This is a genomic window from Lactobacillus sp. OTU4228 (assembly GCF_001006945.1).
Lineage (GTDB): Bacteria > Bacillota > Bacilli > Lactobacillales > Lactobacillaceae > Lactobacillus > Lactobacillus amylovorus.
On sequence record NZ_CDLD01000014.1, the window covers coordinates 57672 to 115342 of the forward strand.

At 37.4% G+C, this 57671-nt stretch carries 53 protein-coding genes, 1 tRNA gene, 6 pseudogenes, 1 riboswitch and 1 other annotated feature (2 of these 62 cut by a window edge); of the genes and pseudogenes, 38 read left to right on the top strand and 22 right to left on the bottom strand.

Going from position 1 to position 57671, the window contains the following annotated elements:
* From tig to yjeM, 4 genes are all read left to right on the top strand, one after another.
* Positions 1-1197, top strand: partial view of a trigger factor gene (tig, locus tag BN1206_RS03840; RefSeq protein WP_014565741.1) — the 3' portion only. It extends 135 nt beyond the left edge of the window; only the last 1197 of its 1332 coding nucleotides appear in the window; the start codon falls outside the window, past its left edge; the stop codon is at positions 1195-1197.
* Between the two features lie 130 nt (positions 1198-1327).
* On the top strand, positions 1328-2599 hold the full coding sequence (gene clpX / locus BN1206_RS03845) for an ATP-dependent Clp protease ATP-binding subunit ClpX (protein WP_014565742.1): 1272 nt from the start codon (positions 1328-1330) through the stop codon (positions 2597-2599).
* Complete coding sequence (yihA, locus tag BN1206_RS03850) at positions 2589-3179, top strand: ribosome biogenesis GTP-binding protein YihA/YsxC (RefSeq protein WP_013437667.1); 591 nt, start codon at positions 2589-2591, stop codon at positions 3177-3179. Before clpX ends, yihA begins: the two co-directional genes overlap by 11 nt.
* A 119-nt stretch (positions 3180-3298) precedes the next feature.
* On the top strand, positions 3299-4810 hold the full coding sequence (gene yjeM, locus BN1206_RS03855) for a glutamate/gamma-aminobutyrate family transporter YjeM (RefSeq protein ID WP_013437668.1): 1512 nt from the start codon (positions 3299-3301) through the stop codon (positions 4808-4810).
* A gap of 40 nt (positions 4811-4850) precedes the next feature.
* On the opposite strand, the gene dapF is transcribed toward yjeM, so the two are convergent.
* Both dapF and BN1206_RS03865 read right to left on the bottom strand, forming a co-directional pair.
* Entirely contained in the window at positions 4851-5855 is a 1005-nt protein-coding gene (gene dapF / locus BN1206_RS03860) for a diaminopimelate epimerase (RefSeq protein ID WP_013641758.1), read from the bottom strand.
* Between the two features lie 11 nt (positions 5856-5866).
* Complete coding sequence (locus BN1206_RS03865; RefSeq protein ID WP_013641759.1) at positions 5867-7222, bottom strand: aspartate kinase; 1356 nt, start codon at positions 7220-7222, stop codon at positions 5867-5869.
* A gap of 218 nt (positions 7223-7440) precedes the next feature.
* Positions 7441-7611, top strand: a riboswitch (Lysine riboswitch).
* Positions 7612-7702: 91 nt separating this feature from the next.
* On the opposite strand from BN1206_RS03865, the gene lysA reads away from it, so the two are divergent.
* The 8 genes from lysA to BN1206_RS03905 all read left to right on the top strand — a co-directional run bounded on the left by lysA (position 7703) and on the right by BN1206_RS03905 (position 16051).
* Positions 7703-9013 (top strand): diaminopimelate decarboxylase, encoded by a 1311-nt coding sequence (lysA, locus tag BN1206_RS03870; protein WP_052542934.1) that lies wholly within the window; start codon positions 7703-7705, stop codon positions 9011-9013.
* 28 nt (positions 9014-9041) lie between these two features.
* Positions 9042-9752, top strand: coding sequence for a 2,3,4,5-tetrahydropyridine-2,6-dicarboxylate N-acetyltransferase (gene dapD / locus BN1206_RS03875; protein WP_013641760.1), 711 nt, complete (start codon positions 9042-9044; stop codon positions 9750-9752).
* Between the two features lies 1 nt (position 9753).
* Positions 9754-10908: an N-acetyldiaminopimelate deacetylase gene (locus BN1206_RS03880; RefSeq protein ID WP_022087727.1), complete on the top strand. Its 1155-nt coding sequence runs from the start codon at positions 9754-9756 to the stop codon at positions 10906-10908.
* A gap of 1 nt (position 10909) precedes the next feature.
* On the top strand, positions 10910-11845 hold the full coding sequence (gene dapA / locus BN1206_RS03885) for a 4-hydroxy-tetrahydrodipicolinate synthase (protein ID WP_014565747.1): 936 nt from the start codon (positions 10910-10912) through the stop codon (positions 11843-11845).
* Entirely contained in the window at positions 11838-12617 is a 780-nt protein-coding gene (dapB, locus tag BN1206_RS03890) for a 4-hydroxy-tetrahydrodipicolinate reductase (RefSeq protein ID WP_014565748.1), read from the top strand. The genes dapA and dapB overlap by 8 nt, the downstream gene beginning before the upstream one ends.
* A gap of 12 nt (positions 12618-12629) precedes the next feature.
* The gene (locus BN1206_RS03895; RefSeq protein ID WP_014565749.1) at positions 12630-13805 is read left to right on the top strand and encodes an aminotransferase class I/II-fold pyridoxal phosphate-dependent enzyme; all 1176 of its coding nucleotides are present in this window, start codon (positions 12630-12632) and stop codon (positions 13803-13805) included.
* The gene (locus tag BN1206_RS03900; protein ID WP_013641764.1) at positions 13805-14863 is read left to right on the top strand and encodes an aspartate-semialdehyde dehydrogenase; all 1059 of its coding nucleotides are present in this window, start codon (positions 13805-13807) and stop codon (positions 14861-14863) included. Before BN1206_RS03895 ends, BN1206_RS03900 begins: the two co-directional genes overlap by 1 nt.
* A gap of 129 nt (positions 14864-14992) precedes the next feature.
* Positions 14993-16051 carry a serine hydrolase domain-containing protein gene (locus tag BN1206_RS03905; RefSeq protein WP_369792931.1) on the top strand — a complete coding sequence of 353 codons (1059 nt, stop codon included), beginning with the start codon at positions 14993-14995 and terminating at the stop codon, positions 16049-16051.
* A gap of 42 nt (positions 16052-16093) precedes the next feature.
* Here the strand turns inward: BN1206_RS03905 and BN1206_RS03910 are convergent.
* Together BN1206_RS03910 and BN1206_RS10005 are read right to left on the bottom strand one after the other, a co-directional pair.
* Positions 16094-17677 (bottom strand): annotated as a pseudogene (locus BN1206_RS03910) (ABC transporter ATP-binding protein).
* Positions 17678-17686: 9 nt separating this feature from the next.
* Entirely contained in the window at positions 17687-18136 is a 450-nt protein-coding gene (locus BN1206_RS10005; protein ID WP_014565750.1) for a MarR family winged helix-turn-helix transcriptional regulator, read from the bottom strand.
* Here BN1206_RS10005 and BN1206_RS10310 point away from each other — a divergent pair.
* Positions 18131-18196 (top strand): annotated as a pseudogene (locus BN1206_RS10310) (integrase); the annotation flags it as partial. The gene BN1206_RS10005 and the pseudogene BN1206_RS10310 overlap by 6 nt on opposite strands.
* A 174-nt stretch (positions 18197-18370) precedes the next feature.
* On the opposite strand, the gene BN1206_RS03920 reads toward BN1206_RS10310, so the two are convergent.
* Positions 18371-19981, bottom strand: a complete 1611-nt coding sequence (locus BN1206_RS03920; protein ID WP_052542936.1) for an Mbeg1-like protein — start codon at positions 19979-19981, stop codon at positions 18371-18373.
* A gap of 305 nt (positions 19982-20286) precedes the next feature.
* Between BN1206_RS03920 and BN1206_RS03925 the strand changes: the two genes are divergently transcribed.
* A complete protein-coding gene (locus BN1206_RS03925) occupies positions 20287-20556 on the top strand; it encodes an FMN-binding protein (RefSeq protein WP_022087735.1) in 270 nt (89 codons plus the stop codon).
* Between the two features lie 342 nt (positions 20557-20898).
* On the opposite strand, the gene BN1206_RS03930 is transcribed toward BN1206_RS03925, so the two are convergent.
* Together BN1206_RS03930 and BN1206_RS09425 are read right to left on the bottom strand one after the other, a co-directional pair.
* Entirely contained in the window at positions 20899-21828 is a 930-nt protein-coding gene (locus BN1206_RS03930; protein WP_022087736.1) for a nucleoside hydrolase, read from the bottom strand.
* Between the two features lie 43 nt (positions 21829-21871).
* A pseudogene (locus BN1206_RS09425) lies at positions 21872-22123 on the bottom strand (helix-turn-helix domain-containing protein); the annotation flags it as partial.
* Between the two features lie 63 nt (positions 22124-22186).
* Here BN1206_RS09425 and BN1206_RS03935 point away from each other — a divergent pair.
* Positions 22187-23194 (top strand): zinc-binding dehydrogenase, encoded by a 1008-nt coding sequence (locus BN1206_RS03935; RefSeq protein WP_022087737.1) that lies wholly within the window; start codon positions 22187-22189, stop codon positions 23192-23194.
* A gap of 69 nt (positions 23195-23263) precedes the next feature.
* A pseudogene (locus BN1206_RS03940) lies at positions 23264-23928 on the top strand (DNA alkylation repair protein).
* 35 nt (positions 23929-23963) lie between these two features.
* Here the strand turns inward: BN1206_RS03940 and BN1206_RS03945 are convergent.
* From BN1206_RS03945 to BN1206_RS03955, 4 genes are all read right to left on the bottom strand, one after another.
* The gene (locus tag BN1206_RS03945) at positions 23964-24224 is read right to left on the bottom strand and encodes a GlsB/YeaQ/YmgE family stress response membrane protein (protein WP_013641772.1); all 261 of its coding nucleotides are present in this window, start codon (positions 24222-24224) and stop codon (positions 23964-23966) included.
* Positions 24225-24235: 11 nt separating this feature from the next.
* On the bottom strand, positions 24236-24409 hold the full coding sequence (locus tag BN1206_RS09430; RefSeq protein WP_013641773.1) for a CsbD family protein: 174 nt from the start codon (positions 24407-24409) through the stop codon (positions 24236-24238).
* A gap of 213 nt (positions 24410-24622) precedes the next feature.
* Complete coding sequence (locus BN1206_RS03950; RefSeq protein ID WP_022087740.1) at positions 24623-26071, bottom strand: 6-phospho-beta-glucosidase; 1449 nt, start codon at positions 26069-26071, stop codon at positions 24623-24625.
* Between the two features lie 86 nt (positions 26072-26157).
* Positions 26158-26862, bottom strand: a complete 705-nt coding sequence (locus BN1206_RS03955) for a GntR family transcriptional regulator (protein WP_014565760.1) — start codon at positions 26860-26862, stop codon at positions 26158-26160.
* A gap of 400 nt (positions 26863-27262) precedes the next feature.
* Between BN1206_RS03955 and BN1206_RS03960 the strand changes: the two genes are divergently transcribed.
* From BN1206_RS03960 to BN1206_RS09435, 8 genes and pseudogenes are all read left to right on the top strand, one after another.
* On the top strand, positions 27263-27598 hold the full coding sequence (locus BN1206_RS03960; RefSeq protein WP_014565761.1) for a PTS sugar transporter subunit IIB: 336 nt from the start codon (positions 27263-27265) through the stop codon (positions 27596-27598).
* Between the two features lie 32 nt (positions 27599-27630).
* Entirely contained in the window at positions 27631-28002 is a 372-nt protein-coding gene (locus BN1206_RS03965) for a PTS lactose/cellobiose transporter subunit IIA (RefSeq protein WP_013437695.1), read from the top strand.
* Between the two features lie 100 nt (positions 28003-28102).
* Positions 28103-28615 (top strand): hypothetical protein, encoded by a 513-nt coding sequence (locus BN1206_RS03970; RefSeq protein WP_013437696.1) that lies wholly within the window; start codon positions 28103-28105, stop codon positions 28613-28615.
* Positions 28616-28821: 206 nt separating this feature from the next.
* Positions 28822-30174, top strand: a complete 1353-nt coding sequence (celB, locus tag BN1206_RS03975) for a PTS cellobiose transporter subunit IIC (RefSeq protein WP_014565762.1) — start codon at positions 28822-28824, stop codon at positions 30172-30174.
* Between the two features lie 180 nt (positions 30175-30354).
* A complete protein-coding gene (locus BN1206_RS09850) occupies positions 30355-30510 on the top strand; it encodes a hypothetical protein (RefSeq protein WP_197072910.1) in 156 nt (51 codons plus the stop codon).
* A 1-nt stretch (position 30511) separates the two neighbouring features.
* Positions 30512-30805: an IS66 family insertion sequence element accessory protein TnpB gene (gene tnpB, locus BN1206_RS03980; RefSeq protein WP_156172730.1), complete on the top strand. Its 294-nt coding sequence runs from the start codon at positions 30512-30514 to the stop codon at positions 30803-30805.
* Between the two features lie 138 nt (positions 30806-30943).
* Positions 30944-31216 carry a hypothetical protein gene (locus BN1206_RS10315; protein WP_369792930.1) on the top strand — a complete coding sequence of 91 codons (273 nt, stop codon included), beginning with the start codon at positions 30944-30946 and terminating at the stop codon, positions 31214-31216.
* A 3-nt stretch (positions 31217-31219) separates the two neighbouring features.
* A pseudogene (locus tag BN1206_RS09435) lies at positions 31220-31888 on the top strand (transposase); the annotation flags it as partial.
* Positions 31889-31988: 100 nt separating this feature from the next.
* Here BN1206_RS09435 and BN1206_RS03995 read toward each other — a convergent pair.
* The 7 genes from BN1206_RS03995 to BN1206_RS04025 form a co-directional block, all read right to left on the bottom strand.
* Entirely contained in the window at positions 31989-32399 is a 411-nt protein-coding gene (locus BN1206_RS03995; protein WP_022087202.1) for a DUF3284 domain-containing protein, read from the bottom strand.
* A 104-nt stretch (positions 32400-32503) separates the two neighbouring features.
* The gene (locus BN1206_RS04000; protein ID WP_013437700.1) at positions 32504-33985 is read right to left on the bottom strand and encodes a family 1 glycosylhydrolase; all 1482 of its coding nucleotides are present in this window, start codon (positions 33983-33985) and stop codon (positions 32504-32506) included.
* 10 nt (positions 33986-33995) lie between these two features.
* The gene (locus BN1206_RS04005; RefSeq protein ID WP_013437701.1) at positions 33996-34718 is read right to left on the bottom strand and encodes a GntR family transcriptional regulator; all 723 of its coding nucleotides are present in this window, start codon (positions 34716-34718) and stop codon (positions 33996-33998) included.
* Between the two features lie 121 nt (positions 34719-34839).
* Positions 34840-35082, bottom strand: a complete 243-nt coding sequence (locus tag BN1206_RS04010; protein WP_022087201.1) for a hypothetical protein — start codon at positions 35080-35082, stop codon at positions 34840-34842.
* 18 nt (positions 35083-35100) lie between these two features.
* Complete coding sequence (locus BN1206_RS04015) at positions 35101-36516, bottom strand: PTS sugar transporter subunit IIC (RefSeq protein WP_052542939.1); 1416 nt, start codon at positions 36514-36516, stop codon at positions 35101-35103.
* Positions 36516-37898: a glycoside hydrolase family 1 protein gene (locus tag BN1206_RS04020; RefSeq protein WP_013437704.1), complete on the bottom strand. Its 1383-nt coding sequence runs from the start codon at positions 37896-37898 to the stop codon at positions 36516-36518. Before BN1206_RS04020 ends, BN1206_RS04015 begins: the two co-directional genes overlap by 1 nt.
* Before the next feature lie 169 nt (positions 37899-38067).
* Positions 38068-38928 (bottom strand): ROK family protein, encoded by an 861-nt coding sequence (locus tag BN1206_RS04025; RefSeq protein WP_022087198.1) that lies wholly within the window; start codon positions 38926-38928, stop codon positions 38068-38070.
* Positions 38929-39061: 133 nt separating this feature from the next.
* On the opposite strand from BN1206_RS04025, the pseudogene BN1206_RS04030 reads away from it, so the two are divergent.
* Both BN1206_RS04030 and BN1206_RS04035 read left to right on the top strand, forming a co-directional pair.
* A pseudogene (locus BN1206_RS04030) lies at positions 39062-39551 on the top strand (nitroreductase family protein).
* 77 nt (positions 39552-39628) lie between these two features.
* Positions 39629-40252: a DUF4767 domain-containing protein gene (locus BN1206_RS04035; protein WP_022087195.1), complete on the top strand. Its 624-nt coding sequence runs from the start codon at positions 39629-39631 to the stop codon at positions 40250-40252.
* Between the two features lie 75 nt (positions 40253-40327).
* Here the strand turns inward: BN1206_RS04035 and eno are convergent, their stop codons facing one another.
* A complete protein-coding gene (eno, locus tag BN1206_RS04040; protein WP_022087194.1) occupies positions 40328-41614 on the bottom strand; it encodes a phosphopyruvate hydratase in 1287 nt (428 codons plus the stop codon).
* A gap of 226 nt (positions 41615-41840) precedes the next feature.
* Between eno and BN1206_RS04045 the strand changes: the two genes are divergently transcribed.
* Positions 41841-42674, top strand: coding sequence for a DegV family protein (locus BN1206_RS04045; RefSeq protein WP_022087193.1), 834 nt, complete (start codon positions 41841-41843; stop codon positions 42672-42674).
* A gap of 52 nt (positions 42675-42726) precedes the next feature.
* Here BN1206_RS04045 and BN1206_RS04050 read toward each other — a convergent pair whose 3' ends face one another.
* Together BN1206_RS04050 and bsh are read right to left on the bottom strand one after the other, a co-directional pair.
* Positions 42727-43302: a phosphatase PAP2 family protein gene (locus BN1206_RS04050; RefSeq protein ID WP_013437709.1), complete on the bottom strand. Its 576-nt coding sequence runs from the start codon at positions 43300-43302 to the stop codon at positions 42727-42729.
* A 112-nt stretch (positions 43303-43414) separates the two neighbouring features.
* Entirely contained in the window at positions 43415-44392 is a 978-nt protein-coding gene (gene bsh, locus BN1206_RS04055) for a choloylglycine hydrolase (RefSeq protein ID WP_013641791.1), read from the bottom strand.
* A 129-nt stretch (positions 44393-44521) separates the two neighbouring features.
* Between bsh and BN1206_RS04060 the strand changes: the two genes are divergently transcribed.
* From BN1206_RS04060 to BN1206_RS04080, 5 genes are all read left to right on the top strand, one after another.
* Positions 44522-44610 (top strand) — tRNA-Ser (locus BN1206_RS04060).
* A 134-nt stretch (positions 44611-44744) separates the two neighbouring features.
* Positions 44745-46133 (top strand): amino acid permease, encoded by a 1389-nt coding sequence (locus tag BN1206_RS04065; RefSeq protein WP_013437711.1) that lies wholly within the window; start codon positions 44745-44747, stop codon positions 46131-46133.
* Between the two features lie 127 nt (positions 46134-46260).
* The gene (locus BN1206_RS04070) at positions 46261-47217 is read left to right on the top strand and encodes a thymidylate synthase (protein ID WP_014565772.1); all 957 of its coding nucleotides are present in this window, start codon (positions 46261-46263) and stop codon (positions 47215-47217) included.
* Positions 47218-47225: 8 nt separating this feature from the next.
* Positions 47226-47732: a dihydrofolate reductase gene (locus tag BN1206_RS04075; protein ID WP_013437713.1), complete on the top strand. Its 507-nt coding sequence runs from the start codon at positions 47226-47228 to the stop codon at positions 47730-47732.
* A gap of 81 nt (positions 47733-47813) precedes the next feature.
* Positions 47814-50231 (top strand): cation-translocating P-type ATPase, encoded by a 2418-nt coding sequence (locus tag BN1206_RS04080; RefSeq protein WP_013437714.1) that lies wholly within the window; start codon positions 47814-47816, stop codon positions 50229-50231.
* Positions 50232-50276: 45 nt separating this feature from the next.
* Here the strand turns inward: BN1206_RS04080 and BN1206_RS04085 are convergent, their stop codons facing one another.
* Entirely contained in the window at positions 50277-51209 is a 933-nt protein-coding gene (locus BN1206_RS04085) for a DNA/RNA non-specific endonuclease (RefSeq protein ID WP_013641794.1), read from the bottom strand.
* A 136-nt stretch (positions 51210-51345) separates the two neighbouring features.
* Positions 51346-51585: a binding site (T-box leader), on the top strand.
* 42 nt (positions 51586-51627) lie between these two features.
* Between BN1206_RS04085 and BN1206_RS04090 the strand changes: the two genes are divergently transcribed.
* The 6 genes from BN1206_RS04090 to BN1206_RS04115 form a co-directional block, all read left to right on the top strand.
* A complete protein-coding gene (locus BN1206_RS04090; protein ID WP_013437716.1) occupies positions 51628-52482 on the top strand; it encodes a MetQ/NlpA family ABC transporter substrate-binding protein in 855 nt (284 codons plus the stop codon).
* Between the two features lie 11 nt (positions 52483-52493).
* On the top strand, positions 52494-53555 hold the full coding sequence (locus BN1206_RS04095) for a methionine ABC transporter ATP-binding protein (protein WP_013437717.1): 1062 nt from the start codon (positions 52494-52496) through the stop codon (positions 53553-53555).
* On the top strand, positions 53548-54249 hold the full coding sequence (locus BN1206_RS04100; protein ID WP_013437718.1) for a methionine ABC transporter permease: 702 nt from the start codon (positions 53548-53550) through the stop codon (positions 54247-54249). Before BN1206_RS04095 ends, BN1206_RS04100 begins: the two co-directional genes overlap by 8 nt.
* 130 nt (positions 54250-54379) lie before the next feature.
* On the top strand, positions 54380-55783 hold the full coding sequence (locus tag BN1206_RS04105; RefSeq protein ID WP_013641795.1) for a class II fumarate hydratase: 1404 nt from the start codon (positions 54380-54382) through the stop codon (positions 55781-55783).
* A gap of 11 nt (positions 55784-55794) precedes the next feature.
* Entirely contained in the window at positions 55795-57171 is a 1377-nt protein-coding gene (locus BN1206_RS04110) for a flavocytochrome c (protein ID WP_013437720.1), read from the top strand.
* 163 nt (positions 57172-57334) lie between these two features.
* Positions 57335-57671, top strand: partial view of an L-lactate dehydrogenase gene (locus BN1206_RS04115; RefSeq protein WP_013437721.1) — the 5' end (the start) only. The gene runs 590 nt beyond the window's last position; 337 of the gene's 927 nt are visible here — the first part of the coding sequence; the start codon lies at positions 57335-57337; its stop codon lies beyond the right edge, outside the window.

The window sequence follows — 57671 nt, forward strand, 5'->3', positions numbered from 1 at the left end:
AAGGGCCACGTTTCTCGTGTAATTTTTGATCAATACTACGGTGAAGAAGCATTATATGAAGATGCTTTAAACATCGTATTACCAAATGCATATTCTGCTGCTGTTAAGGAAGCAGGTATTGCTGCAGTTGGTCAACCACAAATTACTCCTGTATCAATGGACAAGGGTAAGGACTGGACTATGAAGGCTACTGTTACTGTAGAACCAGAAGTTAAGTTAGGCGACTACAAGGGTATTGAAGTTCCTAAGCAAAATACTCGTATTTACCAAAAGGACGTTGATGCTGAACTTGACAAGCGTCGTGAACAAAACGCTGAACTTGTTCTTAAGAAGGGTAAGTCAGAAAAAGGCGATACTGTAACTATCGACTACAAGGGTACTATTGACGGTAAGGAATTTGAAGGCGGCTCAGCTGAAAACTACTCACTTGAATTAGGTTCAGGTGCATTTATCCCAGGCTTTGAAGATCAACTTATTGGTCACGAAGCAGGTGACGACGTTGATGTTGTTGTAACCTTCCCTAAGGATTACGGCGCAAAGGACTTAGCAGGTAAGGAAGCTCACTTCGCAACTAAGATCCACGAAGTTAAGTCAAAGCAACTTCCTAAGTTAGACGATGAATTTGCTAAGGACGTTGATGACTCTGTAGATACTCTTGACGAATTAAAGGACAAGATCAAGAAGGACTTGAAGGCACAAAAGGAAGAAGCTGCTAAGGACGCAATCCAAGAAGCTGCTATCGAAGGTGCTGTAAAGAACGCTACTGTTGATGAAATTCCTGACGCAATGATTCAAGAAGATGTTGATACTCAATTGAACCAATACTTGGGCAACATGCAACGTCAAGGTATCGATCCTCAAACTTACTACAAGTTGACTAACACCAACGAACAACAATTACGTTCACAATTTGCTAAGAACGCTGCTGAAAGAGTTAAGACTAACTTAGTTCTTGAAGCTATTGTTGATGCAGAAGACCTTAAGGCAACTAAGGACGAAATTGATAAGGAAATCAAGGACCTTTCTTCTGAATACAACATGGATGAAAAGACTGTACGTAACACCTTAACTGATGATATGTTAAGTCACGACATCACTGTACGTAAGGCTATGGATCTTATTACTGATAATGCTAAGCAAGTTGCTAAGGCAAAGCTTGAAGCAAAAGACTTAGATGATAATAAGGAAGACAAGTAATAAAATTTATTGCTGATTCCTCAAAAAAAGGCGGCTTTAGGCCGCTTTTTTTGATTTTTAAGCCTAATATTTATCAATCTTAGTTAAAGTATGATAATCTAATTTTTGGTAGATATAGGAGGAAAAGTTAATGGCAAATCAGTTTACAGAACAAGAAGAGATTAAATGCGCTTTTTGTGGTAAAACTCAAGACCAAGTCAAGAAAATGATTGCCGGTAACGGCGTTTATATTTGTAACGAATGTGTTGACTTGGCTAAAAAAATTATTGACGATGAATTACGAGCAGATTCTCTTAAGACAGCTCGTGAATTACCTAAACCAGTTGAAATTAAGAAGCAACTTGATCAATATGTAATTGGTCAAGATCGTGCTAAAAAAGTGTTGTCAGTTGCTGTATATAATCACTACAAGCGAATCAGTCAAATGGATGTCGATTCATCAACTGAATTACAAAAGTCTAACATTGCAATGATTGGACCTACCGGTTCAGGTAAAACTTATTTGGCACAAACTCTTGCACGAATTTTGAATGTGCCTTTTGCAATTGCCGATGCAACTACTTTAACTGAAGCGGGTTATGTTGGTGAAGACGTAGAAAACATCTTGCTAAAATTGCTTCAAAACGCAGATTACGATATTGAACGTGCTCAACGCGGTATCATTTATATCGACGAAATTGATAAGATTTCTAAGAAGTCAGAAAATGTTTCAATCACTCGTGATGTATCAGGTGAAGGTGTACAACAATCTCTTTTGAAGATTTTGGAAGGTACTATCGCATCTGTTCCACCACAGGGTGGTCGTAAGCACCCACAACAAGAAATGATTAAGATGGATACTACTAATATTCTGTTTATTGTTGGTGGTGCCTTTGACGGAATTGAACAAATCGTAAAGAATCGTCTTGGCAAGAAGACAATCGGCTTTGGTGCTGAAAACGAAGCTGATAAGGTAGATGCTGATGATTGGACTCGCCATTTGACTACAGCTGATTTGGTTAAGTTTGGTATGATTCCAGAATTTATCGGTAGAATTCCTATCATTACTACTTTGGACAAGCTTAACAGTGAAGACTTAGTAAGAGTATTGACTGAACCAAAGAACGCCTTGGTAAAGCAATATAAGAAGCTTCTTTCACTTGATGGCGTTGACCTTAAGTTTACTGATGGTGCTTTAAAGGCAATTGCTGATTTGGCTATTCAAAGAAACATGGGTGCTCGTGGTTTGAGAACAATTATTGAAAACTCAATTATGGACATTATGTATGAAACTCCAAGTGAAGAAGATATTGAATCAGTTGAAGTTACAAAAGACGTAATAACTAAACATGCTAAACCACGCGTTGTTCGTAAAAATTCAGACGACGTCGAAAGTTCTCAGGTAAGTGCCAATGATAATTAAAAGCAGCAGTTATGCAGTTAGTGCTGTAAAGGAAAGTCAATATCCTAAGGATAATTTACCTGAGATCGCGTTAGCGGGCCGCTCGAACGTAGGAAAATCTAGCTTGATTAATACCCTGCTTAAACGTAAAAACTTGGCTAGAACATCTTCACAGCCTGGTAAGACCCAAACCCTTAACTTCTATCTAGTAAATGATGAATTTTACTTAGTGGATGTTCCAGGATATGGCTATGCTAAAGTTTCCCAAAAAAGACGACAAGAATTTGGCGAAATGATCCAAGACTATTTGGAGACAAGACCTAATCTAAAAGGGTTGATCATCTTGATCGATAGTCGTCATGAACCGACTAAGGATGATATTGCGATGTATGAATATGCCCAATATCTAAATATCCCAATTCTAGTTGTCTGCACGAAAATGGACAAAATCAAGAAGAGCCAAACCAATAAAGTGATGTCAGGTTTGAAAAAGAACTTAGATCTTAATTATGATCACGTAACAGTCTTAACTTTTAGTTCAGTCACTAAATTACATGTAGCTGAATTAGGAGATTGGATTGAAGACAAGATCAATCAATAAAAGCGTTGCTCAAAAGAGCAATGCTTTTTTTGTATCATAAGACAAATATTAGAATGAATGCGGTTAAAAAGATCAATGATAAAATAAGGAGGTAAACAGAAAGTAGAGGGTTTATTGTTTTGGATGATGAAAATACACAGACGAAAAAGACACTAACCACTATGAGCCTCGTTTTGATGATCATTACGACGGTTTATGGTTTTGGTAATGTCTCTGTTTCGTACCGGCAAATGACATATGCCGGAATTATTTGGTTTATTTTAGCCGGAATTTGTTTCTTTTTCCCGGCTGGATTAATGATGGCGGAATATGGTTCTGCCTTTCATGATGCCAAAGGGGGTATTTATTCTTGGTTAGCAGGTTCAATTGGCGAAAAATGGGCCTTTATTGGGACTTTTGTTTGGCTTGCTAATTGGGTACTATGGTTGGTTTCAAGCGCATCTAGACTATGGATTTCGATTTCTGCGCTTGTTTTTGGTAAAGATACCACTCAAAGTTGGGATCTATTTGGCTTACATGGCACCCAACTGATTGGTGTTTTGGCCATTTTATTCATGATTTTGTCTACTTATCTTTCTTCAAGAGGGATGACTGGAATTAAGCTCATGTCCTCAATTGGTGGGTGGTTCATGATTGGAATGAATTTGGTCTTCATTATTTCTAGTTTAGTAGTAATTATTATGAACCACGGACAATTAGCACAACCAATCAATGGCTGGCAAAGCTTTATTGTCTCACCTAACAAGGACTTCCAAACTCCGATCACAATCATTTCCTTTGTTGTCTATGCCGTCTTTGCATATGGTGGTATGGAGACTGTCGGTGGTGTAATCGATAGTATGAAGCATCCAGAAAAGGACTTCCCAAAGGGTTTGATTATTGGTAGTTTATTTACGATTATTTCTTATGTTTTGATGATCTTTATGACTGGTTTTTCAGTCAACTATCAAAAAGATATCGTTGAAACAGGAGCCAATACCGGTAATATCACTTACGTGGTTTATGGAACCTTGGGTAAAGCGTTTGGTCATGCTTTGAATCTTGACCCTCATACTAGCTTGATGATTGGTAAAGTCTTCACTAGAGCTATTGCCTTATCGGGTTTAATGGGCATGATGGGTGCCTTCTTCGTATTGCTTTACTCACCAGTTAAATCATTTATTATGGGTTCAGACCCAAGACTCTGGCCTAAAGCTGCTACCAAATTAAACAAGCATGGTATTCCAGCTAATGCAATGTGGGCACAAACAATTTTTGTATGTTTGCTGATCGCAGTGGTTTCCTTTGGTGGTAGTGCAGCAACCAGTTTCTATCAGATTTTGACAGATATGGGGAATGTCGCAGCCACAGCACCATATATTTTCTTAATTGGTGCATTCCCATTCTTCCTTAAAAAGGATTATCCACGTAAATTTAGAGTATTTACAAACTATAAATGGACTGTAGCTTTGGTCGTCTTTGTTGAGTTTATTGTCTGCACGGGTATTCTCTTTACTGTTTTGCAGCCGGTTCTTGAACACAGATATGCTACAGCATTCTGGACTGCTTTTGGTCCAATCTTCTTTGGTTTGGTAGCTTACATTTTCTACCGCGTTTCTAAAAAGAGACATGGACTAAAAGATTTGGATTAAATTTAAGCAAAATAAAAAGCCTGCTTTTGCAGGCTTTTTTCTACGCTAAAGTGGTGATGTCATTATATTTCGGCAAACTGTCTACAAAGTGTTCGTAGGCTTGTTGCTCATTAGTCTCTGAAATTTGCACATTCTCTAAATTGTTACGATGCAAATCGTTTTCAGAAATGGTGATTTGATGAGTAAAGGTGGCGTTGCCAGTTAATTCAATCCAGTATTCATTATTATCGTAATGAACTTTAGTCTTAACCATGCCGCCAGGGTTGAAGACATCAATTTGTGAATCAGTATCAACCATTTCAGGATGAGTTAACCAAAGGGCTAATGAAGTAGCCGACATACCGGTACCACATGCATTGGTAAAACCAACGCCTCTTTCATAGGTACGAACAAACAGTTTGTTTTTGTCTAAAATTTGGGCAAAGTTAACATTAACGCCATCAGTGAAATAAGGATTTTCACTATTTAATCTTTTACCGACGATTCCCAAAATTGGGCCAGAAATTTGTTCTTGGTTAACAAAACTAATTAGGTGAGGGTTAGGTACGGCAATAGAAGTAAAGCGCAGACCAGGATAAAGTTCCGGTACAAAATTATCAATTATGCGGTCATGTCCTAAATTAGTGAAGGGCAAGGCCTCTTTGTTAAATCTGACTGGCGAGATTTCAACTGAATAAGCTGGTACGTCTTTAGCAAAGTCATTTTCTTTATGAACACGCAAGCTAGCATTCATTGTATCGACTAAGAAGTGATCTTGTTGGTATTTTTCACTCAAATAACGAGCCACAGTTCTAAGACCGTTACCACACATTGAAGCTTCGCTACCGTCTTCGTTGATAACCCGCATCTGTGCTAAAGCGCCTTTACGGACGGGTTTATTAATAGCTAAGACGCCGTCTGCACCATTTAAAATACCAATTTGAGCATTGGTGATTTTTTTAGTAAAGTCTCTTAATTCTTCGTCAGTTAGTGGCTTATCTAATTCGGTTTGGTCCAGAATAAAGAAATGATTTTGAGAGCCGTGTACTTTTAATAACTTAACCATGTTGCACCTTCTTAATTAAAAAATTGCTGATAAATAATTTTAACTGCTTCATCAGCTTTTTCTTTTTTGGTACCGATCATCATTGAGATTTGGGATGCACCTTGATTGATCATGCGTGGAGAAATTCCTTGTTCATCTAAAGAGTCTAGAATTTGACGGCTTACGCCATGCGTTTTTTTCATCCCTTCGCCGACAATCATGATGATAGCATAATCGTCAATCCATTCGAGTTGATCAGGATTGATCGTTGCTTGAATTTCGTTGCAAATTTGATCGATTAATTGATCATTTAAAAAGTCGTTGTTGAAAATAATGGTAATGTCATCAATTCCGGATGGCATGTGTTCATAAGGAACGTTGTGATTGTATAAAATTTGCAAAATGCGCAGGGTAAAACCAGCTTCCTTGTTAAGCAAATACTTGTGCAAATATAAAGCAGAGAAATGCTTTTGACTAGTTACACCAGTAATGGTGTTGTCAGGTTCAAAGTCTTTTTCAGGTACAATCATTGTTCCTGGATTTTCTGGTTCATGTGTATTTTTTACGTTGATAGGAATTTGCCCTTGAATTGCAGGAATCAAGGCCTCGTCGTGGAAGACGGAGAAGCCAGCGTAAGACAATTCACGCATTTCACGGTAGGTCATCTTTTTAATTGACTCTGGCTGGTCAACGATATTAGGATTTGCAGCGAAAATTCCGTTAACATCAGTAAAGTTTTCGTATAAATTGGCGTGAAAACCGCGAGCTAAAATTGCTCCTGTAATATCAGAACCACCACGAGAAAATGTGGCAATATGGCCTGATGGAGTAATACCGAAGAAACCGGGGAAGATAATGCGCTCATCCTTAGCAATTTTTACTTGGTCAAGATTCAAATAGCTTTCTGGATTAACCAAAGCATCATTAGGTTCACCAGTAACGATCAAACCTGCTTCAGTTGGATCAAGAAATCTACTTTTAATATTTTTATGCTGCAAAATTAGCGCGATTAAGCGGGCGTTAAGACGTTCACCGTGTGCTTTAAATGCAGCCATTAAATAGTCGGAATTAGGATAGGTTTGCTCAGGTAAAGTTACTAAAATATCTTTAATTACTTGCAACTTTTGATCGCTTAGACCAAAGTAATGTCCAATTTCTTGATAACGAGCGAAAATTTGCTTAACGATTTCAGTTGTATCTTGTTTATTTAAGACTTCGTTTGCATATTTAATTAAAAGATCGGTGACTTTGATATCGCCACTTTCTCGTTTTCCTGGTGCGGAAACTACGATAACTTGTCTTTGAGGATCACTTAAAATAATATTTAATGCTTGCTCAACACTAGAGCCACTGGCTAAAGAACTGCCTCCAAATTTTACGACTTTCATAAAATTAACTCCTTAGTAATGATTTTCAAAAATCATTAATTTGAAATAATAAAGTTAGACTAAATTTTAGTTGAATTTTAGCATTATTTTTTAATCATGCAACTAAATAGCGATAATATCAAGTGCAAAAATAACGTGAATAATAATGTAAATATAAATTAAATTAAATTTTTATAATAAAATTGTTGACTAAAATTTCATAAAACTGTAGACTACAGTTAAATCATAGAGGTGCAGCTGACAAGAGTAGCAATTATGAGTTAGGCACAATGAAGATTAATTGTGAAAGGGGAAGTTGCCGAAGCTTATTCAAGCCAAAGAATTAAGCTGGGTCGCAATCGAAGAGGTTGCGAACTGTCGCGAATTAATCGCGGAGCGCTATCGACCATTAGATTAAGCAAAAACTAATCCATTGTTTGTTTGGCGCAGACAATGGATTTTTTGATTAGCGTTTCGGCAAAATAAGAATGGAGCAGAAACATGAATCCTCAAATTTTAGCAAATCAGATCAATGAAAAAGGACATTTAACTATTGGTGGTGTCGATACGGTGGAGTTAGCTCAAAAGTATGGTACGCCACTAGTAGTGTATGATGTTGAACAGATTCGCAATCAAATCAGAGCTTTTAAAAAGGTATTTGAAAAAGAAAAAGTTGCTTACGCAGTTAGTTACGCCAGCAAAGCTTTTGCTTGTATTGCGATGTATCAAGTAGCTAATGAAGAGGGAGCATATACTGATGTCGTTTCAGCAGGAGAACTTTATACTGCATTAAAGGCTAATTTCCCTACAGAACGAATTAGTTTTCACGGCAACAATAAATCATTGTTTGAAATTGAAATGGCCGTTAAAAATCATGTAGGCAAAATTATTATCGATAACTTCCATGAGATTAAATTATTGGACAAGGTGCTTCGTGAACAAGATGCCAAAATTAATGTGATGTTGAGAATCACACCAGGCATCTCAGCTCATACGCATGAATACGATCAAACTGGTCAGGTGGATAGCAAGTTCGGCTTTGATCTTGAATCAGGCCAAGCCGATTTGGCTCTAGAACAGGTTTTAGCTAATTCTAGAATGAATATGGTTGGGATTCATGCTCATATTGGATCACAAATTTTTGAATTAAATGGCTTTGAGATGGCTGCTAAAAAATTGATGGAAGTAGCTGAAAATTGGCGTAGCCAATACGGCTATACAGCCAAGGTGATCAATGTGGGCGGCGGATTTGGCATTAAATATACCGCTGAAGATAATCCATTAAAACCTGAAGAATTCGTTCAAGCAATCGTTGAAACGATCAAAAAAGAAGCTAAGGAAGCTGCATTTCCAGTACCAGAAATTGATATTGAACCAGGTCGTTCAATAGTTGGCCCTGCTGGCTATAACTTGTACACGACAGGCAGTCGCAAGGTAGTTCCAGGTTATCGTCCATATGTCACTGTCGATGGCGGAATGGGAGACAACATTCGTCCAGCATTATATGGTGCAAAATACGAAACAGTTTTGGCCACAGATCCGAAAGCTCCACTTACTGAGCATGTCAGAATTGCTGGTAAATATTGTGAGAGCGGCGATATTTTAGCAGAGGATCAAGCACTTCCAGCTACCAAATCAGGTTCATTGTTGGCCATGCTTGATGCTGGAGCATATGGTTATTCAATGGCTTCAAACTATAATCGTAATCCTCGTCCAGCAGTTGTCTTTGTCGAAAATTGCAAGGCAAAACTAGTTATCAAAAGAGAAAGCTTAGAAGACTTAGTCCACTTAGATCAATCATATGAAGATTAATAAAAATAAATAATAGGAAGGTAAAAGCATGTCAGAATTAGACGCAAAAAGCATTATTGAATACATTGGCAATGCACCAAAGAAGACGCCGGTAAAAGTTTTTATTAAAGGCGAGATTGATCAACTTGATTTCCCTGAAGAAATTGAGAACTTTACCGAAAAAGATTTTGGTGTGATTTTTGGCGACTGGAAAGACGTTGAACCATTTTTAAAGGAAAATAAAGCCCTGATTACTGATTATCACATCGAAAATGAAGCTAGAAATTCAGCTGTTCCATTAGTTGATTTAAAGAAGTTTGATGCTCGAATTGAACCCGGTGCAATCATTCGTGATCGAGTAGCAATTGGTAAAAATGCCGTAATTATGATGGGGGCCATTATTAACATCGGTGCAGAAATCGGAGATGATACGATGATCGATATGGGTACCGTCTTAGGTGGCCGTGCCATTGTTGGTAAACATTGTCATATTGGAGCTGGTAGTGTTTTGGCTGGTGTCATCGAACCTGCTTCAGCTAAACCAGTTGTAATTGAAGATAATGTAGTTATGGGAGCCAATGCCGTAGTAATCGAAGGAGTTCATGTCGGTGAAGGTGCCGTAATTGCGGCTGGTGCTGTGGTTACTAAGGATGTTGCTCCACATACGATGGTAGCTGGTGTTCCTGCTAGAGTGATTAAGAAAGTTGACGAAAAGACCGAGAGTAAGACTGGTCTTGAGGATGATCTAAGAAAGATTTAACATGGCAGTTTTAACTGAAGATGAATTAATTAAAATAAGAAGACATTTGCATGAAATTCCTGAACTTGCCTTACAGGAAAAAGAAACTCATGCATATTTATTGGAAGTAATTCAAAATTTTAAACAAGATTATTTAACGATCAAAACACCGGAAAGCTTACCAACAGCGTTATTGGTTTTAGTCAAAGGCAAGGATCCTAAACGAACAATTGGTTATCGAACAGATATCGATGCTTTGCCAGTTACTGAAAAAACAGGTTTGCCATTTTCTTCAAAAACTCCTGGCATAATGCATGCCTGTGGTCATGATATTCATATGAGTGTAGCAATAGGGCTACTGAGCTACTTTAGTGAACAGCAACCAAAAGATAACCTGCTGTTTTTCTTCCAACCGGCTGAAGAAAGTGAAAGTGGTGGCAAGCAGGCCTATGAAAAGGGTATTTTCCAAGGGAAATTTAAACCCAATGAATTTTATGGCTTACACGATAATCCAGCCCTGCCAGCTGGGAGCATTGGCTGCCGAATGGGTACTTTGTTTGCAGGAACTACCGAGATCAACGTCGATCTTTTTGGTAAAGGCGGTCACGCTGCCTTCCCTCAAAACGCTAATGACACGGTTGTTGCGGCAGCTAGTTTGATTATGCAGATCCAAACGATTATTTCACGCAGTATTGATCCAATTCAAAGTGGCGTAATTACGTTAGGTAAAGTTGAAGCAGGTACAATTAGAAATGTGATTGCTGGTCACACGAGAATTGAAGGAACCCTGCGGGGCTTAACGCAAGAAATGATCTTAAAAATTGATCAAAGACTGCGCGACCTATGTGAAGGAATTGCTCGCAGCTACAATATGCAAGTTAAATTAGACTTAAATCAAGGAGGCTACTGGCCTGTTGAAAATGATCCAAAATTAACGCAAAACTTTATTTCTTATATGAAAGAAAATAAGGATGTTAATTACATTGAGACCGAACCCAAAATGACTGGAGAAGACTTCGGCTTCTTGCTTGCCAAGTTTCCAGGAACGATGTTTTGGCTAGGCGTGGGTGATCCTGATTCGGAACTTCATTCAGCTACGCTTAATCCGGATGAAAAGAGCATTCAGCGCGGCGTTGATACAATTAAGGGATTTTTAATTAGTAGAATGGAGAAATAAGATGGCTACATTAATTGATTCTGATTTATTAACGGCGATTGCAACGCCTTTTGACGAAAATAATGAAATTGACTTTGACGTTTTAGAAAAATTAGTCAATCGTTTAATCAATTTGGGATGCAATGGCTTTGTTGTGGGAGGAACAACTGGAGAAACTCCTACTCTTAGTCATGATGAAAAAATATCTTTGTACAAACATTTTGGTCAAATTGTTAATGGCCGTGTACCTGTTATTGCTGGTACAGGAAGCAATAACACGGAAGAAACGATTAAATTTACTAATGAAGTGGCAAAAATCGATGGCATTGATTATGCCTTAGTGGTTGTGCCACCTTACAATAAACCCAACCAACGTAGCATGATTGCTCACTTTACTGCTGTTAATGACAAGACGCAAATGCCAATCATTATTTACAACATTCCAGGCAGAACTGGCGTCAAGATGGAAAAAGAGACCATCGTTCAATTATCGCATTTGAAGAATATTAAAGGAATCAAACAATGTGCCTCTTTGGAAGAATTAGAATACATCATTGATCATAAAGATGATGATTTCCAAGTCTTTACAGGAGAAGATACTCAGGCTTTAACCGCACGTCTTCTAGGTGCTAACGGCGTTATTTCAGTTGCAAGTCACATTTATACTAAGGAAATGCGTCAAATGTACGACTCCTTATATGAAGGAAATTATCCAAAGGCCGCAAAAATTCAGCGTTGGTTAACACCAAAGATGCAAGCATTATTTATGTATCCATCACCTTCACCAGTTAAGGCTGTACTTAGTGCTCAAGGCTTTGATATGGGTGGCTGCCGCTTGCCACTAGTAAGTTTAAATGATGATGAAAAAACAAGTTTGGCAAAGCATTTAGGCTTAGCTGATAATGCTTTAATGCAAAAGTTACCACTTGATTTAGGAAAGGAACTAGAAGATGACTAAAAAAGTATTAGTTGCTGGTTTTACTGGTGCGATGGGACAAAAAGCCGTCAATTTGGTGAATAGCTTAGATAACTTTGAATTAGTTGCGGGGATGTCACCCACAGCTACAAACGATCCGCAAAAATACAATTTACCAGCAGGGGCTAAAATTTATCAAAGTTTAGCTGAAATTCCTGATCTAGCAGCAGATATTTGGATTGATTTTACTACGCCTAAAGCCGTATATGACAATGTTAAATTTGCTTTAGAGCATCATATTTCTCCAGTAGTTGGTACAACTGGAATGAGCGATGAGCAAGAAGCAGAATTAATTAAAATTTCGCAAAAAGAAAAAGTAGGTGGCCTGATTGCACCAAACTTCGGCATGTCAGCCGTACTTTTAATGAAATTTGCTAAAGAAGCGGCTAAATATTTCCCTGATGCTGAAATTATTGAAATGCACCATGCAGATAAAAAGGATGCTCCATCAGGAACTGCTTTAGCTACTGCCAAGATGATTGCCCAAAACAGACCAGAACATGAAACGGCACCAGATGAAGTAGAAACTTTAGAAAATGTCCGTGGTGGAGATTATCAAGGGATTAAGATTCACTCAGTTCGTTTGCCGGGCTATATTGCACATGAACAAGTTTTGTTTGGTGGACCTGGTGAAGCCTTGACTATCAGACAAGATTCTTTTGACCGTGAAAGTTTTATGGGCGGCGTTAAAGTAGCCTTAGAAAAAGTTGATCAACTCGATGAGTTGGTAGTTGGACTAGAAAACATTTTATAAAAGGAGAAACCTATGCCAGAATTAGCTAATGATTTAGGATTAAGCAAAAAGATTGCTAACGTAAAAGCTTCAGGAATTAGAATCTTCGACAATAAAGTTTCAACTATTCCTGGCATTATCAAGTTGACCTTAGGTGAACCGGATATGAATACTCCAGAGCATGTCAAACAGGCAGCGATCAAGAGTATTGCAGATAACGATTCTCACTATGCTCCACAAAAAGGAAAGCTTGAATTAAGAAAAGCCATCAGTAAATATTTGAAAAAAGCAACTGGCATTGATTATGATCCAGAAACAGAAATCGTAGTAACAGTTGGAGCAACGGAAGCGATTAATGCCACTTTATATGCGATTACCAATCCAGGTGATAAGATTGCTATTCCTACGCCGGTTTTCTCATTGTATTGGCCTGTAGCTACGCTGGCTGATGCCGATTATATTTTGATGAATACGGCAAAGGATGGTTTTAAGTTAACGCCACAAAAATTAAAGGAAACGATTAAAGAAAATCCGACAATTAAAGCTGTGATTTTGAATTATCCAACCAACCCAACTGGAGTTGAATATAGCGAAGATGAAATCAGAGCTTTAGCTAAGGTAATTGAAGAAAATCATTTGTATGTTATTACAGATGAAATTTACAGTACTTTGACTTACGGTGTAAAACACTTTTCAATTGCCAGCTTAATTCCAGAAAGAGCAATTTATATCTCTGGTTTATCTAAATCACATGCGATGACTGGTTATCGTTTAGGCTATGTTGCCGGACCTGCAAAAATTATGGCAGAAATTGGTAAAGTTCATGGTCTTATGGTCACGACTACGACGGATTCATCACAAGCTGCCGCAATTGAAGCACTTGAGCATGGGTTAGATGATCCAGAACAATATCGTGTGGTTTATCAAAAACGACGCGATTATGTTTTAAAGAAATTAGCCGAGATGGGGATGCAAGCAGTTAAACCTGATGGTGCTTTCTACATCTTTGCTAAAATTCCCGCTAAATATGGTCAAGATGATATGCAATTTGCGTTGGATCTAGCTTTTAAAGAAAAGGTAGGCATCACTCCAGGCAGCGCATTTGGCCCTGGTGGTGAAGGCTATGTCAGATTATCTTATGCATCAAGTGATGAAAACTTGCATGAAGCAATGAAGCGAATGAAGAAATTTTTACAAGAGGACGAATAATGGTTAAGGAATATAATGTTGCAATTTTAGGTGCTACTGGTGCTGTTGGTAGAAGAATGATTGATCAATTAGCTAAGTCAACCATTCCAGTAAAAAGCGTCAAGTTATTAGCTTCTAGTCGTTCAGCAGGTACTGTTTTAAAATTTAGAAATCAAGATTTAACCGTTGAAGAAACTACGCCTGATTCTTTTGATGGTATCGATTTAGTTTTATCTTCAGCAGGTGGCTCCGTTTCTAAGAAGTTTTTACCAGAAGCTGTTAAAAGAGGTGCAGTTTGTGTCGACAATACTAGTGCCTTCAGAATGGAAGAAGACGTGCCATTAGTTGTGCCAGAAGTTAACCCTGAGGCATTGAAGACTCATCATGGCATTATTGCCAATCCAAACTGTTCTACAATTCAAATGGTGATGGCTCTTGAACCAATCAGAAGAAAATTTGGTTTAAAGCAAATTATTGTTTCAACTTATCAAGCTGCTTCTGGTGCTGGTCAAGCTGCCATTAATGAATTAAAGAAGGAAGCGCAAGATTACTTAGATGGCAAGGATATGCAAAAAGACGCCCAAATTTTACCAACTAAGGGTGACAAGAAGCATTATCCATTGGCATTTAACTTATTGCCACAAATCGATGTCTTAGAAGACAGTGGCTATTCACATGAAGAGTGGAAGATGATTCACGAAACTAAGAAAATTATGTTAGGCGATATGAATGCTAAGGACATCAAGGTAACCGCCACTTGTGTTAGAGTTCCTGTGCCAATTGCCCACGGCGAAAGTGTTTACTTCACTGTTGAAGATGAAAGTGCTACTGCGCAAGATATCATGGATGCTGTCGCAAACTTCCCAGGTGTGGTTTTACAAGATGATATTAAGCATCAAATTTACCCACAACCAATTAACGCAGAAGGCAAGCGCGAGACTTTTGTAGGTCGTATTCGTCCAGATTATGAAAACAAAGGCGCATTTAACATGTGGGTCGTAGCAGATAACCTGCTTAAGGGTGCTGCTTGGAATACCGTTGAAAATGCGGAATACTTGGTTAAGATGAACTTGATTTAATTGAAAATATGAAAAAAGCACTTAGGTGCTTTTTTTCTTTGTGGTAAAATAGTCCAGGATTTAAGACAAAGAGGGTACTTTATTTTGAAACATAAGAAACAATTCTGGTTATTTTTAACCGCATTAGTCATTGTCTTTTGCGGTTTATTTAATACACAATCGATAAAGGCGGCTTATAGTAATAAGCAATTGCGTAGCTATGCCCAGAAAACAATGAGGAAAAACCATTTACGTGGTTCAATCGTTATCGTAAAAAATGGTCATCGTCAGACTGTTAATATAGGGTACGGCTATTATAAGCGTCATCTAAAAAATGGCAGCAGCAAGTTGGTTTATCCAGTTGGCTCACTACAAAAAATGGTTACAGCGGCCATGATTACACAACTTATTTATAAAGGTAAGTTTTCACAGAACACCAAGATTTCTCGTTGGTATCCATTATTAAAAAATTCTTCTAAGATTACAGTAGGTCAATTAATGACCCATACTTCAGGCATTAATGTGAGTGGTACAGAATCAAGTTACGGCGTCAGATTCTCTGAAAGTGGCGCAATTAATTGGACCGTTGCCAGAGCAAATTTGTCAGGTAATACTGGATTAAATAGTTTTAACTATAATAATGCTAATTATGTTTTATTAGCGGGAATTATTCGTAATGTTACTGGTAAATCATATGCGGCTAACCTAAAGAGCAGAATCATTAAGCCATTGCACTTATGCCATACTTATATTTATAAGAGCATTCCACGTTCAAAGACTGATGCCATTTCATATTTGTATCGCAATGGTAAAAACTATCGTAGTGCAGCCTACGCAAATGCCAATGTAGTGTCTCAGCTTCCTGGTGCTGGCAATATGTTCTCTACTGCAGGCGATTATTACAAGATTCAACAAGGGATGTATAACGGCAAGATCTTATCAGCTAACCAATTTAGTTACATGGCACATTTAGACTCTAAGGTAAATACCTATTCAGGTGGTTTTTATCTTAAGAAGGGTGGCACCTTAAAATTGGCATATGGTAACTTTGGCGATACGCACTTTGTTAACTGGATGCAATTGACCAAGGACAATAAGAACGGGATTGTGATGTTCTTGAATCAACCATATGGCAGCAAGAATCATATTAAGAGTGTTGGCTATGGTATTTTAAAGCACATCAAGTCTGGTACTTTTATTAAAAGATAGCACTCAAAAAAACTCAGTTCATTTGAACTGAGCTCTTTTTGATTATTTCTTAAATTGATTCTTTACATATTCTGCGTAAAGTGGAGTAGATTTGATTAATTCTTCATGCTTTCCTGATCCAGAGACGGTGCCATGGTCGATGAAATAGATCGTATCAGCATCAACGATTGTACTTAAACGGTGGGCGATAACTAAAGTGGTTCTGTCTTTCATCAGACTACTTAAGGCCTTTTGCACCATTGCTTCGGATTCTGAGTCAAGGCTGGCGGTTGCCTCATCAAGCATTAAGATCTTGGGATTGCGCAAGAAGGCACGGGCGATTGCAATTCGCTGTCTTTGACCGCCAGAAAGCTTAATTCCGCGTTCACCAATTTGAGTGTCTAATTGATCATCCATTTCTTGAACAAAGTTTTTGGCATAGGCCATATCAAGTGCCTGCCATAATTCATCGTCGCTAACTTCACGTTCTAACCCGTAAAGCAAGTTTTCACGAATAGTACCCGGCATGACAGCGGAATTTTGACCAACTAATCCAATTTGTTTACGTCAATTTTCCAAACTGATTTCATCAATATTTTCTCCGCCAATCGTAATCTCACCAGCAGTTGGTTTGTAAAAACGTTCAATTAATGAAAAAATAGTAGATTTGCCGCCTCCTGAAGGGCCGGCAAAGGCAACGACCGTGTTAGGTTTGGCTTGAACATTGATATCATGCAGGATTGGCTTGCCATCTTTGTAGGAAAAATCGACGTGTTCGAATTTAAGTTCTTTGTTGGTGATATCTACATTTTGCTCATCTTGAGCAATTTCTTCAGTTCATTGAGCATTTAATTGATCCGCTGAGTTAAACCACTTGTCTTAGATAATTCGTTGAAGAATTGGCTGATGATAATTACTGGACTAATGATTTGGAAGAGGTTCATTAAAAATGAAACTAAAGTGCCCATCGTAAGTGAGCCATTCATTACTCGGATTGCACCGTAGCCGAGAATTCCCAAGAATAAAAGCATCATCATATTAATAATTGGCTGGGTTAAAGAATTAATGAATGCTTCTTTGACACCAATACCGTAGAGGCTAGAAATCCGATTGCTTCCAACGTTTAACTCTTTTGGTTCACCTTTGGAAGACTTAACTAATCTAATTTCGCTTAAAACACTGGTAGAATCGCTTGAAAAGTTGGCTAGTTCGTCCTGGCGCTTACGGCCGATTTTACGTGATTGTTGCATGATTGGGAGTAGAGCCACAACTACCAGTGGAACGGCGATAAACGTGAACTAATTTCACCTGTCTTGGTATTGTCAAAGTATTTTATCGGCAAATGAAGCAGTTTTTGCCAGAGCGTTTTTCTCAACTTAGCAACTACATCTTCACCAAAAATGCCGAGGATTAAACCGTAAAGAGCGCCGACGATTAGGCCACCGATAAATATGATGGCAGTAATGGCCACCAGATTGGTGCTGATGTGTTTAAAATTATTTGCGCAAGCTGTGGTACAAAAAGGCTGGCTCCAGTTGAAATAAAACCAAGAATGATTCCCACAACAAGTTGCCAATATTTAGGATAAATTTGGTTGATCAGACTGAAGAAGTCTTTAAAGCTAAAATTATTTTGTTTTCTATCCATAAAAAACTCCTAGTCAAATGGGTGATGGAATAGACCATCAAATGGCATTTCACGACTGTGACGCATCATTTTTTGGAAATTTTCACTGCCTATTTTGTTACGCATGTTGAGCATCTGCTCGTGAAATTCGTCAAAACGTGCTTCATCTTCGGGACTAGCAATAGTTTTAATTTGTTGATCACAGGCTTTACACAGGCGATCGATGTAACTTGTGAATTGCTTTAATTCCTCATCAAAAAATTCATCAAGTACATCTAAACAATCATGTTGTACGGACTTTATTTCATTACCTTTTTCAGTAAGACTAATTAGCATGACGTGCCGATCTTTAGGGGATGGGGTACGTACAATGTAGCCTTCTTTTTCTAGCTTTTGCAACGTTTCATTTAAAGATTGCTGTCTGATACCTAAAATATAACTTAAATCCTTAGCTGTTATCTTGGATTTGAGTCTAAGCATCGCCGAATCCTCCAATATCACACGGCAGAAGAACTCTTCAAGCAATATATCTCTTCATAACCTAACTGTTGCACTTAAATTGACAATTCAGGCTAAAAAGACAAATAAAACTGTGGCCTCTTTCTTAGCCTTACTTATAGGATTTATCTGGGCCTTAGCTTTAGCTAGTTTAGTAGGAGTTATTTATAATATTTGATCAATAAAAAAGAAGAGTTATTAAACTCTTCTTTTTGTCTATCTATGACTTTTTGGCATCTTAGGCCGCTGGCTGAATAACTCACCAATCAGCTTAAAGAAGCCATATACAATTAACAAAATACCAATGGCAATGATTGACTTGCGATCGAATGCTCTTGGATTTACAATGACGACAATCCCTAAAGCAAAGGCAATGATCGCTTCGATGCCTACTATGATTTTACGAAATACTCCAGGTATCCGCCGCAAAATGATACTTCTGAGTCGAACGTAGGAGTAGATGATCAAAAATAGTCCTAAGAAATAGTGTGCTAAAAAGATTAAAAGGCGATTATTCGAAATCAATGCCGTTGAAAGCGCAAATACAACTAAGTAAGAGATAATAAAGAAATTCTTCTGTCTATCTTTTAACTGAGACTTAGCAGTATTCAATATCTGATGCACGCTGAAGCCAATACCAGTGAAGGCAACCAGCGCACCAAATGCTCGTACAGCGTATTGTGGCAAAGTCAAACTGATAATACCAAGGATAACTAAGATCCAACCAACAATAGTATCAGTAGAAAAGAGCGTCTTAATAATTTGTCGACTCTTAATTGTTTGCCAAATCGATGAAAATAGTGATCCAAATACGAATCTGGTTCGTCTAGATGAGTCAGTTAAGGAAATCAAAATCGCACCGAATCCACCGAAGCCGTTGTTGGCCAATTCATTGATTTTAGTAGCGCCACCGGCACCTAAAGCTGAGAAAAGATCGTTAGTCAATGATTCACGCTCTTTTAAGGTGGCATTACCAATCCATTGATTGATTAATTGGTTATAGACGCGTGACTGAGGATTACGGTGTCTTTTGGTATCAAAATTAGAACCAATAATCTGCCAGCTGTAGGCATCATGTTGACTCAGGTTCTTTCTCGTACTATTAACGATTGTAGGATTGATACCTTCTGGTTCAAACAAACGACCAATAACGCTGAATTCTGGCACAAACCGACGCAAAGTATTTTGCAGATATTTTCTTGGCAATTGTGCACCAACTTCTTCGGCGATACCAGGTGAGTCAAAAGTATAAATGCGTTTGATACGCTTGCGCAATTTTGGTTCCATATTAATCGCTGCGTATTCGGCTAAGTTACCACCTTTAGAGTGACCACCTAAATAATAGTCTTCGTTGTCTGCGTTCAGAATCCTTTCAAGCAGTTTGACGGCTTGTCTTTGGGCAATCGTAACCTTGAAACTAATTTCAAAGTCTTCCTTCCAGCCAATTAATGAATCATCGGTACCACGGAAGGCAATGAAGTTTGTGCCGTCAGTTAATGCAATCTTAATGGCACTAAACTGTGTGTGTTCGGTTAAGGTGCTGACAAAATACGATAATTCTGCGTCTTTGAATCTGTCGGCTTTAGCCATTAATTTAAATAGATCTTGGTATTGCTTAGCGTCAGTCCGTTCATGATCTGCGGTAAAATAGATTTTAGCGGCTTTTTCAAGTGTAATTGTTTTACTGCCACTATCAACAATATCTGGTAATTCTAGATATGAAAAAATAGATAAGACGAGGGCGTCGATGTCATTAAAAGGTGATGTGCTAAAATCAACGTCGCCCCGCCATTTTAGGTATGTAAGAATATTATTGTCTGGATACATTTCTACCATCTTCAATTGAATAAAATAACTCCTATATCAATTTTAACTTAACTGTTTAAAGATAGTGTATAAAAAAGACCTTTTGGCATAAATTTCAAAAGATCTTAAAAAAGTATAATAACATTTGTAATTATTTAAGCTATAATAAAACAGGTAGAAGGGGATTCTTACTACCTGTAAATGGGTCATAATAAGGACTTATAAAACATTTTGACCCACAAGCTAGTATATCAATTATATTCGAATAATGATATGCCTAATTGTAACTTTTTCTTTTATATCCTTTAAAAAAGAGGATAAAAAATATGTTAAAAAATGGAATATATTCTGCACAAGCTCGAGGAATGGCAGGCTTTGTGACAGCTAAATTAGAAATAAGTAATAATAAAATAACTTTTGTCAATCTTGATCTATCTACTAAGACTCCACAATATGGTCAAAAAGCTAAAGGTAAGATAGAAAATGAAATATTGGCTAAGCAGTCGACTAACATTGATGCGGTTGCCGGAGCTACATTTACTTCCAATGGGGTTAAGGAAGCAGTAAAAGATGCTCTGAAAAAGGCAGAAAAATAACAATATTCTATTTTTAGATAGAATAAGTAGTGGTAAAATGAGTCTGTAATTTTTTTGTTACTATATTTGGAGGAAAAATGAAAAAGACATTTAAGGGTGTTATCATCACTAGGCTCATCATCAAATTACATTTATGTTTTAGCTAATGACAATAACTACAGTAATGGGCCTCGTTCAATAGAAGAGAAATTGAAGGTATGTCAGTTACTGGTTCTAGCCTCTACGTTCAATTTACACAACGTGCTGAATTAACTCAAGGTCGTATTTAATAAAATAGATTAATAAATAAAAAATACAGAGAATGTATCAATTTACATTCCCTGTATTTTTTTGCTTGGTAGTTTACTTAGTTCTTTCAAGAATTTCGTCCATTCTCTTAAAGAACAAATCTTTATTAGCTTTAGTAACCAAAGTTACTTCGCGTCCATTTGGATCACGTACAAAACTACCAGCACTAAGCCCGTCGGTAATTACCTTGGCATGAGCTGTTTCTGTTTCAACAACTTCAGGATAAAGCGCACTAATAGTAGTTAAAACATCCCATAAGTATAATTCAGCTGATGGAAGAGAAACGATCATACTGTATCCTTGACCAACTAAATCCATTGCAGGATATTTACGTAAGCTTGCCCAGTGTTGTCTTAGTTCATCATTCAATGGTACTTCTTCGGTACTCTCTAAACCTACCATTTGAATCTTAATGTTTGAATCAAAGACACGTTTAACAGCGTATGGATCCCAGAAAGCATTCCATTCTTGACTGCCATCGGCGTTGACTACTGCAACGTTGCCGTGACCATTGAGTGAACCGCCCATCCAGTAAAGCATCTTGATGTTTTTCTCAATCTCAGGATCAGCATCAAGAGCGCGGGCAAGGTCAGTTAAAGGACCAGTCATAACTAAGGTAACTGGTTCTTGGGCATGCTTAATTTTTTCTACCATATCAAGGTGAGCAGGCAATTCAGCTTGCTTGGTATCAATGTGTCCTTTTTCGTTCAACATTGGCAAATAATTGAATGAGTAAGTAGCCATTCTCCATTCGTGTGGGAATTGGTTAACTGCTCTAGAATTTGAACGAGCTACAGCAAGTTGATCACCACGTAAATTGAATAAATCAGTCATTTTACGGCAGGCTTCAACTGAAGGATCAATATAGCCATCAGCATCGATGGCCCCAACGCCAAGTAGTTTGATGTTAGGAGCTTGCAAGAGTAATAAATAAGATACTAAATCATCGATGTTGCCATCGTGATTAAAATAAATGTTTTCCATAAATCTTACCTTTCTAACTATATATCTTTATTTTAGCAAGAGATCAGAGAAAATGATCATCCAAATAATTCTTTTTTCGATAGTAACTAGGCATAATATGATATTGCTTTTTAAACTTGGTATAAAAAGAGTTTAAATTATGAATACCAACTAGGTCGCAAATTTCCGCAATGGAGTAGTCACTAGAGGTCAATAAATATTTGGCTTGTTCCAATCTTTTTCTGGTTCTTAGTTCGATAAAAGTTTGCCCAGATATTTTCTTAATCAAACTGCAAACTTGATTTTTACTATTGTAAGCATTTTTACAAAGTGTAAAGACTTATGAATAGATAAGTAAGTAGTAAAAGAGGCATGTATTATGAAGATAAAAGCTGCTGTTGTTGAAAAAAAGGGCGATCCTTTCGTAATTAAAGATGATATTGAATTACATGATGTTGGCCCAACCGATGTTCAAGTACATATGGTGTCCAGCGGTATTTGCCACTCAGACGAAGCTATTCGTAAAGGGGATGCAAGCCTAGTCTATCCTGTAATCTTAGGTCACGAAGGTGTAGGTATTATTGAAAAAGTTGGTTCAGAAGTCCAAAACTTAAAACCTGGTGATCACGTTGTAATGGCCTTCTATGCAGATGGTCTTTGTGATAAGTGTTTGCAAGGTATTCCAACTCAATGTCGTAACTACGCTAAATACAATTTGTCAGGTACTCGTTTTGATGGTGATGATCAATTCCAAGAAAATGGTAAGCATATCTCAGATATGTTCAACCAATCATCATTTACTACCACTACTGTGACTAACCAACAAACAATTGCTGTCTTTGGTACTGGTGCCGTAGGGTTAGCTGCAATGATGGCAAGTAAGATTTCAGGCTGCACCCGCGTAATTGCCGTAGATATTGTTCCTTCTCGTTTGGAACTTGCTAAGGAATTAGGTGCTACTGATACAATCAATTCTAAGGATGAAGATCCAGTTAAGAAGATTCAAGAATTGACTAATGGCTATGGTGTTGACTATGCCGTTGATACTACTGGTTTGCCAGCAGTAATGAAGCCAGCTTTGGATGCCTTAGCACAAGGTGGTACACTTGTAGTTATTGCCGTAACTCCACATGACTTTACCTTCTCAACTTGGAATGACCTTTGTGTTGGTGACAAGAAGGTTATCGGTGTCAACATGGGTGATGCCATTCCTCAAATCGATGTACCTCGTTTGATCAGATTCAATAAGTTAGGCATGTTTGATTACGAAAAGACTGAAAAGTTCTTTGACTTTGAAGACATTAATGAAGCAAACCAAGCTTCAGTTTCAGGTAAAGTTATCAAGCCAGTTTTGATTATCGATAAGGATTACAAACCTAGTGAATAAAATAGTTAAAAAGAGATAAATATCCATTTAAAAGGCCCTTAATTGGGTCTTTTTTAGTACAATGATTTTATGAATATTGAAGGCTTAAAAAAGAATTTTGAAAAGAGAGCAAACGAAGATAATGCAATTCAGATGGCTAAATATTTGCGCAATCAATTTGTCTTTTATGGGTTGAAATCACCTGCGCGTAGGGATGCATATCACCAAATTTTAAAAGATGAAAAAAGCAGATCGATTGGGATTTACTTGATCAAGCGTGGAATGATAAGCATCGTGAAATGCAATATTTTGTTTGTGATTATTTGCTTGCAATGGAGAAATATGTCAGCTATGATGATTTATTTAAAATAGAGCATTACGTTCGAACTAAGCAGTGGTGGGACACAATTGACAGTTTAATGAAGCTCTATGGTTATGTAGGATTAAAGGATCAACGAGTAGATCAATTAATGCTTGATTGGTCAAAGGATCCTGACAAGTGGGTAAGACGAGTTGCGATTGAACATCAATTGCTTAGAAAAGATAGGATTAATACTGCTTTACTTAGTCAAATCCTTGAAAATAATCTTGAAAGTGACGAATTTTTCATTAATAAAGCAATTGGTTGGGCACTAAGAGATTATTCTAAAACTAATCCAGAATGGTTAAGTGACTTTATTGATGGAAATTATAATCATTTGGCCAAGTTAAGTATTACGGAAGGTAGTAAATATTTAAAAATAAACGATCTTTAGAAAAGACCGTTTGTTTTTTTGCTTTTGATATTCGTTTAAGAATGTTTGTGGTTAAGTTTACTTAAAAATAGAGAAACAATTAATACTAAGATAACTGCTCCTACAATAGATGGAATAATCGCCATTCCAGCTACTTGTGGTCCCCAGTTGCCAAGTAATAATTCGCCAAGTGATGAACCGATCAGACCAGCTAAAATATTAGCAATCCATCCCATTGATTTGCCCTTACCGGTAATAGCACCAGCAATTAAACCAATCACAGCACCAACAATTAATGCCCATAGCCAATGTAACATTTTAGCTCACCTCAGTCCTTTTCTTGTATGTCTTTTTTAACTTTAGCGGCTTTGTCCTTAAGCTTGCCTTTAGCTTGTTGGGCTTTGCCTTCGGCTTCACGAAGTTTGTCGTCAGTAATTTTACCTTCAACTTCTTTGGCCTTGCCGATAATCTTGTCTTTTAGGCCACTTTTTGCTTTAGTCATCATATAAGTCCTTTCTATACAATTAATTTAATTGACAAGTATATTATATCTTTTTTAGTGACACTGTGTCAAAGCATGGAAGATGACTTAAGAAATAGTTTATAAACCAGCACTTTTAATTGAACAATAAGTAACTAGCTATAACTGAGCCTTTTTACCAAAATAAAAAGAGTTAGATTTTACTCTAACTCTTTGTGTATTCGTGATGGACTTTTAGTCTAAATCTTTACCGTTTGATTCAATGACCTTCTTGTACCAGAAGAATGAATCCTTGCGTGAACGCTTCAAAGTACCTTCACCAGCGTCGTTCTTGTCAACGTAGATGAAGCCGTAACGCTTGTCCATTTGACCAGTACCAGCAGAAACTAAGTCGATGCATCCCCATGGAAGGTAACCCATCAAGTCAACACCATCGAGTTCAACTGCCTTTTCCATTTCAGAGATGTGGTTTCTCAAGTAGTCAATTCTGTAATCATCGTGAATTGAACCATCTGCTTCAACCTTGTCGTAAGCACCAAGACCATTTTCAACGATGAACAATGGCTTGTGGTAGCGATCTTGCAATTGGTTCAAAGCAATTCTAAGACCTTCAGGGTCAATTTCCCAACCCCAATCACTGCGCATCAAAGTAGGGTTCTTAGCAACTGCTTTAGCCAAGTCAGTTAAATCATCTGGCTTAATCTTTTCGCTTGAAACAGTAGTAGTTTGGTAGTAAGAGAAGCCTACGTAGTCAACAGTACCTTCCTTTAAGACAATTCTGTCTTCATCAGTAATGTCTGGACGATAGCCATTTCTTTCAATGTAAGCCTCAACAGCATTTGGATATTCACCAAAGACATGGACATCTGAGAACCAATCACGACGTTGTTCCCACTTGTCAGCTAATAATACATCATCGCTTGATGGAGTGAGCGGACGAACAGGTGAGTAATTGATCATGCAACCAATTTGGAAGTTAGGGTTGATCTTGTGACCAATCTTAACAGCTAATGCGGAAGCAACCAATTCATAGTGGCCGGCTTGGTACATTGCAGCTTCTTTATCATGATCAGTCATGCCGTCTTTGAAAAGAATACCAGAGTTAGTAGCCATTAAGAAGTCATTGTTAAATGCTGATTGGTTATCAATTTCGTTGAAAGTCATCCAGTACTTAACCTTGTTCTTGTAACGTTTGAAGCAAACTTCCGCAAAACGTACGAAGAAGTCAATTACCTTACGATTGGTAAAACCACCGTAGTTCTTAGCCAAGTTGAATGGCATTTCAAAGTGAGAGAGGGTAATTACAGGCTCAATACCATATTGATGACAGGTATCAAATAAATCGTCATAAAACTTCAAACCTTCTTCATTAGGTTCTTTTTCATCACCATTAGGGAAAATTCTAGTCCAAGCAATAGAAGTTCTGAAAGCCTTGAAGCCCATTTCAGCCATTAATTTAAGATCTTCCTTGTAGTGGTGATAGAAATCAATGGCGGAGTGGTTAGGATAATTCTTGCCAGGAAGCACGCCATCGGTGATTTCACGAGGTTTAGTAGCAGAACCAACAGTCATTACATCGGCAACAGATACGCCTTTGCCGCCTTCTTTCCAAGCACCTTCAAGTTGGTGAGCAGCAACAGCGCCACCCCATAAAAAGTTCTTTGGCATTTTTGCTGAATACATTGATTATTTCCTCTCTTTCTTGTATGTAACTGGAAACGTTTACAATGGCTATTCTTACATACTTATGTTTTTAAATCAAGCCAATATTAATCGCCATTGACGGTTAAAGCGCCACGATCATATCGGTTGCGCGATTCTGAAAGCTCAAATGGTCGACCATCTTCTAAAAATGCTTTTTGTTGAATACATAAGACTGGATCGTCTCGCATACAATCTAAATATTTCATGTCGTAAGCGTCTGCTTTTTCAGCGGTAATAATGCGGTCATCTTTACCAATTTTAAGGCCAAGATCATTCTGAATATATGAATAAACAGAATGATGCAATACGTCTAATGTAATACCTGGAATTCGTTTAACTGGCATAACAGTATATTCTAATTTCGCAGGTTTTCCATTTAAAATCCTTTGACGGATTATGTCATAAACCTCATCGTTCTTTTCTAGATTAAGAGCTTTTCTTTCTCCTGCACTAGGTTTTCTAATATTAAAAGCAATTACATGACTGGTTAAATGAAATGCGCTATTAATGTGTCTAGTAAAACCATTATGTTCATTAACGCCTGAATTAAGAAAAATATCAGGGATTGATTTATTGGTAATAAATGTTCCGTGGCCCTTAACTGTTTTAATTAGTTTTTTATTTTGCAATATTTTTAATGCATGAACAATCGTTACGCGACTAGTATTGTATTTTTTTGCTAAGTCAAATTGTTCAGGTAATCGTCTGTTATATTTCTTTTCGATAATGTCTTTTTCAATGTCATTAGCAATTTCTTGGTAGCGACTCAAAGAGATCTACCTCCTTTCTATTGTAAAGATAAAATCTTACATAGATATTCTAACAGTTTTCTCTTATAAAAGTGAAAGCGTTTGCTAAATATTTAAAACTTTTTTGTAAGCAATTTCATAAGTAAAGTGATATGCTTTACATGTAATACATATGTCTTTGAAAATGCTTACAAATGATGCATAATATTCTGTGATCAAATCAAAAGTATATATTTTTATCTTGATTTTAGAACTTAAAAGTATATGCTTAGAATTGAAAGCGGTTATACAGAAGCAAGAATATTTTGTCGTATGTATAATCTTTTGTTTACAAACTAATGAAAGCGTTTTATAATATTTGGTGTAAATTAAAAAAAGCTAATTAAACTATAAAACGTAATAATCAGGAGGAAATTTTATTATGGCTGAACAAACTATTATGTTAAATTGTAGTGCTGGTATGAGTACTTCACTTTTGGTAACTAAGATGCAAGCTGCTGCTAAAGAAGAGGGCATTGATGCTAAGATCTTTGCTTGCCCAGCTTCAGAAGCTGATGATAAGATTGCACAACAAGAAATTGATTGTGTTCTTCTTGGGCCTCAAGTAAGTTACATGAAGGGTGACTTCGAAAACAAGGTTAAAGGTAAAGGCAAAGACGGCAAGGATATTCCTTTAGACGTTATCAACATGCAAGACTACGGCATGATGAATGGTAAGAACGTTTTGGCACAAGCCGAAAAGTTAATTAAGGGCTAATTCAAATTAGCTGAAAAGGAGATACAGATTTTATGGCAGAAGAAAAGCAAACTCCAGAGCAAAAGGAACAAGAAACATTAATGGCTGCTATGGGCCTTATCGCTAATGGTGGTAACGCGAAGAGTTTAGCCTTTGAAGCAATTCGTCTTGCTAAAAAAGGTGATATTGAAGGTGCACGTGAAAAGCTTAAGGAAAGTGACAAGTCACTTCTTGAAGCCCACAATTCACAAACCAATATGCTTACCAAAGAAGCACAGGGTGATCATATGCATGTCACTTTGTTAGTGGTACACTCACAAGACCACTTGATGAACGCTATTACTTTTAGAGATTTAGCTGGAGAAATGGTAGATCTTTACGAAAAGCTGTATAAATCTGGCGCTCTTAAAAAAGAAGAAAAGTAATCGCTGATTAATAGCTCCTGCGAAAGCAGGGGCTATTTTTTTAGCTTAAAAATGATAGACTAAGAATAATGTAAATCAATTGTTTTAGATGGAGAGAATTATGAATAAAGAAGAAGTAGCAAGAGAAAAAACTGAAGCTGCTAAGAAGAAACATGAAGCAAGTATCAAATATTTGTACTTTAGCCGCTATTTGATGATTAGGTATGTAGTAACTATTTTTTTGTTTTCAAACTTAATGTGGTTTATTATTAGTGCTTATTATGGCAGCAGAGTAGGAATCTTTGCTGCGCTAATTATGGATATTTATTCTGCCGTAGCAAGTTTTGAACAATTATCTAAGATGCATAATCGTAAAAGAGATATACCGATTACGCGAGTTTATCTCTATGTTCAATTAGCTTTTAACATAATATTGGGGATATTATTATTTACATCACTAAAAAAAGAGATTTTTCCGTTTATAATTAATCAAGATACTATGTACTTTATGCTGGGATTTTTATTAATCGGAATATTTCTTTGTCTTTTATGCGAATATAGAATCCATCAAATAATCAAAAATCAGGATCGTTATTACAAAGTAATTGAGACTTTTAAGCAACATCAACAATGATTATCGGAGAAAACTTATGGTAAAACATAAGTTCTTTTATATTTTTTAAGGATCCCTAAATCCCGGTATATTGGGAAAAGTTTAGACTTTTTAAACCAAAAGTATAACATATGTCAAATAAAAACGTTTACATGAAAAACCGCTTTCGCTATAATGAAGTTGTTCAGATTTAATGAATTGTTTCAGAAATATTGGGGGAAAGAAATATGGCTGATTCAAACTCTGCTTCTTTCAAAGACAAGATGGCTGCCAAAGCTGGTAAGTTTGCATCATCTCGTTTTGTTAGAGCTATTATGGACGCTGGTTATAGCGTTATTTCGTTTTCAATTATCGGGGCATTCTTCTTAATTTTGACTGTATTGCCTCAAGCATTTCCAATTCCTGGATTTGCTGCATTTTATGCAAATACGTTGGGTCGTTTTACCAACTTGTTCCAAGTTGTTTATAACTCAACTATGGGTATCCTAGCTTTAGTATTTGCTGGTACCTTCGCATATTCATATACTAATATTTACCGTCAAGAAGAAAAGTTGGACTTGGTTCCAATGAATGGTTTGTTAATGTTCTTGATGGCCTTCTTCATTACTGTACCAGAACTTATTTGGAAGAATGGATCAATTCAATTTATTACCATTCTTACCAAGGCTAAGATGGTTGCTGGCGGTTATGAAGCATCAACTGGTGGTATTACTAGAATTGCCTCAGTTGGTATTTTCACTGGTTTGGTAATTGCATGGTTAACAGTTCAAATCTATCGTTACACTGTTAAGCATAACTGGAGAATCAAGATGCCTGCATCAGTTCCAGCTGGTGTTGCTAACTCATTCAGTGCTTTGATTCCAGGTTTCTGTATTGCAGTTGTAGTTGCTGTTATTGAGTTGATTTTGGTAACTTTAGGAACTGATATTTTCAAGGTTCTTTACATTCCATTCTCATTTATTAGCAACATTGCTGATACTTGGTGGGGCTTCCTTATCATTATCTTCTTGATCCACTTCTTATGGTGGTTCGGTATTCATGGTGCCACAATTATGAGTTCATTCTATACTCCAATTGTTTTGGCTAACATGGCTGCTAACGTAAAGGGCGCAACTCACTTCTTTGCAGGTGATCCAATGAACGCCTTCGTAATCATCGGTGGTTCAGGTGCTACTTTGGGTATGGCCATTTGGTTAGCCTTTGGTTCACGTTCAGCTCAATTAAAGGAAATTGGTAAGGTTGAATTAGTTCCAGCTATCTTCAATATTAACGAACCTATTCTTTTCGGTTTGCCAATTGTTTATAACATTAACTTGTTAGTTCCATTTATTTGTGCTCCACTTGCATCAGGTCTTGTCGGTTACATTGCTGTAACTACACACCTTGTTCCTAAGATTATTGTTCAACAACCATGGCCAACACCTGTTGGCTTGAGTGGTTATATTGCTACTGTCAGTTGGCAAGGTGCAGTTCTTTCAATCGTCTGTGCAATCATTGCTTTCTTGGTTTGGTTCCCATTCATCAAGCACTACGACAATGTATTGCTTAAACAAGAAAAAGCAGACGCTGCTAAAAACTAATAAGATTAAAAATAAAACTTTATTGACTTTAAACGATAAAAGACGTTGTCTTATCAGGCAACGTTTTTTTGATTAACAAAAAAGACCGTAATTCAAACGTAAGCGTAAAAAACTGAAGTATCTTTCTTAGCTTCCATTTTTCGGCTATTCTTAGCTCATAAACTTAAGGAGGCAAAGAACATGCTTGAAAAACAACAGCCTATTGTGGCTCTAGATCATCCACAAAAGCCTAAAAAGACACGTCCACCACGCAATAACTTGATGCTCAGCTTAAAAAAGAATAATCTTGAACTCAATCTATATAGTTCCCTTGATCCTGATATGTGGTCGAACTGACATGAGGCGCGGAATCGATGGCCTGGCTGCCATAGTTAAAGATAAATTTGATTTAGATCCCTTTGCTGGTCAGGTATTTATCTTCTGTGGCGGCAGTCGTGATCGCTTTAAAGCTTTATATTGGGATGGTCAAGGTTATTGGCTCTTATATAAGAGATTCGAAAATGGCAAGATGAGCTGGTCAAACAATCAGGATGAAGTTAGGGCTTTATCACCAGAACAAGTAGACTGGCTAATGAAAGGCTTCTGTATTGAGCCAAGAATAAAAACAACGAACGCACGCAATTTCTATTGATTTTGCGTGCGTTTCTGGCATGCTTTAAATTATCTAAAAAAGAGCGGAAGATCCTAATGAGGAAGACTGAAACCAAAGATGAAATCATTCAAGGCTTAATGACCACAATTAATAACTTAAATGAAGAGATCTCCCCTTTTGCGTGAACAAATAGCCTATTTAACACAAAAGCTTTACGGCAAATCATCAGAACAAACTCCTTTATCAGGACAAATCAAACGTCTGGATCATGTCCAGCATGCTTATAAGTGTAAGCACTGCAGCTTAAGCAATGAAAGTGACAAGATTGTCAAGGCTCCGGTACCTAAAGCACCGCTGGCTCACAGTTACGGCTCAGCTTCAATCATTGCTCACACTTTCTATCAAAAGTATGAATTGAAAGTACCAGCCTATCGTCAAGAGAACGACTGAGAAAAGCTGCTAGAGCAAAAGTTCTTGCATGCAGATGAAACCACTTATCGCGTCTTGGAAAGTGAGACAGTAAAAACTTTTTATTGGACTTTTTTATCTGATAAGCAGGCGAAAAAACAATTACTCTATATCATCATGATCCACATCGCAGTGGTCAATTGGCCCAAGCTACCTTAGTTGGCTGCTGGGCTCATGTCAGAAGAAAATTTTTCGAAGCCGTTCCGCCTGAAGCCTCAAACAAGTCAATATCTAATCAAGAGTGTCTACAGCTACGTCAGAAGAAACTAGCCCCACAGTTCTTTGACTGGTGTCGTAAACATAAAGCAATGACTCACTCTGCCTAATTCCAAGTTTGGAAAAGCCTTTGCTTACTCTTTGAATCATGAAACAACATTTAAGCATGTTTTATTAGATGGCCGACTGGTTTTATCCAACAATTTAGCTGAACGGGCAATCAAGACGCTAGTAATTGGGCGCAAGAACTGGTTATTCTCTCAGAGTTTTAACGGAGCCAAATCTTCTATCATTCTTAGTTTGATTGAAACTGCAAAACGCAATGATTTAGATCCAGAAAAATATCTAAAATATTTGCTCTATAAATTACCCAATGAATCAACTCTGACAGACAAAGCAAGTGCAGGCAAGCTGCAGATAAATTTTGAATATAATTAACCCCATCTTAGCACAAGCCAAGGTGGGGTTTTAAGATACTTCAGTTTTTTACGCTTACATTCAAACGAACTACGGCATTTTTCATGCTGAGAGGGTGATTCTAAGCCACCATATTGGCGTAAACGTTATCACCCATACGATTTAATTCTTTCTTAGCTCCCATTTTTAGCTGCCAATTATAAAACATAGTCTGCAGTTTGCCATGCTTTTCACGATCAAAGCTGAGCATATCCTCGCTAAAGGTAATTAGTACGCCGTCATCATTATCTTCAGTTATATACTTAATCTGAAGCTCAAGGCGAGGAGTTATGAAGTGAGCTGCATAAACTTTGCCTCGCTCGTATTGTGTAATTTCGACTTTGGTATCATCCATTTCGTACTTAGTACCCTTAGTTAAAGTTACAGGCATGTTATTGCCACGAGCTTTTTTAATTGCAGGAATAAGTTGACTTTCTAGATAGTCAAAGAAATCTTTTGCTTTAAAACTAAATTGCTTGGAAGTAGTTATCAATTGTTTCTCTTCTCTCTATTTCTATATTACTTATATCTTATTATATTTATTTAAAAAATAGAGTCTAGCTTTTTTACAAGTTAGGCTCTATTTTCAGGATTAAATTAGTCTAAATCTTCGCCGTTGGAAGAAATAACTTTTTTGTACCAGTAGAATGAATCCTTAGGGTAACGCTTAAGTGATCCATTGCCGCGATCATCACGATCAACATAAACAAAACCATAGCGTTTTTTCATTTCACCAGTGCCGTTAGATACTAGGTCAATTGCTGACCAAGTAGTGTAGCCCATTAGATCGACGCCATCAATTGTAACGGCATCCCTCATAGATTTAATTTGACTACGCAAGTAATTGATGCGGTAATCATCGTGGACTTTGCCATCTTTTTCTAAAATATCGGCAGATCCTAAACCATTTTCGACTACCCATAAAGGCTTGTGGTAACGATCCCAAAGGTCATTAAGAGCAATTCTTAAGACATCTGGATCAGTTGCCCAACCCCAAGCATTACTTTCAAGGTAAGGGTTCTTAACGCCACCTGCGCTAACATTACCAGATGCTTTAGCTTCAGTTTCATGAGTAGTTAAAACATTTGAAGTGTAGCAGGAGAAGCTTAAGAAGTCAGCAGGGTACTTAGCGATTAATTCATAATCTTCTGGTGTATCGTCAAGCTTAATACCGTCACGTTCATATTTCTTCAAACGATATTCTGGATAGTGTCCACCGGTTTGAACGTCACTGTAAAAGAGCATGTCTTGTTTTGCTTCCATTACTTTAAGTTGATCTTTAGGATCACAAGTGTATGGATAGTAAGCAGAGTAGGCTAACATTTGTCCCACACGATTGTTTGGATCAATTTCGTGAGCTAATTTAACTACTTTAGCACTAGCTACAAATTGATTGTGAGCGCCTTGAGCCCGATTTTGTTCACTACCATCAATTAAGCCACCGCCCATATATGGAGCCATATCCATCGCATTAATTTCGTTAAAGGTAAGCCAGTAACGAACCTTTCCCTTGTAGTGGTTCATCACGATATCAGAATAATGAACAAAAGCATCGATTAAGCGACGATCTTTCCATCCGCCAAAGCGGGTAATTAAAGAAAGGGGAGTTTCATAGTGAGATAAAGTAACTAAAGGCTGAATGCCATATTTGGCGCATTCATCAAAGACTTTATCGTAAAATGCTAAACCTTCTTCGTTAGGCTTTTCATCATCGCCGTTTGGCAAGATTCTGGACCAGTTCATTGAAAGACGGAAAACATCAAAGCCCATGTCTGCCATATATTTAATATCTTCCTTGTAATGGTGATAGAAGTCAGTTCCTTGGTGACTTGGATAATAGTAACCATCAAGCAGAGTAGGAACTGCACCTTCAGGCAGTTTGAAGTCTTTGCCCCAAACTAGGGGAGTAGCACCTGTTTCACCATTAGGCTTCTTCCAAGTTACTTTACGTGGTTCAGTAGCTGAACCATTAGTTAAAACATCAACGGCGTTTAAACCCTTACCGCCTTCGTCATAACCACCTTCATATTGATTGGCAGCGGTAGCGCCGCCCCAAGTAAATTTTTTTGTGAATGCCATATATTTACCTCTAGAAACGATTATTATCTAATAGTACGTAATCACGTGTATCATAACGGTTCTTGCTGATAGAATATTCGATAGGTTGACCATTAGTAAGCCAAATGATCTGTTCTAATTCGAGAATAGGGTCATCTTCTTTTGCATTTAAATATTTTTGGTCATATTCATCTGCTTTTACTGCTCGAATCTTACGATATGCGTGTCCAAATTTTAAATTAAGATTCTTATGAATGTAGTCATAAATTGATTTATGCAAAATGTTTTCATCAAGATCAGGAACTAATTTAACCGGCATGTAAGTATGCTCAAGGGTAAGTGGTTTATCATTATAAAGTCTTAAACGAACAATATTATAAATCGGTTCTGTTTTTTTGATTTCAAGATTTTTTTGCATTTGTTCGCCAGGAAATTCTACGGAGAAATGAATAATTTGACTCTTAATAGCATCTTTACCCATTTGGTTTCTTAAACCAATGAATGCGTTAGCTGGAGCATCAACTTTTTCCTTAATTGGAATTTCTCCAGTAACGAAGGTGCCAAGTCCGGATTGTTTATAAACCAGACCCTGTCGTTCAAGACCATCAAATGCTTTTTTGACAGTTAAGCGACTGACATTAAATTCTTGAGCAAATGTCTCTTGATCGGGAAGAGGCTCTCGCTTATTGTAGATGCCTTGTTTAATTCTTTTTCTTAATTCATTTGCTACTTCTAGGTATTTTGCCTTTGCCATGTTTTTCCATTCTATTTCTATATTAGATTTATATTCTTATTGTATAGCAAAGTCTATACTTTAGTAAAAAAGAGACATTATTTTACTATTTTTATAGCCTAACAACGTCTCTTTTTATGAATTATTTCAAATCTTTAATACCTTGATCAATTGCATCATCACAGTCAATAGGGAGTCGTAAAACCATTTGACCATCGATTTCAATTCCTTTAGGGATTTGGATAACACCAGGGAAGTGATATCCATGATGAGCTTTGGTTTCATCATCTAAGTATACAGATACTTGGCCATCGGCTTTGACGCCAATTTTATAATGATGACCGTCACGATCAAATTCATTTACAATTTTTTCTTCATCATTCAATTTTAAATACCTCTTTTATTATTTAGTCTCGTTTGCTTGTTCACGTTTAAGTAAGATATTGTCATACTTCTTAGCAAATGGCCAATAGATCAAGGTAGAAATTACTAGAGTACATGCTTGCCAAATGGCCATCTTCCAACCTCCGATTAGGAATCCGGAAATAATAGCTGGCGTAGTCCAAGGTGCAGCCATACCATTTAATGGTGGAACAATACCAAATCTGATTACGCAGTAAGTAGAGATAGCTACGACAATTGGAGTTAAGAAGAATGGAATTGCAAGGAATGGGTTCATAACGATAGGCATACCGAAGAGGAATGGTTCGTTAATGTTGAAGATACCAGGTACTAATTCCAATTTACCTAATGATTTCATTTGTGCTGATTTAGCAGCAATTAAGATGAAGATAACTAAACCGATAGTAATACCAGAACCAGTTAAGTTAATAAAGTTGTTGTAGAATTCGTTAGTAACAACGTGAGCACCGTTGGCAATAGTTAATTTGCCGGCTCTGTATAATTGAGCGTTGTCAAATGAGTTTGCTTGAAGAAGTGAACCAGCAATGGAACCAACAATCAAACCACCGTGAACACCGAAGAACCAGAAGAATGGTACTAAGAAAGCGATAACAACTGCACCACCAAATGAATCTGACACACCTTGTAATGGTGATTGAATGGTTTTGTATACCCATTGTAAGAAGTCAGTGTGTGCAAAGTTATTAAATGCACCGAAGATAAGCATAGTAACAATTAAGATTACACCAGCTGGAATCATAGCAGTAAATTGGTTAGATACTGCAGGTGGAACTTGCTTAGGAAGCTTAATAGTCCAACCAGCTTTCATCATTGCTGAGTAAGCCCAACCAACAATCAAACCTACGATAATGGCAGCGATCATACCGTCACCACCAAGCCAATTGATGTTGATAACACCAGTTACAGGAGCTTCCAAGAATGTTTGTAAAGCATGAGGTAACTTATCAATATTTGCAGCAACTACCTTGCCGCTCATTTGACCGTTATTGATACCGGAAGTTAAAGCAGCTTTTAATGGGCTGTCGATTGATAAAGTTTGAAGCATTAAGAAGGAAGCACATGCAGTAAGCCCACCAGCTAATGGTTCATAACCTTCATTTTTGACATAAATATAAGCAATACCAATTGAGCCCCAAAGTGCCATAACGTTAAAAGTTGTGGTGTAAGCTTGAGTGAAAATTGCCCCCCAACCAGAAGCATTAATTGCATTAGCCACTGCTGGAATAGGGATGTTGGATAAAATTAAGAAAATAGAACCAACAATAATGAATGGCAAAGTATAAATCATACCATTCTGTAAAGCGACAATAGCTTTAGTATTAACAAATTTCATAATAGGTGGCAGAATTTTGCTGTTCACAAAATTACTGAACCCAGATTGTTTTTGATCAGCCATTATAATTCATCTCCATTATCTTTAAGTACCTTTTGGAACCAATAGAATGATTTCTTAGGCACACGTTTTAAATCTTTTAAATCGTGGTTTGATCTGTTGACGTAAACAGCACCGTAGCGTTTTTCCATATCAGCATGAGAACTTGGAATATCAATCAATCCCCAGCCGAGATAACCAAGCACCTTGGCGCCGTCATCAAAAATAGCATCTTTCATTGCTTTGATATGGTCGCGGTGATAAGCAATACGCTCATCATCTTCAATCATATGCTCACCGTCCCAAGTTTCCTTGAGGCCGATACCATTTTCAATAGGGAAAATAGGAATACGGTAGTAGTTGTACATTGTAGTAATTGCATTCCTAAATCCTAGTGGATCAATTGCCCAGCCCCAATCGTTTGTCTTAACATATTTGGACTCAACTCCGCCCTTGTTAAGGTAATGGTTAGGAGCTTCACCATCAGGAATTTTATCGCTAGATAAAACCCAGGATGAATAGTAAGAAAATGCTAGGAAATCAGCTTTAGCTTTCTTCATAATTTCTTTATCTTCATCTGTAATGTCCATTTGAATGCCATGATTTTTGACATATTGCATTACTTCTGGTGAATAGCCGCAGCCGGTGTCAGCATCGTAAATATTAAAGTTTAAAAACTCTTGTACTTGCTTTGCTGCCCAAACGTCTTCAGGTTTACTCGTTGCTGGATAAATTTGTTGGTAAGCAAGCATTCCACCAATTTTTACGTCTGAGTGATTTTCGTGGATGTAATTTGCTAATTGAATATGACACATCATCGTATGGTGGAAGATAGTGTACATATCATCCAAACTTTTATCTCCAGATTCGTAACCTGAAATATTAAAAACTTCATCTTGGAAATATAGATTATGCTCGTTGAAGACAATCCAATATTTCACTCGATCACTGAAATGATCGATCATTTTTTTGCCAAAACGGACAAAGGCGTCAACTACGTGCCGTGACATAAAACCGTTGTACTTTTTGGCTAAATTAAGCGGCATATCAAAGTGGTAAAGACAGATCATTGGTTGAATGCCACGTTTAAGCATTGCATTAACTAATCGATCATAGAAGTCAATACCTTTTTGATTGAAGTCGCCGTCTCCATCAGGACAAACACGAGACCATGAAATTTGAATACGATACATGTTCATGTTCATGTCCTTCAGTAAGTCGAGGTCTTCGTCATATCTATGATATTCATCAATTGCTACATGCCAGTCACTAGTATTGTCAGTAGCAGGTCGGACATCATAGACTGAAAGACCCTTGCCATCTTCATTCCATGCACCTTCAGTTTGCATACTGGAAACTGAGTTGCCCCAAAGGAATGTGGATGGCAATTTGCGCTTTTCAGTCATCTAGATTCTCTCTCCCCTCTGTAAGTGCTTTCAATTTTTACACAAATAAGTATAGCATAATGCATGCAAAAATAAACAGCTTTTTATATAAAAATATATACTTTTTATAAATACAAAACAAAAAGCCCATCACAGCGGGCTTTTAATGGAATTAAATAATTATCAAAATTTAATGTGCTTGTTCAAAATCTGCAACTGCGCCACGTAAGTTTGCATCACTCTTCAAACTACAAAGCACAATTTCAGGTTTAATACTTGCTGGATTGACTTGTTTGCGAATATAGTCAATTTCGCGATTCAATAACGGAATTAATTCTGGATTATTAGAAATGCCACCACCAATTACAATTTTCTCAGGGTCAAAACTTTGCTGAACGTTGTAAATTGCTAAGGCTAGGGAATGAATTAAGGTTTGACGCTCATCGCTGGCTACTGGATCATCTTCGTCTGCTAAAGCGAAGACTGTTTTACCATCAAGTTTTTTACCAGTTCTTTCGTTATAGCGGTTAGCCATTGCCACTGGGGATGCCAGATCACTAACAGATTTTGTACCAATGCCCATATAGCCGAATTCACCACCAAATAGGTGAGCACCATGCCAGACTTTTTGATTAATAATGATGGCACCACCAATACCTGTACCAATAACAAAGAAAGCCATGCTGTCACTGCCTTTGCCAGCACCTTCTGCTAATTCGCCTAACGCAGCGGAGTTGGCATCATTTTCTATAGAAACAGGTAATTCAAAACGCTTTTTTAATTCGTCAACGATTTTAAAGTTATGGATGTATGGAAGGGCGCTAGTGCCGCCAATAATACCTGTCTTTTGATTTACAGCGCCTGGTGCAGAAATTGCAACACCTTTAATATTAGTATTTTCTTTTATTTTATTTACTTCATCAGTTAATACAGTATAAAAAGTGTCTAGATCTTTGGGAGTATCTACTGCGTGTTTATTTTGCAATTTGTTGTCTTTCCAAGTTGCTATTTTAATTGTTGTACCACCTATATCAATTACGGCTAAATTCATGATAAAAATCTCCTTAATAAAAATATATACTTTTAAATCAATCATAATTATTTTTGAAAGCGTTGTCAATAAATTCTCTGATGCTAATATAAGATTATAGAGCTAATATTGTAGGCTTTAGGAAGGAAAAATAATGATAAATAAGATTTTTACTAATAGAAGAGCTGTTAGTAATTTTTCTAATGATGTAGTTATCGATGATCAAATTAATGATTTGATTGAAGCATTTCAAACTGCACCTTGTGGGATGCATCAAGCAGATGTGATGAATTTAGTTTGGGGTTAAGGATGAGGGACTGCGCCAAGAAATTGAAAATGCAACTGATAATTCATGCTATAATGCACCAATTTTGTTTGTAATTAATACTAAGAAAAATAGTATGTTTGGTGAAAGAGATGCATCAGTTGCTGCTGAGAATATCATGCTAGAAGCCACGGATCTTGGCTTAGGTTCTGTATATATAATGGGTGATGCTGCCAAATTAAATGATCATGCTGACGTATTAAAAGAATTGGGTATTGATTCCGACTTTGAAGTAACAGTAATTGTGCCAGTAGGTAAAATTGCGGAAGAATCTGAAAAAGAGGATCGTTCTCAGCACTATCAGGTAACCATTTATTGATGAATTTAGTTTGGGGTTAAAAATCAGCATTCGTATCATATAATGGATTTAAGAGTAGTTTTAAATATGGAGAACACATGAATAAAAAAATATTAGTAGGAGTGACAGCGCTTCTTTTTGGAGTGACACTCACAGGATGTCAGGTCCATTTTGATAGAGATGCTGTAACTTTTGGCAAAGTTGAATCTAAAAAGAAAAAGGTTACCAAAAAGAAAGTAGTTAAACCTAAAAAGACTAATCAGCGAGTGTCAAATAAGACTGAGATACATAAGAAAGTTAATAAAAAAGTAAAAAAGTCGAAATCTATCAATAAATGGAATTTGGATAAAACTAGGAAGCTGCAAGTTATAGTAAGTAACTGGAGCAAAAAGAGTGGGCAGCAATACGTCTTTTATCGAAAAAAAGTTTTAAAGACGAAAAATGGCGTTACTTATCCTTGGGCTTTTAAACAAAGAAAATTTGTTTTAAATAAAAAGCCGATTAGCATAGGATATAGTCCAATCGGCAAAAATAGATATCAATATAATGTTGTAGCTATTGCAAATGATAATTTTAAAAATTGGCATAATACATATTTATTCTGTCTAAAGAAGGATAAGCCAATAATTTTGCTTGATCAGTCTAAAAATACTAATCCAATAGTGGTACAAGTAGTTAATGATAAAGTATTAAATAAGAAATTTAAGCAAATAGTTGAATAATTAAAGATGAAACAAAAAAGCATGTAGAAATTAATCTACATGCTTTTTGTTGAAATTGTACTCGGTTAATCGAAATTAATCGTGGTCAACATCATCTGGGAAGAATGCAAGACGTTCGCCCTTGCCAAGTTCTTCTTCGATTTCAAGTAAACGGTTGTACTTTTCAACACGTTCTGAACGAGCTGGAGCACCAGTCTTAAGTTGACCACCGTTGATAGCAACAGCCAAGTCAGCGATGAAGGTGTCACCAGTTTCACCTGAACGGTGAGAAATCATAGTGTTGTAGCCGTTCTTACGTGACATACGGATAGTTTCAAGAGTTTCAGTAACAGTACCGATTTGGTTCAACTTGATTAATGAAGCGTTGCCGGCACCTTCCTTGATGGCCTTCTTCAAAAGTGCTGGGTTAGTACAAATGAAGTCGTCAAGAACGATTTGGATACGGTCCTTGTGTGATTGAGTGAACTTAACCATACCTTCAACATCGTTTTCGTCATATGGGTCTTCCATTGACATTAATTCTGGGAATTCGTCCAAAAGCTTGTCATAGTATGCAGCTAATTCTTCATCGTCAAGAACCTTGCCTTCAAGGTGGTACTTGCCGTCTTCTTTGTTGTAGAAGTATGAAGCAGCACAGTCACATGCAATACCGATATCTTCGCCTGGCTTGTAACCAGCCTTAACAATTGATTCGTGTAAAGCCTTCAAAGCTTCTTCTGAGTTCTTCATGTTAGGTGCGAAACCACCTTCGTCACCCAAGCCAGTTTCGTAACCCATGTCTTCAAGAACTTTCTTCAAAGTGTGGTATACGTTAACGATCTTTTCGAAACCATCACGGAATGAAGTCTTAGCAATTGGAGTGATCATGAATTCTTGGATGTCGATACCGTTGTCAGCGTGTTCACCACCGTTGATAACGTTGTGGAAAGTTTGTGGCATTTCAAGATCAATACCGCCAAGGTAACGGTAAAGAGGTTGGTGGTTAGCCTTAGCTGCAGCAACAGCAGTAGCCATTGATACACCTAAGATAGCGTTAGCACCAAGACGACCCTTGTTTGGAGTACCGTCTAAGTCGATCATAGTTTGGTCAATCTTAGCTTGGTCAAATGGGTCCATACCCTTTAAAGCGTCGTTGATTTCAGTGTTAACATTGTTAACAGCCTTTGAAACGCCCTTACCACCAAGACGTGAACCACCGTCACGTAATTCAACGGCTTCGTTTTCACCAGTTGAAGCACCTGATGGAACTTCAGCCTTACCTACGATACCGTTTGAAAGGGTAACGTGAACTTCAACAGTTGGGTTACCACGTGAGTCAAAAATTTCGAGTGCGTGTACATTTTCAATAACTGATTTGAGCATTATAAACCTCCTCAAAAATTATGGCATGTAACAAAAATTTTGCATGCCATACGGAACAATTTTTGTCCCGCTTACAATTCAAATTTTAGCCTAACTTTGTGATCATGTAAACATATGAAAGCGGTTTACATTTTAAAAATTAATAAAGGCAATAATAAATTGCTATATCAACGCGCTATAATACATGTATTAAAATAATTGTTTATGATAAATAAGGAATTTGATTATGGAGAATATTAAATTAATTATTGATTCTAGTAGCAATATGAAAAGCGATCCTGACCACAACGTGGAAGTAGTACCTTTGACTATTTCTTTTGGCGGTAAGGATTATATTGACGATCAAAATTTGAATATCAGAGAATTTTTGAATGATATGAATCAAAATCAAGTTGCCGGTAAGACTACTTGTCCTAGCATTCAAGCTTGGCTTAATGCACTAGAAGGTACCGAAAAAGCTATCATCATCACGATGACTAGTGGTATGAGTGGTACTTTTTCCTCAGCACTTCAAGCAAAAACAATGTATGAGGAAAAGCATCCCACCAGTCAAATTATTGTAGTTGACTCAAGAAGTGCGGGTCCTGAATTAACTATTGTCTTGCACGGTATTGAGAAAATGATCCAAGGCGATATCCGCTTTGTTGATCTCGAAGAAGTAATTGCCAAATTCAGAATGCGTACGCATTTGCTCTTTATTCTGCAATCACTACATAATTTGTCTCTGAATGGGCGTGTCTCACCAGTCGCAGCCAAGGTTGCCGGTCTTTTGAAAATTAACTTGATCGGTACGGCAAGCAAGGAAGGTAAGCTTGAACCATTAACTAAGGCTAGGGGTATGAAAAAAGCAATGCGTGAATTGCTTAAATACATGAAGGACGACAATTATCATGGCGGTGAAGTGATTATTGACCACTGCGAAAATGAAAAAGATGCCGAGATTATCAAAGATAAGATCTTGGCTGAATATCCTGATGCTCAAGTTACGATCCGTCCAATGCGCGGCCTTTGCAGTTTTTATGCTGAAGAGGGCGGCATTATGGTTGGTTTTCACGAATAAAAGATAAATTAAAATAAAACGAGTATGTTCCAAAAAACATACTCGTTTTTGTTTAGAGTGCTAAAAATAATTGTTGTGAAATGCTAAAGCAAACGATTGCCAAACTAGTTGCACCAATTATGTCTGATGGGTAATGGGCTTTTAAACTCAAGCGAGAAATGATGACCATTATCCAAACAGCAATAACTGTGATGATGAAGGCGAGTCCTAAATCTTTAGCAAAAAGCTGCAATAGAATTAGCCCCATGGTCGTTGCTCCTAAAACGTGCCCACTAGGAAAGCTATAGCCTTCTTCCATGTCTGAGTGGAGAATAGGACGCTTGCGCCGGATCAATCTCTTTAAAATGATGCCGGAAATATCCGCAAAACCTAAGGTACCCAATACCCAAAGTGCAGTTAAATTGCGCTCTTCATTTAACAAAAGGCCAGCTAAGAGCACGTCCCAAACGACCATCAATTTGGGATCGTTAATAAAGGCAATTACTTGCCATTTGTAACCACTGCGTTTTTTAACTAATTGATGGTGTAGCCAGTGGTCAAATAGATTAAAACGACGTGAGGTCTTGATATTAAAAATGAGTAACAATAAAACAGTTGCTGCAAGGAGCAACACTAAATAATTATTCATTGATGCACAATATCCCCAATAACTTATTTGTAAAATCTATTTTAACCTCAAAAGAAAAAATAATGCTAATCTTTAAACAAAATTAACATTATTTTTTTCTTTTGCGCAATTTTTAGTTTTGATGATTAAATTTACCTTTAGTGAGCATATCGTAAGTAATTAAATCACTGCTGTCTAAATCTTCTTTATTCATATCAACTACGTTGATTTGCTTATTAGTGTAAGTAGTGTAGTAGAAGATACCTTTATCCAAATTGATACCATCAGAGTAAATAGTGTACTCAAAAGCATCTGGGCCGACTTGATCCAGGCCTTTTTGTTGTTCTACTGAATGCAGAATATGGAAGTAAGTGTCCACGTTTTCTTCTTCAGAATCGGAAGTAGGGGCGTTAAACTTGTTGAAGGCTACTCTGACAAAACGAGATTCTGAATCCATACCACCTGGCAAATTGCGTGAACCTAAGCCGCGGCTGTAGCCGTCCATTTTAACTTGATCTGAGAAGTTGTTCTTTGGCATTGCGGCAGAAACATCTGCGTAGTTGTTTAAGTTGAACAATTGCTTAGGGAATTGTGGGTTGTTAGTTAAGCAGCCAACAGGGTTATCGTAAACATGCATACCATCTTTATCAGTTTCAACAACAATTGAAGTGCCGGTTTTATCGGCAATTAACCAGTGAAGTTTAGAAGCAACCATTTTTTCGCTAAAGTTGATGTCAGCAATGTTGATTTTGGCAAGCAATTTCTTAGCTTCTTCTACTGTAGCGCATTGGCCCAAAATCCAAGGGATGAATTCAAAAGAAGCAACATTGTCTTTGCCATCTTTGACGTCATAGTAAGTGGCATTGCCAGGATAATTTAGTCCGGCCATTCCCAAGCCCTTTTCATTAGCAGCATCAAAGTATAAAGGATAGCCGCCAGCATTAAGGGCGATTCCTACCATAGCGTAATGTTGTTTTAATTCCGGCATCTTGCGGAACTTAAAATCATAGTTGCGAGGGGTAATCACGACTTGCTGACCGAAAGTTATTTCTAGGTCAAGATTACGACCAAAGTAGTGATCTTTAGGACTAAACACAATTGAAGTACACATATTAAAAACTCTTTTCTATATCTTATTTCAAATATTAGGTATACTCTAATTGTAACAATAAGTCATGCTGTGTAAAGTGAAAATAGTTTTGGACTATTTCTAACAATAAGGTTATAATATCAGTGTTATGGAGTGTTGGCAGAGTGGTAATGCACCGGACTCGAAATCCGGCGAACCAAGTTTTCCTTGGCGCGCAGGTTCAAATCCTGTACACTCCTTATTATTTATGAATTTTGATGAAGCTGCTAATTTATAGTGGCTTTTTTATTTTTGCCCTTGACAAAACGCCAAAAGCAAAAGTAAATTAATTCCAGTAATTAATAGGAATAGATTAATTATATGGAGTTGAGTTATGAGTAAAAAGAATAACGCGCCCCAGCTGCGTCGAACAATGACTGCTGGCCAAATGGAAATGATTTCACTTGGTGGAGCAATTGGTGTCGGCTTATTTATGGGGTCTACGTCAACAATTAAGTGGACTGGTCCTTCAGTACTTTTGGCCTATATGTTTGTGGGCCTGATTTTGTACATTGTTATGCGAGCACTCGGGGAAATGCTTTACATCAATCCGGGGACAGGTTCATTTGCGGATTATGCAACAGAATACGTTCATCCCTTAGCTGGATATTTAGCCGAATGGGCCAATGTCTTTGAATATATCATTGTTGGTATGTCAGAAGTGGTGGCCGCGACAGAATATCTGAAATATTGGTGGCCGAATATCAGTGCTTTATGGTCGGGGATCATCATTATTGCATTTTTGCTTTTAGCCAATTTAGCTAGTGCCAAAGCATATGCTTCACTGGAATTCTGGTTTGCGATGATCAAGGTAATCACCATTATTTTAATGATTGTTTTGGGCTTCATTGTTATCTTCTTCGGTGTTGGTAACGGTGGCAAGCCAACTGGTTTCAGCAATTTATGGGCTCATGGCGGTTTCTTTACTGGTGGCGTCAAAGGTTTCTTCTTCTCAATGTCAATTATCGTTGGTTCTTATGAAGGAATCGAACTTTTAGGTATTTCAGCTGGTGAAGTTGCTCACCCACAAGAAGCAATTGTTAAAAGTGTTAAGTCAGTTTTATTTAGAATTTTGATTTTCTACGTGGGTGCGATCTTTGTTATCGTGACTATTTATCCATGGAATAAATTGAGTAGTCTTGGTTCACCATTTGTAACTACTTTTGCTAAAGTAGGAATTACTGTGGCAGCTTCAATTATCAACTTTGTTGTGTTAACTGCGGCTTTGTCAGGTGCAAACTCAGGAATTTATTCATCAAGTCGGATGCTGTTTAAATTGTCACATGATGGTGAAGCACCTAGTCCTTTCAAGCATATTTCCAAGAGAATCGTGCCTGATCGCGCTATTATGGGTATCTCAGGTGGTATCTTTATTGGTTTTGTCTTGAACGTAATTGCCTCACAATTTAATCATTCTGCTTCAGACTTATTTGTTATTGTGTTCAGTTCATCTGTTTTACCAGGGATGATCCCATGGTTTGTGATTTTGCTGGCCGAACTTAGATTTAGAAGACACAATAAAGATAAAATGGCCACTCACCCATTTAAGTTGCCACTTTATCCATTCACAAATTATTTTGCCTTTGCCATGCTCTTAGTAATTGTAGTTTTCATGTTCATTAATCCTGATACGAGAATCTCAGTTATTGTCGGCGCATTGGTCTTGATTGTTGCAACAGTCGTCTACCTGATTAGACATAAAGGCGAATTTAAGAAAAATTAATGAAAAAGATGATTCAGTTCATCTATTTTATTTTGCTTAAAAATACTAAATCTTGTAGTTTACATTATCAAATACACCAGATCTATGGTATCTTAAACAAGATGAAAACTTGAAAGGTGTGTAGAAAATGGCAATTCTTGAACAACCATATTTGGATCTTTTGCAAAAGATAATGACTGAAGGCCATGACAAGAGTGATCGAACCGGTACGGGTACCAGAAGTTATTTTGGTGCACAAATGCGTTTTGATTTATCAAAAGGCTTTCCATTATTAACGACTAAGAAGGTTCCCTTTGGTTTGATTAAAAGTGAACTTCTCTGGTTCTTACGTGGCGATACCAATATTCGCTTTTTGCTAGAACATAATAATCATATCTGGGATGAATGGGCCTTTAAAAATTGGGTAACTAGTGCTGAATACCAAGGCCCCGATATGACTGATTTCGGTTTGCGTAGTCAAAGTGATCCGGAATTTAATAAGGTCTACCAAGCAGAGATGAAAAAATTTGATCAAAGAATTCTCGATGATGAAGACTTTGCTAAAAGGTATGGCAATTTAGGCGATGTATATGGTGCACAATGGCGTCATTGGCAAAAACGTGATGGTGGTTTTATTGATCAAATTGACAATGTAATTAAGCAAATTAAGGAGACCCCAGATTCACGTAGAATGATCGTGACTGCATGGAACCCAGAAGATGTGCCAACAAGTGCACTGCCACCATGTCACGTCATGTTCCAGTTTTATGTGGTTGATGGAAAGATTAGTGTTCAACTTTACCAAAGAAGTGGTGACATGTTCTTGGGTGTGCCATTTAACATTGCTTCATATGCACTTTTGCTTAATATGATTGCACGTGAGACTGGTCTTGAAGTGGGTGAATTTGTTCATACTTTGGGGGACGCACACATTTACCGCAACCACTTTGATCAAGTAAAGGAATTGCTTTCCCGTAAGCCTTATGATTCACCACAACTTTGGCTCAATCCTGAGAAGAAGCACATTGAAGATTTTAAAATGAAAGATATCAAGGTAGTAGATTACAAGCACCATGGTACGATTAAGGCACCAGTTGCGGTTTAGGTGATAGCATGATCGAATATGTTTGGGCAGAAGATAAAAAAAGACAAATTGGCGTAGATGGGCACTTGCCTTGGCATTTACCAGCTGACTTAAAGCATTTTAAAGAAAAGACAATGGATCATCCAATTTTAATGGGTAGGAAAACTTTTGCTAGCTTACCCAAGTTATTGCCAGGACGAAAGCACATTGTTTTGACCCACAATGAAGAAATGAAAAGTAAATGGAAAGATAATAACCAGGTAGAGATTTTGACATCAATCGATGAAATGAATGAATATCTTTCCAATCATCAAAGTGAAAAGATATGTGCGATTGGTGGCGTATCAATTTTTAAAGCCTTGCTTGATCAGGTTGATATCCTTGAAAAAACTGAAATTGAGGGCGCCTTTAAAGCAGATACAGTTATGCCAGAGATTGATTACTCACAGTTTGATTTAGTGCATCAAGAGCATCACGATGCCGATAGCAAGAATAAATATCCTTATACTTTTTTGACTTATATAAGAAAACACTAAAATAAGCTCGCAGATTTGCGAACCTTTTTTATTCTTGGTTATAATGGAATATATTAACTATTTATTTACCGGGTAATAAAAATGAGTGAAGAAAAAATAAATTTAGAAACAGGCTTAACTAGTAGCCAGGTTGAACAGCGTATTCAAGCTGGTGAAGTCAATAAAGCCGTTGATGATCAATTTAAAACAAATAAACAAATCATCCGAGAAAACTTGTTTACTTACTTTAACTTGATTTTCTTGGTACTCTCAATTTTGCTAGTCTTAGTTGGCGCATATAAGGATTTGACCTTCTTGCCAGTTATTGTGTTAAACACGGTAATTGGTATTGTTCAGGAAATCCGTGCTAAAAAGATCTTAAGTAAATTGAACGTCATGAATGCAACAGAGATCGTGGCATTACGTGATGGTAAAGAAGAAAAAGTCCCAATTGAGAAACTAGTTAAAGGAGATCTGGTTTTACTTAAAACAGGGGATCAGATTCCTGCCGACGGCCAAGTTGTCAAAGGTGACATCAGGGTTAATGAATCTCTTTTAACTGGTGAATCTGATGAAATTACTAAAGATGTTGGCGATCAGCTAATGTCTGGTTCCTTTGTAGTTTCGGGCTCTGCTTATATGCAACTAGAAAAAGTGGGTAAGGAAAGCTACATTTCTAAGCTGACGATTAAAGCTAAAGCCATGGGCAGCAGTGAACAGTCAGAAATGGTTCGCTCAATTAACAAATTGATTAAATGGGTCGGCATTATCATTATTCCCCTGGGAATAGCACTGTTCTCGATGAGTTTCTTTGTCAACCACATGTCTTTATACCGTAGTATCGTTTCCATGGAAGCTGCGATTATCGGTATGATTCCAGAAGGCTTGTACCTTTTGACGACTATTGCATTAGCACTTTCTGCAGTTCGTCTAGCACGGAAGCAGGTAATGCTCCACGATATGAAGAGTGTTGAAACTTTAGCTCGAGTTAATGTACTTTGTGTTGATAAAACAGGTACGATTACCGAGCCAAAGATGAGCGTAGAAAAAGCAGTTGCTTCTAAAGACTTTAAAAGAAACAACTTAGACCAACTCATAGGTGATTTTGCTGCTAGCATGCCGGCAGATAATGCGACAATGAAGGCTGTTCACGAGCATTTCACTGAAAATACTGGTAAAACAGCCAGCGGTATTCTGCCATTTACTTCAGTTAATAAATATAGTGGCGTAATTTTTGACGATCATACACTTTTAATTGGCGCACCAGAAATGGTTTTGCGTGACCAGTTCGATCAGTATAAGGATGAATTTGAACAATATGCCGCAACTGGTTATCGTGTTTTAATCGTAGTCAATTATCCAGGTGTTTTAACTGAAGACGATTCTAAATTATCTAAACCAGTTGAAGTTTACGGCTATATTCTCTTGTCTAACCCAATAAGAAAAGAAGCTAAAGCAACCTTTGAATACTTTGCTAAACAGGGTGTAGAAATTAAGGTTATCTCAGGTGATAACCCTGTAACTGTCTCAAGAGTTGCTAAGCAAGCTGGTATTAAAAATTCTGATAAATATATTGATGCACAGGAAATACCTGATGATGGTTATGAAGATGCAGTGAAGAACTACAGTGTCTTTGGTCGAGTTAAGCCAGAACAAAAGCGTAAGTTTGTTAATGCTTTGCAAAACTTAGGCAATACCGTTGCTATGACTGGTGATGGTGTTAACGATATTTTGGCAATGAAGAAAGCAGACTGTTCAATTGCGATGGCATCCGGTAACAGTGCGGCTGTTCAAGCCTCTCAAGTAGTATTGCTTGATTCAAATTTTGCTAGAATGCCTAAGGTGGTAAATGAAGGTCGGCGCGTAGTTAATAACATTCAGCGTTCAGCCAGTTTGTTCTTGGTAAAGAATATCTTCTCATTTTTGATGGCTATCTTCTCACTCGTAATGGTTATTGATTATCCATTACAGCCATCACAGATTACCTTGATTTCTGCCTTCACCATTGGCTTGCCATCATTCTTGTTGGCTCTAGAAAGTAATCACAATAGAATTCGCGGACAATTTATTCCCAATATTTTGGCAAGAGCAATCCCTGGTGGGGTAACCGATATGCTGGCGGTAAGTATTTTGGTGGTTGCAGGCGGCTATATATCGCTTGATCATAATGATGTAGGTACAACGGCAACACTTTTATTGGTGGCAGTGGGAATGATGGTACTTTACCACATTTCAGCTCCATTAAATAAATTCCGTTTATGCGTAATGATTGGATCATTCGCTGGGTTAGTTTTAGCGATTATCTTCTTACACAATCTGTTCTCACTGACCATGATTTCTGATAAGGCAATGTTCATTCTATTTGTCTTGTTCTGTGCGGCAACTACAATTTTCCGCTGGTTATCAAGAATTTTGGATGGTGTGCAAGAAGTATTGGTTGTCTTTGATCAAAAGGGTAAGAATATGACTTTTGCGGAACTGCATGAAGCTTATCAACGCGGGCGCAAGAGCGTTCAATAAAAAAATAAGAGCTATCTGTTTAAAAAAGCAGATAACTCTTTTTCATTATCTTAATGATTTACGATAACCAGCACGTCTAGCAGCAGCTTCTGAAGGGAAGTAAACTGCATTGGCTGAACTCATATGATAGTTTTCACCACTGGCAACATGATAAATCTTGCTGCGTTTGTTACCAATTACACGGTAATTTGCAGTAGAAATCTTGTGCTTAATGTTATGAATGGTTCTTGCTTTAGTCACATGATGGCTTCTAGCTTTTACATGTTCAGCAATCGTACTTGAACCATGTTTAACGCGACTAGTACCATCTTTGTAGTTTAAGATTACGCCAGGTTGCTCATTGAAAATATAAACATTGAAATCAACAGCATTGCTGCCGATTGATTTAGCTTCCATTTCAACACCGTTTGCTAACAAGTCATTACCTTTGAAAATTGGTGTAACTCTGTAGCGAACGTAATTACTTGAAGAGTCTTTCAAATAATCGGCAACTTCATTTTCGTACTTGAGCATGTCTGGATCGTTTAATTCACGTGTTCCAGTAATTAGATTGCGCGGATTATTATTTTGACCGGTTAATTGATAGCCAACTAGGTGACAACGGTTGTAAAGCCAGCCACTAGCAATGCGTTTGTTGTGCCAACCAGTTGGATCCCAAGTCAAACCGGCTCTTGGACTATGGGGCATCAATCTCTTATTCAAAAGGGCATTAGCCGCCTGAGCTCTATTTAAGTAATCTAAATTACTGTATTTTTGCCAGGGACCATTTTTCTTTGACAACGTACTTTTAGAGAAGCGCGGTTCATTATGGTCGACCGTAACAATTTCTTGTTTATGAAATTTCAGATTAGCGAGTGATTTATCTGAAACGGCATAAACGGTTTGGTTATTGCATGGGACATTAGTATTGGCAAAGGAAATCAAGCCTACTGCCGCTACTAATAAGAGAGCCAAACTTCGAAAGTGATTTTTCTTCATTTCTTTCTCCTTAGCAATTATTAAATTATAAGATATAACCACATTATAAAATAAAACCGCTTACTCAGAAGAATAATTAAAAAATATGTTGACTAGATTAAAAAGTGATGATAACTTATTTATAACAAATTATTAATCAAACATCTTGAAGAGCTGAGTAACTAGTTCCCTATTTATAAAGAGAGCTAACGTGGTGGTGAAAGTTAGCAAATAGGCCCTAGCGAATATGGGCTTGGAACGATGACTGATAGTGATATTTAGCTATCAGCGGATTTGCACCCGTTAACAGTGCAGGCTATTAATTTGATAGCTAATGAGATTTATCGCGTGAGTGATAAATGAATTAAAGGTGGTAACACGAGCATTCGTCCTTTTAGGATGAATGCTTTTTTATTTTCATTATTAGGAGTTGAGTTACATGCGTAAGCGTAGACGGAGAAATACAATTATTTGGACAATTATCGGGGTTTTAATCTTAATTGCTGGTTGGTTTAGTTTTGGACCAGGAATTCCAAGTAAAACCCAAGCCAAGACTGTAACAGTTGGTGTTGTCTCACAAAGTAAACAAGATGCAGCTATTTGGAAGAGCGTTGCTCAAACGGCTAAAGATAAATATGGTATTACGATTAAGATAAAGAATTTTACTGATTACAACCAGCCAAACAAGGCTTTGAAATCTGGCGATGTTGATTTGAATGCTTTCCAACACTACGCCTTCCTTAAAGCATGGAACAAGTCAAATGGTGGTGGTGTAGTTCCAATCGGTAAAACTTATATTGCACCAATTCGTTTGTACTCTAAGAAATACAAGAAGTTGTCTCAATTGCCAGATGGTGCAACTATTGCCATTCCAAATGATGCAACTAATGAATCAAGAGCATTGTTTGTTCTTAAAAACGCTGGCTTAATCGGTTTAAGAAAGGGCAAGACACTTGTTACTGTAGCCGATATCACTAAGAACCCACGCAACCTTAAGTTAAAGGAAGTTGGTGCTGAACAAACTGGTCGAGTAATCAACTCAGTTGATGCTTCAGTAGTTAACAACGACTATGCTGGTCCAGCTGGTTTAGGCGATAAGCAAACTATTTACGTTGAACCAGTTAACAAAGATTCTAAGCAATGGATCAACATCATTTGTGCTAAGAAGGGTCAAGAAAACAACCGACTTTACAAAGATGTGGTTAAGGCCTACCAAACTGAAAAGACAAAGAAGATGACTAAGCACTACTACGGTAATTCACAAATTGCTGCTTGGGATATCAAGATTAAGTAGGAGGGGTTAGAATGAGCATTATTCAATTAGATCATATTGATGTAGATTTTCCTCAAAAAAAGGGTAAAGTTGTCAAAGCAGTTAGCGATGTAACTTTGCACGTTGAAAAAGGCGATATTTATGGAGTTGTCGGCTTCTCTGGTGCCGGTAAGTCAACCTTGGTTAGAACGATTAACCTCCTGCAACATCCTAGCAAGGGTAATATCAAGGTCAACGATGTCGATTTTGTTAAAGAGGGCAAACAAGTTATTTCTAATAAACAATTGCAACTAGAACGTCGAAAAATCGGCATGATTTTCCAAGGTTTCAACCTATTAAATGAAACAACGGTTTTAGAAAATGTTGCTTTTGCATTAAAGCACGCAAAACTTTCCGATGAAGAATTAGAAAAACGTTCATTAGAATTGCTTGATTTAGTTGATTTGAAAGATAAGGCTAACTTTTATCCAGTTGAATTATCAGGTGGTCAGCAACAAAGAGTAGCTATTGCTCGTGCTTTGGCTAACCACCCCGATATCTTGATCTCTGATGAAGCTACTAGTGCGCTTGATCCACAAAATACACAACAAATTTTGGATCTATTGAAACAACTCAATAAGCAATTAGGTTTGACTGTAGTTTTAATCACCCACGAAATGGATGCCGTTAAGAAGATCTGTAATAAGGTTGCTGTAATGGAACACGGTAAGATGATTGAAAAAGGCAATTTGCGTCAAGTCTTCTTGCATCCTAAGAAGGAATTGACTAAACGCTTTGTTGGTGGTGGCCTTGAAGCTATTCAAACTTTAGAGGCCTTGAACCTTGGCAAGCTAGAAGCAAATGAAGAGGTATATCAACTGGTTTACAGCATTGCCAATGTGACTAAGTCCATCATTATTGAACTTTACCGTCAAATTGGAGTAGAGGTTTCAATGCTTTATGGTAACGTGGAACTGTTAAATGGCGAAGCAATCGGTACTTTGGTTGTTTTGGTTAAAGGGGATGCCGATAAGCAAAAGCAAGCTAGAGAATTCTTGGAGAAGCAAAACGTTACTTTGACTAGATTGGATGAAAAGGGGAATTTAGATGATTAGTTGGTTTGAAAAAGTTTGTCCAAATGTCGTACAACTCGGCTGGGGCGGAGACGCTGGCTGGGGAACTAGTATCTTTCAAACATTATTCATGACTTTTTGGGCCACAATCTTCGGTGGCATTCTCGGAATTATTTTTGGTGTTTTGCTTGTTGTAACCAAAGAAGACGGTATTCGTCCAAACAAGTTCTGGTATAACGTTTGCGATAAGATAGTTTCAATTTTTAGAGCTATTCCATTTGTAATCTTGCTTGCCTTTGTTGCACCTGTTACGCAAAAGATTGTTGGTACTCAAATCGGGATGAAGGCAGCCTTAGTTCCATTAACTTTAGGTGTTTTCCCATTCTACGCTCGTCAGGTACAAGTTGCCCTTGAAAGTGTTGATACAGGTAAAGTAGAGGCTGCTCAAAGTTTAGGCGCAACTGTTTCAGATATCATTTTTGATGTTTACTTACGTGAATCACGTTCAGAATTAATCCGCGTTTCAACAGTAACCATCATTTCATTGATTGGTTTAACTGCAATGGCTGGTGCCATCGGTGCCGGTGGTTTAGGTAACACAGCTATTTCATATGGTTACAACCGTTTTAACAATGACGTTACCTTAGTTGCTACTGTCTTAGTAATTATTTTGATTTTTATTGTACAAATTGTTGGTGACTTCTTTGCTAAAAAGATGAACCATCAAAATAGGTAGAAATTTTTAAGATGAGATCTAGGCTATCCTAGATCTTTTTTCTTTAATTGAAAAAGAAAGCCTTTACAGGTATCATAAAAGGTGATTGAAAACTAACAAAAACCTTATGCTTATGTAAGGAGGAAAAATAATGAGCGAAGAAAACTATCGTATTGAAAGCGACACCATCGGTCCTGTAAAAATTCCTAAGGATGCTTTGTGGGGTCCACAAACAGAAAGAAGTCGCAATAACTTCCCAAGCGGTGAGTTAATGCCTTTACAAATCATCCGTGCCTTTTTGCATTTGAAGAAGGCTGCTGCCGAATCAAATGTGGAAGTTGGGGATGAACCTAAGGAAAAAGGTGAAGCAATTGAAGATGCAATTGATCATCTTTTAGCACTTAATGATACAGATTTAAGAAAAGACTTCCCATTACACGTACTTCAAACTGGTTCAGGTACTCAAAGTAACATGAACGTTAACGAAGTAGTGGCTAACTTGGCCAACAAGCTTCACCCAGGTTTAGGTATTTTGCCTAACGATGATGTTAACCGTGGTCAATCATCTAATGATACTTATCCAACTACTATGAATATCGTTGCTGTTGAAGCCTTAGACAAGCTTGAACCTGCTATCAAGCATTTGATTGATGAATTAGTAGTTAAGGAAAAGAAGTACTGGAAGACTGTTAAAGTTGGTCGTACTCACTTGCAAGATGCAACTCCACTTACTTTTGGTCAAGAATTATCTGGCTACATTTCCGCATTGAAACATGATCTTTCATACATTCAAGAATTGAAGCCAACTCTTTATGAATTGGCTATCGGTGGTACTGCTGTAGGTACCGGACTTAACGCTGCACCAGGCATGACTGAAAAGATTGCTGGTAAATTATCAGAAGTATATGGTCATGAATTCAAGGTTAAAACCAACAAGTTCTGGGGCTTAGCTCACCACTCAGGTCTTGATGTTGTTCATGGCGCACTTAAGACCTTGGCTGCTGATATGTTTAAGATTGCTCAAGATGTTCGTATGCTTGCTTCAGGTCCTCGTGCCGGTTATCACGAATTAAATATTCCAGCTAATGAACCAGGTTCAAGCATTATGCCAGGTAAGGTTAACCCAACTCAGGCAGAAGCCGTAACTATGGCTGCTGCTAAGGTATTCGGTAATGATACAACAATTACTTTTGCTTCAAGCCAAGGTAACTTCGAAATGAATGTCTTTAAGACTGTAATCATTGCAGCATTTCTTGATTCATGTGACATTTTGACTGGTACAATTACTGGTTTTGCTGATAAAATGATACATGGCTTAACTGTTAACGAAGAGCGTATGGATGAATTGCTTGAAAATTCACTTATGACAGTTACCGCATTGTCACCACATATTGGTTATCATGCAGCTGCCAAAATTGCTCAAACTGCTGATAAAGAAGGCACTACCTTGAAGGAAGCTGCCTTAAAGAGTGGTAAAGTTACAGAAGAACAATATGATAAATGGATGGATTACATGAAGATGACTAATGTTGATCAATCCACTCCAGAAGAATAATAGGGGATATTATGCCAAATAATAAAGAATTAAAAAATAAATATGATGCAATAATTGTTGGTTCAGGTGGTACTGGTTTAACAGCAGCACTTCAAGCTCGTGAACTTGGTTTGAATGTTGTTATTTTGGAAAAGAACGGTAAAACTGGTGGTAACACTAGTCGTGCTTCTAGTGGTATGAACGCATCTGAATCATTGGTTCAACTTGATGAAGGAATCATTGACAACAACCGTGACTTTTACGAAGAAACTTTAAAAGGTGGCGGTTTATTAAACGACCGTGCAATGCTTAAGTACTTTGTTAACCACTCCGCTATTGCAATTAGCTGGTTAATGAAATATGGCGTTCGTTTGACTGATTTAACCATTACCGGTGGGATGAGCGTAAAGAGAGCTCACCGTCCAGGTTCAATGGAACCAGTTGGCTTTTATTTGACGTCACGTTTAACTAACCAAGTTAAAAAGGCCGGTGTAGATATCTTTACTGGTGCTAAAGTAACTAAATTGTTGCAAGACAAGAATGGCAATGTTAACGGCGTAGAAGTTGAAACTGATAAAGGCGTTAAAACAATTAAGGCTAAGGCAGTTTTGCTTGCTACTGGTGGCTTTGGCGCTTCTAAAGAAATCATCAAGAAGTATCGTCCAGATTTAGTTGACTACAAGACTACCAACCAACCAGGTGCTACTGGCGATGGGATTAAGCTTGCTAAAGAAATTGGTGCGCAATTGATGCAAATGAACTTTATTCAAGTTCACCCAACTGCAGATACTGATAACCCACACGTTTACTTAATCGGTGAAGGTTTACGTGGTGAAGGTGCTATTTTGGTTAACAAGGCCGGCAAGCGTTTTGTTAACGAATTAAACACCCGTAAAATTGTTTCAAGTGCGATTACTGGTTTAAACGAAGACGGTGCATACTTGGTCTTCGATTCAGGTGTTCGTGCTCATTTTGCAGCTGTAGAATTTTATGACCACATTGGCTTGGTTAAGGAGGGCAGCACTTTGGCTGACTTAGCTAAGGAAATTGATGTTGATCCAGAAAACTTAGCTGCCACAGTAGATGAGTGGAACAAGGCCGTTGAAAACCACAAGGATAAGGAATTTGGCAGAACTACTGGTATGGATCGTGAATTAAACCGTGGACCATACTACGCTATTCACATTCACCCAGCTATTCACTACACTATGGGCGGAATTCATATTAACACCGAAACTCAAGTATTGGATACCAACGGTAACGTAATTAAAGGTCTTTATGCAGCTGGTGAAGTTTCTGGCGGACTTCACGGCAACAACCGTATTGGTGGTAACTCAGTTGCTGAAACGGTTATCTTTGGTCGCCAAGCTGGTATTCAAATGGCTAAATACGCTAGAGAACACAAATAAATCTAACCGAAAAAGAGACAATGAGAGTTGTCTTTTTTTCAATATATTTGTTAAGAAAAGCACAATATTAACGTGATTAATTAATAAATAGTGTCTAATGTAAGCGCTTAGTGTATAATGGAATATGTAGAAAATTACGTTTATGAAAGGACTAATATAACTTATGAGTAGAAAAGTATTTCTTGTTGGTGATGGTGCCGTAGGTTCAACTTTTGCAAATGACTTATTGCAAAACGCTACTGTTGATGAATTGGCAATTTGCGATGTAGCTAAGGATCGTCCAGTTGGTGACTCAATGGACCTTGAAGATATCACTCCGTTTATGGGTCAAACCAACATCCACCCAGCTGAATACAGTGATGCTAAAGATGCTGACGTTTGTGTAATTACTGCTGGTGTTCCTAGAAAACCTGGTGAAACTAGACTTGATTTGGTTGCTAAGAACGTTAAGATTTTGAAGAGCATTGTAGAACCCGTTGTTGAATCAGGATTTAAGGGTG

Excerpts from the sequence above, each read along its gene's own strand:
- BN1206_RS03970 (WP_013437696.1), top strand. The coding sequence starts at position 28,103 with ATGAATAAAGAAGAAGTAGCAAGAGAAAAAACTGAAGCTGCTAAGAAG.
- BN1206_RS04015 (WP_052542939.1), bottom strand. The coding sequence starts at position 36,516 with ATGGCTGATCAAAAACAATCTGGGTTCAGTAATTTTGTGAACAGCAAA.
- BN1206_RS04020 (WP_013437704.1), bottom strand. The coding sequence starts at position 37,898 with ATGACTGAAAAGCGCAAATTGCCATCCACATTCCTTTGGGGCAACTCA.
- BN1206_RS04100 (WP_013437718.1), top strand. The coding sequence starts at position 53,548 with ATGATTAGTTGGTTTGAAAAAGTTTGTCCAAATGTCGTACAACTCGGC.
- BN1206_RS04090 (WP_013437716.1), top strand. The coding sequence starts at position 51,628 with ATGCGTAAGCGTAGACGGAGAAATACAATTATTTGGACAATTATCGGG.
- eno (WP_022087194.1), bottom strand. The coding sequence starts at position 41,614 with ATGCTCAAATCAGTTATTGAAAATGTACACGCACTCGAAATTTTTGAC.
- dapB (WP_014565748.1), top strand. The coding sequence starts at position 11,838 with ATGACTAAAAAAGTATTAGTTGCTGGTTTTACTGGTGCGATGGGACAA.
- BN1206_RS04070 (WP_014565772.1), top strand. The coding sequence starts at position 46,261 with ATGGCAATTCTTGAACAACCATATTTGGATCTTTTGCAAAAGATAATG.
- BN1206_RS03930 (WP_022087736.1), bottom strand. The coding sequence starts at position 21,828 with ATGGAAAACATTTATTTTAATCACGATGGCAACATCGATGATTTAGTA.
- BN1206_RS04035 (WP_022087195.1), top strand. The coding sequence starts at position 39,629 with ATGAATAAAAAAATATTAGTAGGAGTGACAGCGCTTCTTTTTGGAGTG.
- BN1206_RS03895 (WP_014565749.1), top strand. The coding sequence starts at position 12,630 with ATGCCAGAATTAGCTAATGATTTAGGATTAAGCAAAAAGATTGCTAAC.
- BN1206_RS03960 (WP_014565761.1), top strand. The coding sequence starts at position 27,263 with ATGGCTGAACAAACTATTATGTTAAATTGTAGTGCTGGTATGAGTACT.
- BN1206_RS10005 (WP_014565750.1), bottom strand. The coding sequence starts at position 18,136 with ATGCTTAGACTCAAATCCAAGATAACAGCTAAGGATTTAAGTTATATT.
- BN1206_RS03945 (WP_013641772.1), bottom strand. The coding sequence starts at position 24,224 with ATGTTACATTGGCTATGGGCATTAATTGTTGGTGCTGTGATTGGTTTA.
- BN1206_RS09850 (WP_197072910.1), top strand. The coding sequence starts at position 30,355 with ATGCTTGAAAAACAACAGCCTATTGTGGCTCTAGATCATCCACAAAAG.
- BN1206_RS04000 (WP_013437700.1), bottom strand. The coding sequence starts at position 33,985 with ATGGCATTCACAAAAAAATTTACTTGGGGCGGCGCTACCGCTGCCAAT.
- BN1206_RS03965 (WP_013437695.1), top strand. The coding sequence starts at position 27,631 with ATGGCAGAAGAAAAGCAAACTCCAGAGCAAAAGGAACAAGAAACATTA.
- BN1206_RS04075 (WP_013437713.1), top strand. The coding sequence starts at position 47,226 with ATGATCGAATATGTTTGGGCAGAAGATAAAAAAAGACAAATTGGCGTA.
- dapF (WP_013641758.1), bottom strand. The coding sequence starts at position 5,855 with ATGGTTAAGTTATTAAAAGTACACGGCTCTCAAAATCATTTCTTTATT.
- BN1206_RS04065 (WP_013437711.1), top strand. The coding sequence starts at position 44,745 with ATGAGTAAAAAGAATAACGCGCCCCAGCTGCGTCGAACAATGACTGCT.
- yihA (WP_013437667.1), top strand. The coding sequence starts at position 2,589 with ATGATAATTAAAAGCAGCAGTTATGCAGTTAGTGCTGTAAAGGAAAGT.
- BN1206_RS03920 (WP_052542936.1), bottom strand. The coding sequence starts at position 19,981 with ATGTATCCAGACAATAATATTCTTACATACCTAAAATGGCGGGGCGAC.
- BN1206_RS04045 (WP_022087193.1), top strand. The coding sequence starts at position 41,841 with ATGGAGAATATTAAATTAATTATTGATTCTAGTAGCAATATGAAAAGC.
- clpX (WP_014565742.1), top strand. The coding sequence starts at position 1,328 with ATGGCAAATCAGTTTACAGAACAAGAAGAGATTAAATGCGCTTTTTGT.
- BN1206_RS04005 (WP_013437701.1), bottom strand. The coding sequence starts at position 34,718 with ATGGCAAAGGCAAAATACCTAGAAGTAGCAAATGAATTAAGAAAAAGA.
- BN1206_RS03950 (WP_022087740.1), bottom strand. The coding sequence starts at position 26,071 with ATGTATTCAGCAAAAATGCCAAAGAACTTTTTATGGGGTGGCGCTGTT.
- BN1206_RS04110 (WP_013437720.1), top strand. The coding sequence starts at position 55,795 with ATGCCAAATAATAAAGAATTAAAAAATAAATATGATGCAATAATTGTT.
- celB (WP_014565762.1), top strand. The coding sequence starts at position 28,822 with ATGGCTGATTCAAACTCTGCTTCTTTCAAAGACAAGATGGCTGCCAAA.
- tnpB (WP_156172730.1), top strand. The coding sequence starts at position 30,512 with ATGAGGCGCGGAATCGATGGCCTGGCTGCCATAGTTAAAGATAAATTT.
- BN1206_RS04025 (WP_022087198.1), bottom strand. The coding sequence starts at position 38,928 with ATGAATTTAGCCGTAATTGATATAGGTGGTACAACAATTAAAATAGCA.
- BN1206_RS03925 (WP_022087735.1), top strand. The coding sequence starts at position 20,287 with ATGTTAAAAAATGGAATATATTCTGCACAAGCTCGAGGAATGGCAGGC.
- BN1206_RS04105 (WP_013641795.1), top strand. The coding sequence starts at position 54,380 with ATGAGCGAAGAAAACTATCGTATTGAAAGCGACACCATCGGTCCTGTA.
- BN1206_RS03865 (WP_013641759.1), bottom strand. The coding sequence starts at position 7,222 with ATGAAAGTCGTAAAATTTGGAGGCAGTTCTTTAGCCAGTGGCTCTAGT.
- bsh (WP_013641791.1), bottom strand. The coding sequence starts at position 44,392 with ATGTGTACTTCAATTGTGTTTAGTCCTAAAGATCACTACTTTGGTCGT.
- dapD (WP_013641760.1), top strand. The coding sequence starts at position 9,042 with ATGTCAGAATTAGACGCAAAAAGCATTATTGAATACATTGGCAATGCA.
- BN1206_RS04080 (WP_013437714.1), top strand. The coding sequence starts at position 47,814 with ATGAGTGAAGAAAAAATAAATTTAGAAACAGGCTTAACTAGTAGCCAG.
- BN1206_RS04050 (WP_013437709.1), bottom strand. The coding sequence starts at position 43,302 with ATGAATAATTATTTAGTGTTGCTCCTTGCAGCAACTGTTTTATTGTTA.
- BN1206_RS09430 (WP_013641773.1), bottom strand. The coding sequence starts at position 24,409 with ATGACTAAAGCAAAAAGTGGCCTAAAAGACAAGATTATCGGCAAGGCC.
- lysA (WP_052542934.1), top strand. The coding sequence starts at position 7,703 with ATGAATCCTCAAATTTTAGCAAATCAGATCAATGAAAAAGGACATTTA.
- BN1206_RS03935 (WP_022087737.1), top strand. The coding sequence starts at position 22,187 with ATGAAGATAAAAGCTGCTGTTGTTGAAAAAAAGGGCGATCCTTTCGTA.
- BN1206_RS03880 (WP_022087727.1), top strand. The coding sequence starts at position 9,754 with ATGGCAGTTTTAACTGAAGATGAATTAATTAAAATAAGAAGACATTTG.
- dapA (WP_014565747.1), top strand. The coding sequence starts at position 10,910 with ATGGCTACATTAATTGATTCTGATTTATTAACGGCGATTGCAACGCCT.
- BN1206_RS04095 (WP_013437717.1), top strand. The coding sequence starts at position 52,494 with ATGAGCATTATTCAATTAGATCATATTGATGTAGATTTTCCTCAAAAA.
- BN1206_RS04085 (WP_013641794.1), bottom strand. The coding sequence starts at position 51,209 with ATGAAGAAAAATCACTTTCGAAGTTTGGCTCTCTTATTAGTAGCGGCA.
- BN1206_RS03900 (WP_013641764.1), top strand. The coding sequence starts at position 13,805 with ATGGTTAAGGAATATAATGTTGCAATTTTAGGTGCTACTGGTGCTGTT.